This is a genomic window from Zestomonas insulae (assembly GCF_016901015.1).
In the GTDB taxonomy this organism is placed as follows: domain Bacteria; phylum Pseudomonadota; class Gammaproteobacteria; order Pseudomonadales; family Pseudomonadaceae; genus Aquipseudomonas; species Aquipseudomonas insulae.
In genome coordinates, this window is sequence record NZ_JAFEUP010000004.1 from 403,701 (window position 1) to 461,371 (window position 57,671).

Genomic DNA, 57,671 nt, shown 5'->3' on the forward strand with positions numbered 1-57,671 from the left:
GTCCCAGGACGAAGCCCACAGCCTGCCCGGCACGCCCAGCTACATCGCCCCGGAAGCCTTCAGCGGCGCCGCGCCGAATGCCCAACAGGACCTCTACGCCGCCGGCGTGACGCTCTATCACCTGCTCACCGGGCACTATCCACACGGCGAGATCGAAGCCTTCCAGCACCCGCGCTTCGGCCAGCCGACACCGGCCAGCCGCTACCGCCCGGACCTGCCGAGCTGGCTCGACGACTGCCTGAAACGCGCCGTCGCCGCCGACCCCGCCGAGCGCTTCGAAACCGCCGAGGAATGGCTGCTGCGCCTCGAGCAGGGCGAGCGCCAGGCCCTGGCGCAACGCCCGCGCCCGTTGCTGGAACGCGAGCCGCTGAAGGTCTGGCGCGGGGTGGCGCTGGCATCGCTGCTGCTCAACCTGGTGCTGGTACTCTGTCTGCTGCACTGAAGGCTGCGGCGATGCGTCTGACTTGCGCGATCGAGGCAAGTCGACCAGATTCTCAGCAGCCCTTTTTCTTGTCCGCGCAGACAGTAGGAAGTCCATGTCGGAAGTCGGCAGCATCGCCCTGGAAGACTCGGTGTCACCACCACGCCTGAGTGTGCGCGGCGACTGGACCCTCAAGCACTACAACCAGCTGGCCGCCGAACTCGAACAACTGCCCCAGGGCGACCAGGCGGCGCAGCGGCAGATCGATCTCAGCGCGCTAGGCCAGCTGGACACCGCCGGCGCCGCGCTGCTCGGCCGCTGGCTCGGTGAAGCGCGCTTGCTCGAACTGGCCCAGCAGACCCCCAACCTACCGCAGGAACGCGTCGCCCTGCTGCGCACCGTGGCTGAAGCGCTGCCCGATTGCCCACCGACGCCCGGCGCTGCCGCTGGCCCGGCGCACCTCGAAGTGCTTGAAGAGGTCGGCATCACCGTCGAGGGCGTGTGGAAGCAGTTGCGCGCCCTCCTCGGCTTTATCGGCCTGACCCTGGAAAGCCTGCTGCGCAGCCTGCTGCAGCCCCGCCAGTGGCGCATCACCTCGCTGGTCGCGCACATCGAACAGACTGGCCTGAATGCCATCCCGATCATCATGCTGCTGACCTTCATGGTCGGCGCTGTGGTGGCGTTCCTCGGCGCCACGGTGCTGGCCAACTTCGGCGCGACCATCTACACCGTGCACCTGGTAGCGTTCTCCTTCCTGCGCGAGTTCGGCGTGCTGCTCACCGCGATCCTCATGGCCGGCCGCACCGCCAGCGCCTTTACCGCGCAGATCGGCTCGATGAAAGCCAACGAGGAAATCGACGCGATCCGAGTGCTCGGTCTCGACCCCATGGCGTTGCTGGTGCTGCCGCGCATGCTGGCGATGATGATCAGCCTGCCGATCCTCACCTTCATCGCCATGCTCTGCGGGATTGCCGGCGGCGCGGTGGTCAGCACCCTGCTGCTCGACATCTCACCGGCCATGTTCCTGCATGTGCTGCAGACCGAGATTCCGGTGCGGCACTTCTTCATCGGCCTGGTCAAGGCGCCGTTCTTCGCCTTCATCATCGCCATCATCGGCTGCCTGGAAGGCTTCAAATCCGGCGGCAGCGCCAAGTCGGTGGGCGACCACACCACCTCCAGCGTGGTCCAGTCGATCTTCGTGGTGATCCTCCTCGATGCGGTGGCGGCGATGTTCTTCATGGAGATGGGCTGGTGAGCGGCGAAGCGCTGGTCGAAGTACGCGGCCTGGTCAACCGCTTCGGCCCGCAGGTGGTACACGAGAACCTCGACCTGGACATCCGTCGCGGCGAGATTCTCGGCGTGGTCGGCGGTTCCGGGACCGGCAAATCGGTGCTGCTGCGCAGCATCGTCGGCCTGTTGCGCCCAGCCGCCGGCAACATCCAGGTGTTCGGCGAAAGCCTGCTGGATGCGCCGCCCGAACGCCGCTCGCAGATCGAGCGGCGCTTCGGTGTGCTGTTCCAGCGCGGCGCGCTGTTCTCCTCGCTGACGGTAATCGAGAACATCGCGCTGCCGCTGATCGAGCACGCCGGCCTCGCGCGGCCAGATGCGGAGCGCCTGGCTCGCGTCAAAGTCGGCCTCGCCGGGCTGCCCGCCGACGCCGGCGACAAGTACCCGGACTCGCTGTCGGGCGGCATGATCAAGCGCGCCGCGCTGGCCCGGGCAATTGCCCTCGACCCGGAAATCCTGTTCCTCGACGAACCCACCGCCGGCCTCGACCCGATCGGCGCGGCGGCCTTCGACCAACTGATCCTCACCCTGCGCGATGCGCTGGGCCTCAGCGTGTTTCTGGTCACCCACGACCTCGACACGCTGTACAGCATCTGCGACCGGGTCGCTGTGCTGTCGCAGAAACGCGTACTGGTCGCCGACACCCTGGCGGTGGTCGAAGACACCGACGACGCCTGGATACGCGAATACTTTCACGGCCCACGCGGCCGCGCGGCGCAAAACGCTGCAAACCGGGAGAAAGCCTGATGGAAACCCGTGCGCATCATGTGCTGATCGGCCTGTTCACCGTGCTGGCGGTGGGCAGCGCGCTGCTGTTCGCCCTGTGGATGGGCAAGTCCAGCGTCGACCGCGAATTCAAGCTGTATGACGTAGTGTTCAAGGAGGCGGTCAGCGGCCTGTCCGTCGGCAGCAGCGTGCAGTACAGCGGCATCAAGGTCGGCGACGTGATCCGCCTGCGCCTCGATCCCAAGGACCCACGTCAGGTCCAGGCGCGCATCCGCGTGGCCGGTGACACGCCGATCAAGGAAAACACCCGCGCGCGCCTGGCCCTGACCAGCATCACCGGCGGCTCGGTGATCCAGCTCTACGGCGGCACGCCGAAAAGCCCGTTCCTCGCCACCCAGAATGGCAACCCGGCGATCATCGTCGCCGACCCCTCGCCGCTGTCGCGTCTGCTGGCCAACGGCGAGGACATGGTCACCAACATCAACAACCTGATCGCCAATGCCAACCGCATGTTCTCCAACGAGAACATCGACCGGGTCAGCAAAACCCTCGCCAACATCGAAATGACCACCGACGCGGTTGCCGGCCAACGCAGCGAGATCCAGCAGACGCTGCGCCAGCTCGGCGAAGTCAGCCGCCAGGCCAGCGCCATGCTGCAGCAGACTGGCGAGCTAATGCGCAATACCAACGGCCTGATCGACAAGCAGGGACGCAGCGTGATGGACAGTGCGGCGCAGACCATGGCCGCGCTGGATCGCACCAGCACCAGCCTGGAACAGATGCTCAACCGCAATCAGGACGCCTTGAACGGCGGCATCCAGGGCCTCAGCGAGATCGGCCCGGCGGTGACCGAGCTGCGCAACGCCCTCGCCTCGCTGCGTCATATGACTCAGCGCCTGTCCGATAACCCGAGCAGCCTGCTGCTGGATCGCCAACAGACCAAGGAGTTTCAGCCATGACCAGCGCCCTTCTCCGCAGCCTCGGCCTGGCCTCCGCCGCGCTGCTGGCCAGCTGCTCGCTGCTGCCGGAAGCCGAAACGGTACAGACCTATCTATTGCCGCACGGCGCCAACCAGGCGCCGGCCAATCGCGGCACGGTTGCACAGTCGCTGAGCATCGGCCGCCCGCAAGCCAGCCAGCTGCTCGACAGCACGCGCATCGCCGTGGTGCCGCAAGGCAGCGAGATCAGCACCTACAAGGGCGCGCGCTGGAGCAATCCAAGTACCGCGCTGTTGCGTGACCGGCTGCTGGAAAACTTCCAGAGCGATGGCCGCTTCGCCGCGGTAAGCAGTGACGAACAGCACGCGCAGGCCGACCTGAGCCTGATCAGCAACCTGATGGCGTTCCAGAGCGAGTACGTCGACGGCAAGCCGCAGGTGGTGATCCGCCTCGACGCTCGCCTGGTGCGCGAGACCACCCAGCGCATCGTCGCCAGTCGCAGCTTCGTGGTCCGCCAACCGAGCGCGGATGTCGCGGTGCCGGCGGTGGTCGACGCCTTCGGCCAGGCCAGCGACCAGTTGTCCCGCCAGCTGATCGAGTGGACCGCCACCCAGGCCAGAACGCTGAAGTAGGCGCGCACCACAACGGCGCCGTTTCGCCTTGTTGCGGTGCACCCGCGCCGTCCTCCTTCCCCGCACCGCGCGCTCAGAGCGCGCCGTTGCTGACCCGCTGCCACTTGGCACGCCCTCTGCAATAACGACTCCGACAATCACATAAAGCGTCCCTCTCAACGGCGAGAGGGCACTTCCCGACAGAACGGGATTGGACAAAGGCGTCCTTGCTGGGTAACCGGCAAGGCGCCTTTTTTTTGTTTCCGTGATTTTTGTGCCGGAGATTCCCCGCATGAAAAAGCTCAAGTTGATTCTGATCGGTAACGGCATGGCCGGTGTGCGCACTCTCGAAGAGCTGCTCAAACTCGCGCCGGATCTCTACGACATCACCGTGTTCGGCGCCGAACCACATCCGAACTACAACCGCATCCTGCTTTCGCCGGTCCTGGCCGGCGAACAGACCTTCGACGACATCGTGCTCAACGACCTCAACTGGTATGCGGACCACGGCATCAAGCTGCTGCTCGGCCGCAAGGTGGTGCGCATCGACCGCAAGGCGCGCCGGGTAATCGCCGACGACGGCAGCGAAGCCGAGTACGACCGCCTGCTCATCGCCACCGGCTCCAACCCGTTCATCCTGCCGGTGCCGGGCAATCGTCTGGAGGGTGTGGTCGGCTACCGCGACATCGCCGACACGCAGCAGATGATGGCGACCGCCAAGACCCACAGCCACGCGGTGGTGATCGGCGGCGGCCTGCTCGGCCTGGAGGCCGCCAACGGCCTGCGCCAGCGCGGTATGCAGGTCACCGTGGTGCACCTCTCCGACTGGCTGCTCGAGCGCCAGCTGGACAAGACCGCCGGCAAACTGCTGCAGGGCGCGCTGGAGTCGCGCGGTATCCACTTCCGTCTCAATGAACAGACCGAAGAGCTGCTCGACAACGGCGACGGCCGGGTCTGCGCCGTGCAGTTCAAGAGCGGCGACGTGATCCCCGCCGACCTGGTGGTGATGGCCGCTGGCATCCGCCCGAACACCGAGCTCGCGGAACAATCCGGAATTCCCTGCAACCGCGGCATCCTGGTCAACGACACCCTGCAAACCAACGACCCGCGCATCTACGCCATCGGCGAATGCGCCAGTCATCGCGGCATCGCCTACGGCCTGGTGGCACCCCTGTTCGACCAGGCCCGGGTCTGCGCAAACCACCTCGCCCAGTTCGGTTTCGCCAGCTACAAGGGCTCGGTGACCTCGACCAAGCTCAAGGTCACCGGCATCGACCTGTTCTCCGCCGGCGACTTCATGGGCGGCGCCGGCACCGAGACCATCACCCTCTGGGACCCGATCGGCAGCGTCTACAAGAAGCTGGTGATCAAAGACGACCAACTGGTCGGCGCCTGCCTCTACGGAGACACCGTCGACGGTGGCTGGTACTTCGAGCAGGTGCGCGAGAAGGCCAACATCGCCGCGATCCGCGACTACCTGATGTTCGGCGCCGACAGCCTGGCGGGCGCCGGCCGCGCCGCCGGCAGGTACTGACAATGACCCAGACCACCGCTTCGACCTGCTGCTACTGCGGCGTCGGCTGCGGCGTGCTGATCGAACACGACGGCGAGAAGATCCTCGGCGTGCAGGGCGATCCGGCGCATCCGGCCAACTTCGGCAAGCTGTGCAGCAAGGGCTCGACCCTGCACCTGACCGGCGACCTGGATGCGCGCGGCCTGTACCCCGAGCTGCGCCTGGGCAAGGGCCTGGCCCGCGCCCGTACCGACTGGGACGGCGCCCTCGAGCACGCCGCCAATCAGTTCGCCGCCACCATTCGCGAACACGGACCGGACAGCGTGGCCTTCTACATTTCCGGCCAGCTGCTGACCGAGGACTACTACGCCTTCAACAAGCTGGCGCGTGCGCTGGTCGGCACCAACAACATCGACAGCAATTCGCGGCTGTGCATGTCCAGCGCGGTGGTCGGCTACAAGCGCAGCCTCGGCGCCGACGCGCCGCCCTGCTCCTACGAGGACATCGAGCAGACCGACTGCCTGCTGATCGCCGGCAGCAACATGGCCTACGCCCACCCGATCCTGTTCCGCCGCCTGGAAGCCGCCAAGGCGCAGCGCCCGGCCATGAAGATCATCGTCGTCGATCCACGGCGCACCGACACCGCCGAGCTGGCCGACCTGCACTTGGCGATCCTGCCCGGCACCGACGTGGCGCTGTTCCACGGCCTGCTGCACCTGTTGCTCTGGGAAGGCTGGATCGATCCGCACTTCATCGAAGCGCACACCCAGGGCTTTGCCGAGCTCAAGACCTTGGTGCGCGACTACACCCCAGCCTCGGTGGCGGCCATGTGCGGCATCGCCCAGGACGACCTGCTGCGCGCTGCGGAATGGATCGGCAAGGCGCCGAGCTTCCTGTCGCTGTGGTGCATGGGGCTCAACCAGTCGACCGCCGGCAGCGCCAAGAACAGTGCGCTGATCAACCTGCACCTGGCTACCGGACAGATCGGCAAACCGGGCGCCGGCCCGTTTTCGCTGACCGGCCAGCCCAACGCCATGGGCGGTCGTGAAACCGGTAGCCTGAGCAACCTGCTGCCCGGCCACCGCGAAGCCGCCAATCCCGAGCACCGTGGCGAAGTCGCCGGCTACTGGGGCGTCGACAGCCTGCCCGAAACGCCCGGGCTGACCGCCATCGAGCTGTTCGAGGCGGTGCGTGACGGCCGCATCAAGGCGCTGTGGATCGCCTGCACCAACCCGGCCCAGTCGTTGCCGGACCAGACCCGCGTGCGCGAGGCGTTGGCCGCCTGCCCGTTCGTGGTGGTCCAGGAAGCCTTCTTCACCACCGAGACCTGCGCCTACGCCGACCTGCTGCTGCCCGCCGCCAGTTGGGGCGAGAAGGACGGCACGGTGACCAACTCCGAGCGGCGCATCAGTCACGTGCGCCGCGCCGTGCCGGCGCCCGCCGAGGCGCGCGCGGACTGGGCGATTACTTGCGACTTCGCCCGTCGCCTGGAGCGCCAGCTGCGTCCCGGCATGCCGAGCCTGTTCGATTTCGATGGCCCGCAAGCGGTGTTTGCCGAGTTCGTGCCGCTGACTGCCAGTCGTGATCTCGATTACTCCGGCCTCAGCCATGCCCTCCTGGATGCCCAGGGACCGCAGCAGTGGCCATTCCCGACCGGCGCCCGCCAAGGCACCCCGCGCCTGTATGCCGATGGCCGCTTCCCCACCGCCGACGGCCGCGCACGGTTCATTGCCGAGGCCTATCGCGCGCCGAAGGAGCGCCGCGAACAGCGCTATCCGCTGACGCTCAACACCGGCCGACTGCGCGACCAATGGCACGGCATGAGCCGCACCGGCACCGCCGCCAGGCTGTTCGGTCATGTCGAAGAGGCGCTGCTCAGCCTCAACCCGGACGATCTGCGCCTGCGCGGCCTGCACGACGGCGACCTGGCACGCGTGCACAGCCGGCGCGGCAGCCTGGTGGTGCCGGTGCAGGCCGACAGCAACCTGCGTGCCGGCCAGGCCTACCTGCCGATGCACTGGGGCGACCGCTTCCTCAAGGGGCTCGGCACCAATGTACTGACCCTGCCGGCGTTCGATCCGCTATCCAAACAGCCAGAGCTCAAGCACGCCGGCATCGACGTCGAGAAAGTCGAGCTGCCCTGGCAGTTCTTCGCCCTGGTCGAGGGCGATGTGCAGCAGCGTTTCACCGCGCTGCGCCCGCTGTTTGAAAGTTTCGCCTACGCCAGCCTGAGCCTTACTGGCCGCGAGCGCCCGGCCGTGCTGATCAAAGCCGCCAGCGCGGAGCCGCCGGATGCCGAGCTGCTAACACGCATCGATGTGCTGCTGGGTGTCGATCAGGGCCCGGTGCTCGCCTACGACGACCCGCGGCGTGCGGTCGGCAAGCGAGTGCGCATCGAACAAGGACGCATCGTCAGCCTGCGCCTGGCCGGCGAAACCGCCGCCCGCGACTGGCTGAAGAACCTGTGGAGCGAGGGCAAGGCCGACAGCGAACTGCGCCGCTGGCTGCTTGCCCCGCTGAGCACGCCGCCGGGTTCGGCCAGTACCGCCAAGGCCGGCAAGACCCTGTGCAACTGTCTGAATGTCAGCGAAGGCGCAGTATGCGCGGGCATTGCCCGGGGCCTCGATCTCGACGGCCTGAAGCGCGAGCTGAAGTGCGGCACCAGCTGTGGCTCCTGTGTCCCGGAAATCAAACGACTGCTGGCGCAACAGCCGGTGGCGATCCCTGCATGACCGTGGGGCGCCTGCCGCCCCTGTGAGGAGATAGCGCTTATGAACGCGAAAGTCTGGCTGGTGGGCGCAGGCCCAGGTGATCCGGAATTACTGACCCTCAAGGCGGTCAAGGCGCTGCGCCAGGCCGATGTGGTGATGATCGACGACCTGGTCAATCCGGCGGTGCTGGAACATTGCCCCGACGCGCGGGTGGTGCCGGTCGGCAAGCGCGGCGGCTGCCGTTCCACCCCGCAGGCGTTCATCCATCGCCTGATGCTGCGCTATGCCCGCCAGGGCAAGTGCGTGGTGCGCCTGAAAGGCGGCGACCCGTGCATCTTCGGCCGCGGTAGCGAAGAAGCCGACTGGCTGGCCGAGCACGGCATCGAAGTAGAGCTGGTCAACGGCATCACCGCCGGCCTGGCCGGCGCGACCAACTGTGGCATTCCGCTGACCCTGCGTGGCGTCGCCCGCGGCGTGACCCTAGTGACTGCACACACTCAGGACGACAGCACCCTGAACTGGCAGGCCCTCGCCCAGGGTGGCACCACGCTGGTGGTCTACATGGGTGTGGCCAAGCTCAGCGAAGTACGTGAAAGCCTGCTGGCAGGCGGCATGCGCGCCGACATGCCAGTGGCGATGATCGAGAACGCCTCACTCCCCGAACAACGCGAATGCCGAAGCAGCCTGGCAAGCATGCAGCAGGATGCCCTGCACTTTCGCCTGCAAAGCCCGGCCATCCTGGTCATCGGCGAGGTCGCCGGCGAACAGCAACAAGCCCTGGCACTGAGCGCCTGATTTCTCCACTCCTGCGGAGTACCTCAACCGGCCCACCAGGCCGGTTCTTTTTTTCAGGCAAAGAAAAACCCGGCCGAAGCCGGGTTTCTCTGGTTAGCGACCTAGTCCAATTACTTGGGCTGGGCTTCCACGGCCGCTTCTACGCGGCGGTTGACGGCGCGCCCTTCGGCAGTAGCGTTGTCAGCCACCGGACGGGATTCGCCATAACCAACCGACTCGATGCGCTCGCCACCGACACCGTATTGGTTGACCAGCACGTCTTTGACCGCATTGGCGCGGCGCTCGGACAGTTTCTGGTTGTAGGCGTCAGTACCGACGGAGTCAGTGTGGCCTTCAACGGTGGTGGTGGTAGCCGGGTATTGCTGCATGAAGTCAGCCAGGTTTTTGATGTCGCCGTAGCTTTCTTCTTTCACTTTGGACTTGTCGAAGTCGAACTTCACGTCCAGCTCGACGCGGACGTTCTCGGCCGCTTGTGGGCAGCCATCGGCGTCAACGGTGACGTTGGCCGGGGTATCCGGGCACTTGTCGACGTTGTCGCACACGCCATCGTTGTCGCTGTCCGCGCAGACTTCGGCCACCGGCTCAGCTGGCGGAACCGGCTTGGCGCCGCCGAAGTTGAGACCGACGCCGACGCCGGCCATCCACTCGGAATCGCCGCGGTCGAAGTTGTACAGGCCATCCACGCCGCCGCGGGCGTAGAAGTGCTCGGTGAAGTAGTACTTCAGGCCGGCACCGAGGATGCCCTGGGTGGTGTGGTCACGACCGCTGGATTCCTGGCCGATGCTCTGATGGCCAACACCTGCGGAAACGTAAGGACGCAGACCTGGGCCGGGCTCACCGAAGTGGTACAGGGCGGTCAGGGCGGCGTTGTCACCCTTGATGTCCTTGTTGGTCGCATCGGTGCGGATATCGTGGTACTGCCCGTAGGACAGGGCGAGTTCGACATCTTCGGTCAGGAAGTAGCCGAGCGAACCACCGAACAGGTTACCTTCGTCTCCGTTGTACCCGCGGGTAGTGTCGGTGAAGTAACGGCTGCCGAAAATTTCTGCTTCGACTGCACCTTGGCCTTGGGCCAGCGCGCTGAGCGAAACACTTCCGATCAGTGAACCAATGACTACGGCTAAGGTGTTTTTCGCTTTCATCCTTAAAAATCCCCAGTTGGCTGTATTACGAGTTGGTGGTTACACACGTGGACTTGAACAAAAGTAGTAGACGCCTGCAGTTATCGCGAGTCGCGCTATTCAATATTTTTTGAATCCGCTAACAAATTGCAAAGTGCCACCACACAGATTAGTACTCGTGCTCTCGCCGTAAGTTCCAACATCAGTTGGGAATAAAAAAACCGCTCTTCCCCTGCCTGAAGAAGAACGGCTGAAAAACATTGTCCAGTTGTGGGCGATCAGCGTGCCGTGATCACCGCCAGCTTGGTGATGCCCGCCCGCTCTATCGAAGCCATGGCCTTGGCGACTTGGCCGTAATTCACCGTTTCATCGGCTTGAAGTTGGACGCGCAGTTCCGAGTCTTTTGCCTTCGCCGCTTCGAGATTGCTTTGCAACAAGTCCGTTTGAATCTCGTCCTTGTTGAGGAAGAACTTCCCGTCGCCGTCGATGCTGACCACCAGCGGATCTTTCTGCTCCGGCGGCGCTACCGCTTCGGTCTTCGGCAAGTTGATCGGAATCGCGTTGGTCAGCAGTGGTGCGGTGACGATGAACACCACCAGCAGCACCAGCATCACGTCGACCAGGGGCGTCACGTTGATCTCGCTGAGCACTTCGTCGCTGTCTTGTGTGGAGAAGGCCATATCAGGACGCCTCCTTCACTTTCGCCGCGCCGCTGGCCGCGCCCGCCTTGGCGGTCGGCAACTGGATCAGCTTGAAGGCACTCTTCTGCGCCAGGCTGTAGAAGTCATGGGCAAAATCGTCGAGATCGGCGGCGTTCAGCTTCAAACGGCGGAGGAAGTAGTTGTAAACCAGCACCGCAGGCACCGCGACCGCGATTCCCACGCCGGTGGCCACCAGCGCCGCGCCGATCGGTCCGGCGACGGTTTCCAGGCTCGCCGAGCCGGCCGCGCTGATGCCCTTGAGCGCTTCCATGATGCCCCACACGGTGCCGAACAGACCGATGAACGGCGAGGTCGAGCCAATCGAAGCGAGCACCGCGAGACCCGATTCCAGCGAACGACGCTCACGCTGAATCTGCTGACGCAGCGCACGTTCCAGGCGGTCCTGGTGGTTGATGGCCTGGCTCAGGTCGCCCTGGCCGTTGTCCTGGATACGGATTGCGCCGAAGCCAGCCTGCGCCACACGAGACACCGCGCCGGGCTGGGCGGTGACCAGATCAGCCGCGCCATCGAGGCTGGAAGCGCCCCAGAAGAGTTTCTGGAACTTGCGGTCCTGGCCCTTCAGACGGCCGAACTGCAGGCCCTTGAGCAGGGCCAGGCCCCAGGTGATGACGGAAAAGCCGATCAGCAGCCAGATGACCGCGTGTTCGATGGATTCGAGTGGGGATGCCAGTAGGTTCATGTCGGGCTCTCTCTAGTTCAGCAAAAGAAAATGTCGTTTGTTCAATGCAGGCGGAAATCGATCGGCACACTGACCCAGCCGTCCTGGGCCACGTCGCCGCGCTTGGCGGGGACGAAGCTCCAGCGCTTGACCGCACGCACCGCGGCCTCATCCAGCGATTCGCGACCGCTGGAGGTCTGCACCTGGATCTCGCTCGGCTTACCGCTGGCCAGCACGTGGACTCGCAGCAGCACCGTGCCTTCCCAGCCGCGACGCTGAGCCAGCGACGGGTATTCCGGCGCCGGATTGCGCAGGTAGCCGGCATTGGCGGACGGCGGCGTTACCGGGGCCGGCGCGGGTGGCGCCGGCGGTGCAGGAGGCGCTGGTGGCGCTGGTGGCGCGACTTCCTTGGGTGCCGGAGCGGGCTCGACCGGTTTTGGGGCCGGTTTCGGCGGTGGCGGCACGGGCTTGGGTTTCGGTTTGGGCAACGGCTTTGGTGGCGGCTTGACTGCCAGCTCATCCACCACCGGCGGTGGCGGCTCGACCGGCTGCACGATGGGTTCCGGTGGCGGCGGCTCCACAACGGGCGGTGCCGGGCTGGTGAATTCGATGGTCATCGGTGGAATTTCCACCGGCACTTCGGGCAGCAGCGGCGCGGGCCGCTGGCTCAGCCAGTAGATCAATGCGCCATGGAGCACCAGGGCGAAGGCGCCGAGCAGCAGGCTTTCGCGACGGCTCAGCGCACCTTTGGGCGGCACGTGGTGCTGGCGATCACGTCCCAGCGGCTGGCGATGCGGGCGTCCCAGATCCAGCAGATCGGCACTGGGCGCTTCACGCCAGAACAACGCCTGGGTGCTGGCCGCGCTTTGTGCATTGCCCATCGATTTACTCCTCGAAATCCTGATGCATTCCCGCCCCCGGCGAGACTGGTAGCGGTCGCCGCTTCGCGCTGAAAGGGCCTGCGCAGAGCGGTTGCCGCGGTTGAGGGGATGATTGACGGCAGCTCTTATCTCATAAAGTAATTTTTATTGATTTTGTAATTTCCAAAAGGAATATATGAAATATAACCTGTTGTTTTTAAACGCTTTATTAATACGCTAAACGTGCAAGGCATACAAAAAATGCCTGAAAGGCATGAACACAAGCGAACCGCCCCTAGCGCCTCCGAGCCCGATCTGCCGGCACAAAAAAAGCCCCGGGCAACAAGTGCTGACGGGGCTTGGCAAGAAACGACGGCGCCGCTGGCTGGCGTCAGCAGCGACACATGGGCGCGACGGCGCTGCGGTACTGCCGGAGTGGTCGCTTATCGATGCGGCTCATGGGTCATCTCGCCCCGGGGCTGGCTGGCCATAAACATATTCCATATGAATCTAATACCTTGCATGTAGCTTAATTGACGGAATAAGCGCCTGCATTTAAAACCCCCATCAGGGACCGGGCAAATACCTTCGCCCTATTTTTTCAATGCCAGGAAAGCATCATGGATCTGCGTCAACTGCGTTACTTCATCGCCCTGCTCGAGCACCGCAGTTTCGTACGCGCGGCCGACGCGATCGGCATTACCCAGCCGGCCTTCAGCCGCAGCATTCAAGGCCTCGAGCAGGAGTTCGGCTGCCAACTGGTCGACCGCGGCAACAAGGATCTGCGCCCCACGCCGGAGGGTCAGCTGGTGTTGCAGCACGCCCTGCGCCTGGTGCAGGGCGCGAGCAATCTGGTCCACGAGATCAACCAGATGACCAAGCTGGATGCCGGCGAGCTGCGCTTCGGCTGCGGCCCAGCGTCGGCGGTGGCGCTGGTGCCGGATGCGGTGGCCAGTTTCGTCAACCGCCACCCCAAGGTGCGCACTGCCTTTATGGTCGACAACTGGGAAAAGCTCGGCCGCGCGCTGAGCCGCGACGAGATCGAATTCTTCGTCGCCGACATCCGCCATTTCGAGGCCGACCCCAGCTTCCAGACCCAGGCGCTGACCGCCAAGCGTGGGCTGTTCTTCTGCCGCCCGGAGCATCCGCTGCTAGGCAAGGAAAGCCTGTCGACCAACGACATGTTCAGCTACCCGCTGGCCGCATCGCAGATTCCACCGGGGGTGCGCAAGGTGCTCGCCAACCTCAACGGACGCATCGATTTCGCGCCGAGCATCGAGGCCGAGCACTACCTCGCCCTGCTGCGCATCGTCCGGCAGACCGACGCCATCGGCATCGGTACCGAGGAGGCGTACCGCGAGGCGATCGCCCGGGGCGAGCTGGTCCACCTGCGCTTTCGCAACCTGCCACACAACCTCGACGGCCTGTTTGCCCGCTGCGGCATCGTCAGTCGCACCGGTTTCCGGCTGTCGCCGGCGGCCCGCGCGATGATCGAGACGCTGATCGAGGTGGACCAGGTCAGTGCGGCGCTGGAAGCGGTCAAAGTCGCGAGTTGACCGCTGGTCAGCATGATTTCCAATGCTGACCAGCGGCGTAGACTGGAAGCAGGCGCGGCCGGCGATTCCGCGTCAGGAGGTGCGCAATGCGTCTAGCCCCTACCCTCACCGCAGTGGCCGTGTCCGCTGTGCTGCTCGGTTTGTCGATGGAATTGGCCGCCGCTGGCAAGGTCGACGTCAGCTACACCCATCCGGAGAAATTCCGCGATGCCAGCCTGCGCAGTGCCGGCTACGAGCGGGGTGCCGACGCCTTCGTCATGAAGGAACTCAGTGCCCACCTGCAAACGCTCGGCGACCGCTACCTGGCCGCCGGCCAAACCCTGCATATCGACATTCTCGACATCGACCTGGCCGGGCGTTACGAGCCGTGGCACAGCTATGCCTACGATGTGCGCTTCATGCGCGACATCACCTGGCCGAGCATCAAGCTGCATTACGAGCTGAAGCAGGACGGCAAGACCCTCGCCAACCAGGAACAGCGGGTCAACGACATGTTCTACCTGCAGCGCCCGGGGCGCAGCGTGCACAGCAGTGACCGGCTATATGCCGAGAAGGCCATGCTCGACGATTGGTTCCGCGAACGCTTCGGCGAGCAGCGGGTCAGCGCCACCCATTGAGTGGCGCCAAGCTCTAACCCCCTTAACGTGCCGTCCGCGCATGATTCGGCCCCTGCATCCTGCAAGTAGGCGCATCGGCCAGCCGTCACGGCCGGTCGGCGACAGGCCGCGCCAACAGCGGCACTTCGCCAGCTCAGACCATCCATCCCGCCTGCCGCCACTGTCACAGAATCCGGTTAACCTGCAGCTTTCAGGACCCTAAACCGGGCCTGTTCAGACATATTTCGCATAGCGAAAAGCGTTTACAGACAATGCTGAATGTAAGTATCTTTATTAGCTTGCTAACGTCCCGTTTTTTCAGCGATTTCCGCACGCTTACACGCCTGAACGAGAGTCATCAGATGTCCTTCAAGCCAGCCTTTTCCGCCCTGTTCGCCGCCGTCGCGGTGACCACGTTGCTGCTCAGCGGCTGCGACAAGCATGCCGAGCAACCCGCCGTCGGCACTCCCAAGGTCGGCGTGATCACCCTGCGCCCGCAGCGCTTCGCGCAAACCAGCGAGCTGCCGGGACGTACCAGCGCCTACCGCATCGCCGAAGTCCGCCCGCAGGTGAACGGCATCATCCTTAAGCGCCTGTTCACTGAAGGCAGCGAGGTCAAGGCGGGACAGCAGCTGTATCAGATCGACCCGGCGACCTACCAGGCGACGTTCCAGAGCACCCAGGCGGCACTGAAATCGACCCAGGCACTGGCCGAACGCTACAAGGACCTGGTCAAGGACCAGGCGGTGAGCAAGCAGGAGTACGACGAGGCGCAGGCCAACTTCCTGCGTGACCAGGCCGCCGTCGACGCCGCGCGCATCAACCTGCGCTACACCAAGGTGCTGGCGCCGATCTCCGGGCGCATCGGGCGCTCCTCGGTCAGCGAAGGCGCGCTGGTCAACAGCGGCCAGGCCGATGCCATGTCGACCATCCAGCAACTCGACCCGATTTACGTCGACGTCACCCAATCGACCAAGGACATCCTGCGCCTGCGCAAGGAACTGACCAGCGGCAACCTGCAGAAAGCCGGCGCGCATGGCGCCAAGGTCAAGCTGACCCTCGAGGACGGCAGCCTCTACGGCCATGAAGGCACCCTGGAGTTCTCCGAAGTGTCGGTGGATGCCGGCACCGGTTCGGTGGTTCTGCGCGCCGTGTTCCCCAACCCCGAGCACGAGCTGCTGCCGGGCATGTTCGTCCACGCCCAGCTGCTGCAGGGCGTCAAGGAACAGGCGATCCTCGCGCCGCAACAGGGCATCACCCGCAATGTGCGCGGCGAGCCGACCGCGCTGGTGGTCAACGCCGACAACGTGGTCGAGCGCCGCGAACTGAAAGCCGAGCACACCGTCGGCGACATGTGGCTGGTCAGCTCCGGGCTCAACAGTGGCGACCGCCTGATCACCGAAGGCCTGCAATACGTGCATCCCGGCGACAAGGTAGAAGTGAAGGCTGCCAGCAACGTCAAGACGCCAGAAGCAGCCGCGCGCTGAGGAACGTACCATGTCGAAATTCTTCATCGACCGGCCGATTTTCGCCTGGGTGATCGCCCTGGTGATCATGCTGGCCGGCACCCTGTCGATCCTCAACCTGCCGATCCAGCAGTACCCGAGCATCGCCCCGCCATCGATCGCCATCCAGGTCAACTACCCGGGCGCCTCCGCGCAGACCGTGCAGGACACCGTGGTACAGGTGATCGAGCAGCAGCTCAACGGCATCGACAACCTGCGTTACATCAACTCGGACAGCAACTCCGATGGTTCGATGACCATCACCGCGACGTTCGAGCAGGGCACCAACCCGGATACCGCGCAGGTGCAGGTGCAGAACAAGCTGCAGCTGGCCACCCCGCTGCTGCCGCAGGAAGTGCAACAGCAAGGCATCCGCGTGACCAAGGCGGTGCGCAACTTCCTGCTGGTGATCGGTGTGGTGTCCACCGACGGCAGCATGAGCCGCAACGACCTGTCCAACTACATCGTCTCCAACATCCAGGACCCGATCTCGCGGACCAAGGGCGTCGGTGACTTCCAGGTGTTCGGCGCGCAGTACGCCATGCGCATCTGGCTCGATCCGAGCAAGCTGAACAACTTCAAGCTGACCCCAATCGACGTGAAGAGCGCGATCCAGGCGCAGAACGTCCAGGTCTCCTCCGGCCAGTTCGGCGGCCTGCCGGCCGAGCCGGGTCAGCAGCTGAACGCCACCATCGTCGGCAAGACCCGCCTGCAGACCCCCGAGCAGTTCCGCCAGATCCTCCTCAAGGTCAACAGCGACGGCTCGCAGGTCCGCCTCGGCGACGTCGCCAAGGTCGAACTGGGCGGCGAGAACTACATCATCGGCGCGCAGTTCAACGGCATGCCGGCCTCCGGCATGGCGATCAAGCTGGCCACCGGCGCCAACGCGCTGGACACCGCCGCGGCGATCCGCACCACCATCGACCAGCTCAAGCCGTTCTTCCCGCCAGGCATGGAAGTGGTGCTGCCGTACGACACCACCCCGGTGGTCTCGGCGTCGATCTTCGAAGTGGTCAAGACCCTCGGCGAGGCCATCGTCCTGGTCTTCCTGGTGATGTACCTGTTCCTGCAAAACTTCCGCGCCACGCTGATCCCCACCCTGGCGGTACCGGTGGTACTGCTCGGCACGTTCGGCGTGCTGGCTGCGGCGGGCTTCACCATCAACACCCTGACCATGTTCGGCATGGTGCTGGCCATCGGCCTGCTGGTCGACGACGCCATCGTGGTGGTGGAGAACGTCGAGCGGGTGATGACCGAGGAAGGCCTGTCGCCCCGCGAGGCGACGCGCAAGTCGATGGGCCAGATTCAGGGCGCGCTGGTCGGCATCGCCCTGGTACTGTCCGCAGTGCTGCTGCCGATGGCGTTCTTCGGTGGTTCCACCGGGGTGATCTACCGGCAGTTCTCGATCACCATCGTCTCGGCCATGGGCCTGTCGGTGCTGGTCGCGCTGATATTCACCCCGGCGCTGTGCGCCACCCTGCTCAAGCCGATCCACAAGGGTGAGCACCACCACTCCGGCGGCTTCTTCGGCTGGTTCAACCGCAACTTCGAACGCAGCGTGAAGAGCTACGAGCGCGGCGTGGCCGGCATGCTCAAGCGCAAGGCGCCGTTCCTGCTGGCCTACGTGGTGATTCTGGTCGGCATGGTCTGGCTGTTCACCCGCATCCCCACCTCATTCCTCCCCGAAGAAGACCAGGGCGTGCTGTTCACCCAGGTGCAGACCCCCGCCGGCTCCAGCTCGATCCGTACCCAGGATGTGCTCGACCAGATGCGCACCTACCTGCTGGAAGACGACGCGGTGAAATCGGTGTTCACCGTCAACGGCTTCAACTTCGCCGGCCGCGGGCAGAGCTCCGGCCTCGCCTTCATCATGCTCAAGCCCTGGGAAGAGCGCGGCGCCGGCCAGGACGTGTTCAGCGTCGCGCACCGCGCCAGCGAGCACTTCGCCGCGCTGATCGACGCCCGGGTGTTCGCCTTCGCCCCACCGGCGGTGATGGAGCTGGGTAACGCCACCGGCTTCGACTTCTTCCTGCAGGACCGTGCCGGCATCGGCCACGAAGCGCTGATGGCGGCGCGCAACCAGTTCCTCGAGCTGGCCTCGAAGAACCCGGTGCTCGCCCACGTGCGCGCCAACGGCCTGGACGACGAGCCACAGTACCAACTGCAGATCGATGACGAGCGCGCCCGCGCCCTCGGCCTGTCGCTGGCGGACATCAACAACACCCTGTCGATTGCCTGGGGTGCCAGCTACGTCAACGACTTCATCGACCAGGGTCGGGTCAAGAAGGTCTATCTGCAGGGCTCGCCGTCCTCGCGGATGAGCCCGGAAGACCTCGACAAGTGGTACGTGCGCAACGCCGACGGCAACATGGTGCCGTTCTCCGCCTTCGCCAGTGGCGAGTGGATCTACGGCTCGCCGAAGCTGTCGCGCTTCAACGGCGTGTCCGCCGTACAGATCCAGGGCGAGCCGGCACCAGGACGCAGTTCCGGTGAGGCGATGGACGCGGTGACCGAGATCGCCGCCCAGCTGCCGCCGGGCGTCGGCCTGTCGTGGAACGGCCTGTCCTACGAGGAACGCCTGTCCGGTGCGCAGGCGCCGGCGCTCTATGCGCTGTCTCTGCTGGTGGTGTTCCTCTGCCTGGCGGCGCTGTACGAGAGCTGGTCGATCCCCTTCTCGGTGATGCTGGTGGTGCCGCTCGGCGTCGTCGGTGCGCTGCTCGCCACCTACATGCGCGGGCTGTCCAACGACGTGTTCTTCCAGGTCGGCCTGCTCACCACGGTGGGTCTGGCGGCGAAGAACGCCATCCTTATCGTGGAGTTCGCCAAGGAGCTCCACGAGCAGGGCAAGAGCCTCTACGACGCGGCCATCGAGGCCTGCCGCATGCGTCTGCGGCCGATCATCATGACCTCGCTGGCCTTCGTGCTCGGCGTGCTGCCGCTGGCGATTTCCAGCGGTGCCGGCTCGGGCAGCCAGCACGCCATCGGCACCGGCGTGATCGGTGGCATGGTCACCGCCACGGTGCTGGCCATCTTCGGTGTTCCGCTGTTCTTCGTGCTGGTGTCCGCGCTGTTCAAGGGCAAGCCCCGCCGCGCCCACACCGGTGCGCACGAGGTGAGTGAATGAGAAAGTCCCTGCTGTCCCTGACCATCGCCGCGCTGGCGCTCGGCGGTTGCTCGCTGATTCCCGACTATCAGCGCCCGGCCGCGCCGATCGCCGACACCTGGCCTGAGGGCCAGGCCTACCCGCCCGCCGCGGAAGTGAATGGCGAATCCTCGGCCCTGCAAGGCTGGCGCGAGTTCTTCCACGACCCGGCGCTGCACCGGCTGATCGAGATTGCCCTGGACAACAACCGCGACCTGCGCACCGCCGCGCTGAACGTCGAGGCTTACCAGGCGCTGTACCGCATCCAGCGCGCCGACCTGTACCCGAACGTCTCGGCGGCCGCCGGCGCGACCCGCCAGCGCATCCCCGAACGTCTGTCGCAGACCGGTGACTCGACGATCAACAGCCAGTACAGCGCGACCCTCGGCACCAGCTGGGAGCTCGACCTGTTCGGCCGCGTACGCAGCCTGCGCGACGCCGCCCTGGAGCGCTACTTCGCCACCGACGAAGCGCAGCGCAGCACGCAGATCAGCCTGATCGCCAGCGTGGCCGACGCCTACCTGACCTGGCAGGCCGACCAGGACCTGCTCGAGCTGACCCAGGACACCCTGCGCACCTTCGAGAAGAGCTACAGCCTGACCCAGCGCAGCTTCGACGTCGGCGTCGCCTCGGCGCTGTCGCTGAGCCAGTCGCGCACGTCGGTGGAAACCGCCCGCGTGCGCCTCAACCAGTACCAGCGGCGGGTCGCCGAAGACCGCAACGCACTGACCCTGCTGCTCGGCCACAGCCTGCCCGAGGACTTGGCCAAGCCGCTGGACCTCGACGCCGACCTGTTCAACGAACTGCCAGCCGGCGTGCCGTCCGAGCTGCTGCAACGGCGCCCGGACATCCTCGCCGCCGAACACCAGCTGCGTGCCGCCAACGCCGACATCGGCGCGGCGCGCGCGGCGTTCTTCCCGAACATCAGCCTGACCGCCAACGCCGGCACGCTGAGCCCGGACCTCTCGGGGATGTTCGAAGGCGGCTCCGGCACCTGGTTGTTCAGCCCGCAGATCAGCCTGCCGATCTTCAACGCCGGTGCGCTGGAGGCCAACCTCGACTACGCCGAAGTACAGAAGAACGTGCAGGTCGCGCAGTACGAGAAGACCATTCAGACCGCCTTCCGCGAAGTCGCCGACGGCCTCACCGCGCGTGCTACCTACCGCGATCAGCTGCAGGCGCAGCGTGATCTGGTCAGTGCCAGCCAGGACTACTACCGCCTGGCCGAGCGCCGCTACCAGACCGGCATCGACAGCAACCTGACCTTCCTCGATGCGCAGCGTCAGCTGTTTGCCTCGCAGCAGGCGCTGATCATCGACCGTCTCGCCCAGCTCAGCGCGGAAGTGCAGCTGTACAAGGCGCTTGGTGGTGGCTGGACGGCGCAACGCCTCAGCCAGAACCCCGCCACACCGAAGTCCTGAGTACCGTCAGGGGCGGCCTGCGCCGCCCCTGAACGGCCCCTCCTCACACCAACTGGAAGTCCGCAGACGTCACGTTGCCGACGGTGACCCCGACCAGACGGATCGAATCCTCGCCGATGGTGATGCGCGTATCGGCGCCGTCGGCGGCGATCTGCACGTTAGCGGCGAAGCTGGCTGCATCGAAGCCGTAGCTGCTCAAGTTGAGCAGGTCCTGGCCGCCGGCGGCGACCGCATCGAAGCCGACGATCGTGTCCTGGCCAAATCCGGCGCTGAACATGAAGATGTCGTTGCCGGAATCGGCCACCAGGGTGTCGTTGCCAGCCCCGCCGGTGACGATGTCGTTACCCGCCCCGCCGTCGATGAAGTCATCACCGGCGCCGCCGTCGAGGGTATCGTTGTTTGCCCCGCCGTTGAGCTGGTCGTTGCCATCGCCGCCCAGCAGCAGGTCGTCACCGGTACCGCCGTCGAGGATGTCGTCGCCGATGCCGCCGTCCAGGCTGTCGTTGCCCGCCCCGCCGTTCAGCGTGTCGTTGCCCTCCCCGCCGCTCAGGCTGTCGTTGCCACCGTCGCCATTCAGGGTGTCGTTGCCCGCCTCACCGGCCAGCGTGTCGTTGCCCAGGCCACCGGTCAGCACGTCGTTGCCGGCGCCGCCGAACAGGCTGTCATCGCCGCTGCCGCCGCTCAGGTTATCGGCCAGTGCCGAGCCGATCATGCTGTTGTTCGACGCGTTGCCGACCGCCACCACCGCGCCGCCGAGCTGGACGAAGTTCTCCACGTTGTTGGCCAGGGTGTAGCTGGCGCTGGTCGAGTACACCGTATCGATACCCGCGCCGGCCGCTTCGACCACCACGTCGGTGGCCACATCCACGTAGTAGGCGTCGTCGCCGAGCCCACCCACCAGCCGGTCGGTGCCGGCGCCGCCGTCGAGCACGTCGTTGCCGGTGCCGCCGGTGATGGTGTTGGCCAGCGCGTTGCCGGTACCGGTGAAATTGCCAGTGCCGACGTACGTCAGGTTCTCCACGTTGGCCAGCAGCGTGTAGCTGCCGAGCACCGACTGCACCGTGTCGGTCCCGCCGCCCAGTGCTTCGTTGACTTGGTCGCCGGCATCGTCGACCACATAGGTGTCGTTGCCGGTGCCCCCGCTCATCTGGTCGGCGCCAGTGCCGCCATCCAGCGTGTCGGTGCCGTCGCCGCCAAGCAGCGTGTCGTTGCCGGCACCACCGAGCAGCGTGTCGTTGCCGATGCCGCCGTCGAGCAGGTCGTCACCATCGAGGCCGCTGAGTACGTCGTTGCCGCCGTTGCCGAAGGCGATGTCGTCACCCTCGGTGAGCAGCGGCCCGTTGGCCGCGGTGGTGCCGTCGTAACGGTCGCCGACGATGCCGCTGGCCGCGGAGATCACGCTGTTGGTGTAGCCGGCGTCGTCGGTGTAGTTGACCACCACACGTAGCGACTGATTGACCTGCGCCTGGGTCGGCACGAACTGCGCCGCGTTGGCGCCGGCGATGTCGACCCACAGGCCGGCGACCAGCATCTGCCACTGGAAGCCGAACGTGGCGTTCAGCGTGCCGTTGCCGTCGACGATGCCGGCGGTCAACGCGGTCAGCGCCACGCCCTCGGTCGGTGTGCTGTCACTCAAGGTCGGCAGGCCGGTGGGTGCCTGGTTGGTCAGCCACATGATCTCGCCGTTGGCGAACTGCAGGCGTTCGATATTGAGCAGACGGTCGGTACCGTCGCCGAACAGCGCGCCGTTGATCGGTCCTACAAAGTTGGCCGGATCGACCGTGACGTGCTGCACCGTCCAGCTGCCATCGGCGTTGCGAACCACGTCGTAGTTCTCGCGCACGTCCCAGTACACCGCGGTGTCGACATCGCCGGCCTGATTGCCGTTGAGCACCTCGCGGACGATCTTCAACTGACTCGGGTTGATCTGCCGGGTCATCATCATCGCCTGCAGCTCGGTCATGTTCTCCGCCGAGAACAGCTCGACCTCCGGATTGTCGCGGTCGCGCACGCTGATCCGCACATTGAGCCAGGAGTCGCCGTCGATGATGTCGTCGCCGCCACGGCCCATGATGGTGTCGCTGCCGCCGCCACCGAGGATGATATTGCCGCCGTTGTAGACCAGCGCGTTCGGATCGCCTAGCGGCGTGCCGCCGACGATGTCCTGCAGACCGCTGATGCGATCGACGCCAGCCTGGGTCAGTTCATGGTTGAGCAGGGTCTGCAGCTCATCCTCCAGCGCCGGGTCGTTGCCGCGGTTGTCGCCGAGCAGCACGTCGTTGTACTTCCAGCCGGACAGGCCTTCGACCTGGTCGAAGCGGTCGCGCAGGATGTCGGCCTCCACCGTGGTGAAGATCGGGATGTTGAGGTCGGTGTTGGCACCCAACGGGTCGTTCTTGTGGATCGCCCAGTCGAAGCCGAACATCCCCTCGTTGCGCTGGATGCCCAGGCCCTGGACCATGATGTCGTCGCCGGACTCGCCGTCGTAGTCGGTGTCGTTGCCATTCCCGTCGAGCACGTCGTGGCCGATGATCGGGCTGTTGAAGAACAGCTCGGAGTTGTCGCCAGCCAGGGTGTCGAAGCTGTCGCCGCCCTCCATCCAGTCATCACCTTCGTTGCCGAGCAGGAAGTCGATGCCGCTGCCGCCGCGAATGAAGTCATCGCCACGGCCGCCGAACACTTCCTTGCCGTCCGGACCGGCGAGCACGAAGTCGCTGCCGTCGCCGGCGAAGATCAGGGTCAGGCCGTTGCCGGCGTTGATCACGTCGTTGCCGCCGTCGCCATGGATCAGCGCGGTGGCGCCGATGTCGGTGCCCATGTCGGTGATCAGGTCGTCGCCTTCGCCGCCGTGGATGATGTCGACGCCGAAGCCGCCTTCCAGGGTGTCGTCGCCGGCATCGCCCCACAGCGTGTCGTCACCGTCGCCGCCGATCAGGATGTCGTTCTCCGCCGAACCGCCAAGCACGGTGTGCTCGCCGCCGCGGAACTGCAGCAGGTCGGTGTCGCCGTCACCATCCAAATCCTGGCGCACCACCTTGTTGCTCAGCGCCTGGCGGATCGGGTCGTCCCAGGTCGGGTCGGCGCCGATTTGCCGCTGCGTCTCGATCTCGAGGATGTAGTCGACGTTGGCAAACAGCAGCCCCGGCAGGTGCGAGGAGTTCGGATCGCCGAGGTCGGTGTTGCGCATCACCAGGTTGGAGAACGAGTTGGCCTCCAGCTCGTTGAGCAGGTTGGTGCCCTGCACGCGGCTCAGGTAGTAGAAGCGGTCGCCGTTCTGCAGGTTCTCGATCTGCGATTCGAAGACGAAGTTGAAGGTCGAGCCGAGCATGCCGCCGAACGGCATCTTCTCCTCGGCCAACCCGCCGATCCAGAAGTCGACGCTGTTCAACCCGCTGTTGGCGGCGGTCCAGGCGCCGGTGCTATTGAGGAAGGCATCGCGATCAGCCGGCGTGCCCACCCCACCGAGCACCAGCAGCGAGGCGGCGGCGCGCTTCTCTTCCAGAGTGTCGGCGTCGAGGATGCTCTGGTGCTTGCCATAGGCGGCGATGAAGTTGATCACCGAGGCCGGGTTCTTCAGGTGCATGGCGAAGTCGGTCCAGCTCACATACGGCTTGAGCTGGCTGTCGCCGGTCGCCTCGAAGAACTGCTCACGCGCCGCGTTCAGCGACGGCACCCCGGTGTCGCGGGCACGGGCGATGTTGATCGCCGCCAGGTCGAGCGGCAGACCGACCAGGTTGTTGCGCAGCGCCTCGGTGACGAACTCGTCGATCTCGTTGCCGACCTGGCGACTCATGCCGCGAATGATCGCGCCGGCGGCCGCCTCCGCCGACACGCCACTGGCGGCGAAGGCCAGCGGGTTGAGGAAGGCTTCGATCAGGCCGATCTGGTCGTTGCTGCCGATGGTGCCGGTCTCCAGGTCCATGCCGATGCGGTCGACGGTCTCGCGCAGCATGGAGTGGCCGAAGCGGTACACCACGTGGGCGAACTCGGCGAAGATCGCCGGGTCGATGTCGGCGGTGTTGGAGAACACGAAGGGGTCGATGTTCGGCTGCACGGTGCGCGCGAACTCCTCGAACACCATGTGCTGGTACTGCATTTCGTTGACGAAGCGCGCCGCCTGGAACAGCCGCTCGCCGTCCCACAGCAGGTTGGCGATTTCCGTCGCATCGGTGGGCACGGCGGCCACGTCGACCAGCAGCCACTCGTTGAGGAAGGCCAGGTCGCCGGAGTCGAGGATGGTCTGCTTGTTGGCCTCGACCAGGCGGTTGTGCTCGGCGTGGAACACGTGGTGCACGGCAGTCAGGCCGATGTTCTCGTTACCGCGGCCGTCGCCGGTGATGTAGTGGGCGTCGAGCAGTTCGTTGTCGTACTGGGTGTTGTTGCCGCGCGTATCGACCGGCACCGGGTTGCCGGCGACATCATCGGCGTCGGCCACCAGCTGACCGCTGGCGTTGAGCACCGGCTTGGCGGTGTGGGCGATGTCGTCGAGGAACGCATGGCCGGTGCGCACCGCCAGTTCGGTGCTGATCGGCGCCGCCGGATCGCCTTCGACGATGGCGATGCCCAGCGGATTCTCCGCCGTCGGGGTGACCCGCACGTAGAGCTGCGGGAAGCCGTCGGCGCCACGAATGAACTCGCCATAGGGGTCCATCAGCAGCATCGGCACGTTGGTCACATCCCAATCGGCCAGATCGATGCCCAGCACTTCACGGGCCTGCTCCTTGATGTCCGCCCAGGTCGCCAGCCCGCCGTTATCCCCGTCGAGCATGTGCCCGGTGGCCACCGGCTTGCCGTCGACCAGCACGTATTCGCGGAGGAACGCCTGGTGCGAGGCGTTGGAGGTGTAGGTCTGGTTCTGGTCGATGTACGGCGTGGTCTGGTTGACGTGCTCGTGCACGTCGTCGGCGGTGCCGAGCACCCCGTCGGCACCGACCTGGTTAGTGGCGCGGGTGAGGACCATGAAGTTGGTGTGGCTGCCCGGCACGTACAGCGGGTCATCCGGCATCAGCGGGATGTACACGGTGCCGCTGCCGCCCTTGTTGACCAGGTCCAGGCCGTGGTCGAAGAACTGGCCGAACAGGGTCATCCAGGAGTTGAACGGCGCGGTCAGGCCCTCGTCGGCGGAGACGTTGGGGATCACCACGGTGTCGTTTTCCACCGTCAGGCCGGCGCCGTCGAGCAAGGTGTTCAGGGTGCCCGAGGCGGCAGTCGCTGCGGCGTCGGCAGCATCACTGGCGGCGACCAGCTGGGCCTGTTCGGCCTGCTCGGTGGCCAGCGCCTGGGTCGCGGCGTTGACCGCGGACAGCGCGTCGGTCAGCGCGGTGGTCGCCACAGTGGCGGCCTGGCCGAGGCTGGTGGCGGTGGCCTGGGCGGTCTGGTAGCTGGCGAAGGCGCTGTTGAACTGCGCCAGCACTGTCCCATAGTTCGGGTCGGCCGGGCTGAGCGAGCCGAGCAAGGTCGCTGCGCTGACGAAGTCGGCGAACGCGCCGTTGGCGGTGGTCACCGCTGCCGCGTGCGCCTGGTTGGCCGCATCGGCCGCCACCTGGGCGTCGGCCGCCGCGCTCGAGGCGGCGCCGGCCGCCGCCTGGGCTGCAGCCAGCTCGGCGGCACCGGCGGCCTCGGCAGCTGACGCCGCGCTGGCGGCACTCACAACCCCGGCAATCGCGCTGTAGGCCGCGACGATCTGCTGCGCGGTGGCGTAGGCATTGCTCGCGCCAATCGCTTCCAGCGCGGCCATCACCGCCGCCAGGTTACCCAGCGACTGGTCGACCACCAGATTGCTGATGGTGCGCGGCTGCGAGTCGAACACGAATCCGGCGGTCTGCAGGTAGCTGGTCAGCGACACCGCCGGCGCTGGGCCGGGGCCGTCCGGATCGCCACCCTCGGCGGTGAGGAAGGTCGGATCGAGCAGACGCTTCATCAACTGGTCGGCCGAGCCGTACAGCTCCTGCCCGGGAATCAGGCTGTTCAGCGTGCCATCGACGGTACGCAGCCCTTCCGGCAACAACGGGCTTTCGACAAAGCCACGCAGGAAAGCCGATTGCTGCTCCAGCGTGGCGCCGGGGTTGGCGGCAAGGAAGGCCGAATGGGCCTCGGCGATTTCGATCTGCTTGAGGATGTACTGCAGGTCCGCTTTGTTGACGGTTAGGGTGGCCATGATTTTTATCCTTGGTGCGCAACCCACATGCAGACGAAGCCGCTGCAACAACGTGAGAACGTTGAAACATTGAGAAGGTTTTTTCCTGGCGTGGGACGCCCGCGCGCTGATCAGGTGGCAGCGCGAACTGCATGACGGGGTGGCGTGGCCCAGGCCACAGGTCGACCGACCTGGCAGGCGTCAGGGCAAGGGTGGTCCGTGGAACTGGACCGAGGAGCGACTCCCCGACCGGGGAGTGAACGAGCGACTATCCATGAGGAGCGGTCTCCCGGCTGCACACAGTGGTGGAAGCCCATCCACGGCTCCCGCTGTTCAGCCAATGCACGCCCGAATGGAAGAACTCTGCCCGAAGAGTGTCAAGCAATTGTCGCTTTGTATCAGCAACGATACGGTCAAATTAATCCATTGATAATTAATGTTTTTTATCAATGTTCAGACCAAAGTCCGACCCTCTGGCACGGGCCTTCCCAAAGCCCGGCCAGATATTTCTGAATATGACAAAACCGCTGCAAATAGCCTGTCTCAGAAATGAGACAGGTACGCCCATCGCCCGCTAGGCCAGCACCGCCACCGCCTTCACCTGCGCCCACAGCTGCTGCCCCGGATGCAAATTGAGCTGGTCGCGCGAGTAGCGGGTGATCCTCGCCAGCAGCGGCGTGCCGTCCACTTCCAGGCGCACCAGCACGTGCGCGCCGCTGCCCGCCGGCATCTCACCACAGACGGTGGCCGGCAGCAGGTTGAGGATGCTGCTGTGACCGGGGCGCTGCAGGCTCAGGCTGACGTCGCGCGCCTGCACCTTGCAGCGCAGGCGCCGCCCCAGTGCCAGCGGCGCATGCGCCACGCGCAGGGTCTGTTCGCTGGCCGGCAGCTTCAGGCTGAGCAGGTCGTAGATCGGATCGAAGGCACTCACCCGCCCCTCGACCACCACCCCGGCGTCGTCGCCCAGCGCAGTCGGCAAGTCCAACCGCGCCAGGGTCTCGCCCAGCGGCCCACTGGCCAGCACGCGGCCTTCTTCGAACAGCACCAGGTGATCGGCCAGCCGTGCGACCTCGTCCGGCGCATGGCTGACGTACAGCACCGGAATTTCCAGCTCGTCATGCAGGCGCTCGAGATATGGGAGGATTTCGCCCTTGCGCTTGAGGTCGAGCGCGGCCAGCGGCTCGTCGAGCAGCAGCAGGCGCGGGCTGGTCAGCAGTGCGCGGGCGATACCGACGCGCTGGCGCTCGCCGCCGGACAGCCGATCCGGCAGGCGTTCGAGCAGATGGCCGATGCCGAGCAGTTCCACCGCCTGCTCCAGGCTGACCCGGCGCTGCGCTGCGGCGATGCGCCGGTAGCCGAACTCCAGATTGCGCCGCACCGACAGGTGGGCGAACAGGCTGGCCTCCTGGAACACGTAGCCGAGCGCGCGGCGGTGCGTCGGCACGCAGAGCCGGCTGGCACTGTCCTGCCAGACCTCGCCGTTGACCCGCAGGTAGCTGCGCCCTGCCCGCTCCAGGCCGGCAATACAACGCAGCAGACTGGTCTTGCCCGAACCGGACGGCCCGTACAGCGCGGTGACGCCGCGCCCCGGCAGCAGCAGGTCGACATCCAGCGCGAACTGCGGATAGTCGAGACGAAAGCGCGCCTCGATGCCTTCAGCCGCCATTCAACCTCCCCAGCCCGGCTTGATGCGCCGCGACGAGTACAACGCCAGCAGAATCAGGAAGGAGAACACCAGCATGCCGCCGGCCAGCCAGTGCGCCTGGGCATACTCCATGGCCTCGACGCGATCGTAGATCTGCACCGACACCACGCGGGTCTTGTCCGGAATGTTGCCGCCGATCATCAGCACCACGCCGAACTCGCCGACAGTGTGGGCGAAGCCGAGGATGCTCGCACTGATCAGCCCCGGCCGCGCCAGCGGCAAGGCCACGTTGAAGAAGCTGTCCCACGGCCCGGCGCGCAGCGTCGCCGCCACTTCCAGCGGACGCGGGCCGATGGCCGCGAAGGCGTTCTGCAATGGCTGCACCACGAACGGCAGCGAATAGATCATCGACCCCACCACCAGCCCGGCGAAGGTGAATGGCAACACGCCGAGCCCCAGGCTCTGGGTCAGCTGACCAATGAAACCGTGCGGCCCCATGCTGACCAGCAGGTAGAAGCCGATCACCGTCGGCGGCAGCACCAGCGGCAAGGCGACCAGCGCACCGATTGGCCCTTTGAGGCGAGATGAGGTGTGCGCCAGCCACCAGGCGATCGGTGTGCCGACCACCAGCAACAGCACAGTGGTCAGCGATGCCAGCTGGATGGTCAGCCAGATGGCCGCGAAGTCCTCGGCAGTCAATGGCATAGGCGATGACTCAGCGGCTGTAGCCGTAGGCGGTCAGCACCTGCCCGGCCTGCGCACCCTTGAGGTAATCGAGCAGCGCCTTGGCCGCCGGGTTGTCCTTGCCCTTGTTGAGCAGCACCGCATCCTGGCGGATCGGCTCATGCAGCTTGGCCGGCACCACCCAGGCCGAGCCGCTGGTGACCTTGCCGTCCTTGTAGATCTGCGACAGCGCGACGAAGCCCAATTCGGCGTTGCCGGTGGCCACGAACTGCTGCGCCTGGGTGATGTTCTCGCCCTGCACCAGCTTGCCGGCCACCGCCTGAGTCAGGCCCAGTTGCTCGAGCACCTGGGTGGCGGCCAGGCCGTACGGCGCGGTCTTCGGGTTGGCAATGGACAGGTGCTTGTAGCTGTTGCCCTTGAGCACCGCGCCCTGGTCGTCGACGTAGCCGGGCTTGGCCGACCACAGCGCCAAGGTGCCGATCGCGTAGGTGAAGCGCGAGTCGGCCACCGCTTCGCCTTCCTTCTCGAGCTTCGCCGGGGTGCTGTCGTCGGCGGCGAGGAACACCTCGAACGGTGCGCCGTTCTTGATCTGCGCGTAGAACTGGCCAGTGGCGCCGAACGATGACACCAGCTTGTGCCCGGTGGTCTTCTCGAAATCAGCCGCCATGGCCTGGATCGGCGCGGTGAAGTTGGCGGCCACCGCCACTTGCACCTCATCGGCATGCGCCGACGACAGACCGAACGAGCACAGCGCAACCAGGGCGGGGATGAAACGACGACGCATGACGAACTCCTTATCGTTGTATTTCGCTATATCAAAAAATATATAGCGAAACCTCGAGCAACGCCAAGCGAAATAAACATTCCTATACAGCCCTCTCTGAAAAGGCTATCTACCGTCACTCCCGCGTAGGCGGGAGCCCAGGTGCTGCGGGCTCACTGGATTCCCGCCTACGCGGGAATGACGGCTTTTTCGGAGTGTCCTTAGCGACGCAGCAGCCGCAAACCGTTGAACACCACCAGCAGACTGACGCCCATATCGGCGAATACCGCCATCCACAGGGTCGCCTCACCGGCGATGGCGAACGCCAGGAACAGCGCCTTGATGCCCAGCGCCAGCACAATGTTCTGCCGCAGGATGCGCGCGGTATCGCGCGCCAGGCGCACAAAGGTGGCGAGCTTGCGCAGGTCGTCATCCATCACCGCGACGTCGGCGGTCTCGATCGCGCTGTCGCTGCCGGCTGCCGCCATGGCGAAGCCGATGTCCGCGCGGGCCAAGGCCGGCGCGTCGTTGATCCCGTCGCCGACCATGCCGACCACCTGGCCGCCCGCCTGCAGTTCTTCCACCGCGCGCAGCTTGTCGGCCGGCAGCAGGTTGCCGCGGGTTTCGTCGAGGCCGACGGCCCGCCCGATGGTCTCCGCGGTGTGCGGGTTGTCGCCGCTCAGCATCAGCGTGCGGATGGCCAGCGCATGCAGGTCCTGCAGCGCAGCCGCGCTGCTCGGCTTGACCGTGTCGGCCACCGCGAACAACGCCAGCACACCTCTTTCACCACACAGCAGCACCACGCTCTTGCCCTGCCGCTCGAGGCGTTCGAGGCGCTCCTCGAGCGCCGGCGAGCACAGGCCCAACTGCTCGACCAGACGGTGATTGCCGAGGTGATAGCGCTGGCCGTCCACCTCACCACGGCTGCCCAACCCGAGCAGCGCCTCGAATGCCGCCACCGGCTGCGCGACGACGCCGTCCTGTTCGGCCTGCTGTGCCAGTGCCAGCGACACCGGATGGTCCGAGCGGCTGGCAAGGCTTGCGGCAATCACCCGCGCAGTGTCCGCAGCACTACCCTCCAGCAGCTCGAAGTCGGTCTGCGCCGGGCGGCCGTGGGTGATGGTGCCGGTCTTGTCCAGGGCCAGCACCGACAGGCGCGCGCCGCTTTCCAGATAGACCCCGCCCTTGACCAGCAGGCCGTGCCGCGCCGCCGCGGCCAGGCCGCTGACGATGGTCACCGGCGTGGAGATCACCAGCGCGCAGGGACAGGCCACCACCAGCAGCACCAGCGCGCGGTACAGCCAGTCCAGCCAGGCGCCGTCGAACAACGGTGGCAGCAGCGCGACCGCCAGGGCCAGGGCGAATACCGCCGGGGTGTAGATGCGCGAGAAGCGGTCGACGAAACGCTGGGTCGGTGCCCGCGCGCCTTGCGCCTCTTCGACGCTGTGAATGATCCGCGCCAGCGTGCTGTTGTCCGCCAGCGCCGTGACGCGGTACTCCAACTCGCCGGCCTGGTTGATGGTGCCGGCGAACAGCGGGTCGCCAACGCCCTTCTCCACCGGCAGGCTTTCCCCGGTGATCGGCGCCTGATTCACCGTCGAGCGGCCCTCGGTGACCTCGCCATCCAGGCCAATGCGCTCGCCCGGACGCACCCGCACCTGGGCGCCGAGCGCTACCTCGCGTACCGCCATGCTCACCCAGTCGCCATCAGCCTGGCGCACGGTGGCCTGCTCCGGGGTCAGCGCCAGCAGGCCGCGAATCGCGTTGCGCGCACGATCCAGCGAGCGCGCTTCGATGCGTTCGGCGAGCACGAACAGGACCATCACCATGGCCGCTTCCGGCCACTGGCCGATCAACACCGCACCGGTCACGGCGATGCTCATCAGCGCGTTGATGTTGAGGTTGCGATTCTTCAACGCCACCCAACCCTTGCGGTAGGTGTCCAGACCGCAGGCGAGGATGGCCAGCAGCGCCAGGCCGGCGACCGCCCACTCCGGCAACCAGCCAGTGAAGTGGAAGACTTCCGCCAGCAGCGCGCCTACCCCGGCAAGCAGCAACGGCCACTGGCGGCGCGCCGGTTCGGCTGGTGGCGCCGCGCGCGCACCCGCGGCAGACTCCGCCACCGGGGTGAAGCCCAGCTCACGAATCGCCTCCAGCGCCGCCTCCAGGGCATCCGGCAGGTGATGGATGCTCAGCACGCGCTGCAGCAGGTTGAACTCCAGCGCCACCACGCCGGGCATACCACCGAGCCGCGCACGGATCAGCGCCTCCTCGGTCGGGCAGTCCATCTGCTGGATGCGCACCCGACTCAGTTGCGCGCCTTCGCGCAGCACAACCGGGGCGGCAGCGCCGCTCGCAGGGGTGTCGTGGTCGTGATGGTGGTCGCAGCAGTCACTCATGGAATGCTCCTTGTCAGTGCTTGTTGCGGAGTTAACACCCTGTAGCCACTATAGGGTCAAGCACCCTGGAGCGCGGCGATGAAGATTGGTGAACTGGCGAAGCTGACCGATTGCCCGGTCGAAACCATCCGCTACTACGAGCGCGAGGGCTTGCTGCCGCCGCCATCCCGCACCGCCAGCAACTACCGCCATTACGGCAGCGAACACGTCGAACGCCTGACCTTCATCCGCAACTGCCGCAGCCTGGACATGACCCACGAGGAGATCCGCCGCCTGCTCGCCCTGCGCGAACACCCGGAAGCCGGCTGTGCGGACGCCAATGCGCTGGTCGATGAGCACATCGCCCACGTGCGCACGCGCATCGCCAGCCTGCAGGCGATGGAGCAACAGTTGTTGGAATTGCGTCAGCGCTGCGGCGACGGTAGCGATGCCAGTTGCGGCATCCTGCAGCGGCTGAATGAGGCTGGGGCAGTAGAGGATGTGGCGCCGGCGCACAGTCATGTTGGCAACAGCCACGCGCACTGATGGTGAAGCAATGGCCGCACACCCTCACCCCGGCCCTCTCCCGGAGGGAGAGGGGGCTGTTCCGTACGTGCCAGAAATGAGGCTCGGATACTCCCTCTCCCCTCGGGAGAGGGCCGGGGTGAGGGGCGGACTTGCCCTCAGGCCAGTTCGGCGACCACCGCCGTCAGCTCCTTGGCCGGATCGGCGGCTTGGGCGATCGGGCGGCCGATCACCAGGTAGTCGGAACCGGCATCCAACGCTTGACGCGGGGTGAGGATGCGCCGCTGGTCGTCCTGCGCACTGCCCGCCGGGCGGATACCCGGGGTGACCAGCTGCAGCTGCGGGTGCGCTGCCTTGAGCGCCACGGCTTCCTGCGCCGAGCACACCAAACCGTCCATGCCGGCCTGCGCGGCCAGCGCGGCCAGGCGCAGCACCTGCTCTTGCGGCGGGACATCCAGGCCGATGCCGGCGAGGTCGTCCTGCTCCATGCTGGTCAGCACGGTGACGCCGATCAGCAGCGGCTTGGCGCCGTTGAGCTTGTCCAGCGTCTCCCGGCATGCCGCCATCATGCGCAGGCCACCCGAGCAATGCACGTTGACCATCCACACGCCCATCTCGGCGGCGGCCCTGACCGCCATCGCCGTCGTGTTCGGGATGTCGTGGAATTTCAGGTCGAGGAACACCTCGAAGCCCTTGCTGGCCAGGGTTTCCACGATCGTCGGCCCGCAGCGGGTGAACAGCTCCTTGCCGACCTTGACCCGGCACAGCGCAGGATCGAGCTGAGCGGCGGCAGCCAGGGCTTGCTCGCGGGTGGGAAAGTCGAGGGCGACGATGATCGGAGTCTGGCAGGCGGACATGGCGGGCTCTCAGGCAAGTCGAAATCGGCGCGCATTGTCGCAGAAATGCGCCGAATTCCGTAGCGCCGGCCGGCGCCGTCTGCCGCCAAATAAAAAAAGGGAGGGCATCCATTGCCCTCCCTTCCGCTGTCCACAAACCCTGCGACAGTACTTCCAGTACCTCAGGTGGCCAAGATGAAGTCTGTGGCAGTGACGGTCGTATGGTCGGCCACGCCAACCAGGCGGATGGAGTCAGCTCCTCCGAAGCTGACCAAGGTATCCGCGCCGGCATCGGCGACGGTGACGCTGCCGGCAAAGGTCGCAGCAGTGATGTTGAACGCGGAAATATTCAACCGGTCCTGGCCTCCTGCCGCGTTAGCGTCGAAGCCGATGATTGTGTCGGTACCGAAGCCGGCGCTGAACACGAAGATGTCGTTGCCACTGCTGGCGACCATCGTGTCGTTGCCTGCTCCACCGGTGACGGTATCGTTGCCGGTACCGCCGTCGATGAAGTCTGCATCCGCACCACCATCTATGACGTCGTCACCTGCACCGCCGAGCAAGGTGTCCGTACCTGCTCCGCCCTGCAGCACGTCGTTGCCGGTGCCACCGTCCAGGCTGTCGTTGCCGATACCGCCGACCAGCGTGTCGGTGCCAGCCCCACCATTCAGGGCATCGTCGCCGTCACCACCGTCGAGGGTGTCGTTACCACCGTCGCCATTCAGGGTGTCGTTACCCAGACCACCTGCCAGCTGGTCGTTACCGGCACCACCGTTGAGGGTGTCGTTACCGCCGTTGCCGCCCAGGGTGTCGTTGCCGCCACCGCCGTTCAGGGTGTCATTGCCGCCAGCGCCCTGCATGTTGTTATCCAGGCCGTTGCCGTTGATTACCCCTGCGCCGCTGATCTGCACGTAGTTCTCGACGTTGCCGCCCAGGTTGTAGGTCAGCAGCGACGACCGCACGGTATCCGTGCCGCCACCCGCCGCTTCGACAACCACATCCGACGCCGTGTCGATGGTGTAGGTGTCGTTGCCGGCACCGCCCACCAAACGGTCGACGCCTGCGCCGCCGTCGAGGCTGTCGTTGCCTGCACCACCAGTGATGGTGTTGGCCAGGGCGTTACCAGTACCGGTGAAGTCGCCGGCTCCGGTAAAGGTCAGGTTCTCGACGTTGGCACCCAGCAGGTAGCTCGCCAGGGTGGTTTGTACGGTGTCGGTACCGGCGTTGAGGGCCTCAGTGACGGAGTCACCGAGGTTGTCCACCACGTAGGTGTCGTTGCCGCCGCCGCCGACCATCACGTCGGCGCCAAGGCCGCCATTGAGGGTGTCGTTGCCGTCTTCACCGAGCAGGGTGTCGTTGTCGTCACCACCGTTCAGCGTGTCGTTACCGGTACCGCCGAACAGCTGATCGAGACCGGCCAGACCGTTGAGGGTGTCGCCACCGCCCAGCCCCATCAGGACATCATTGCCTGCACCACCGTTGAGCGTGTTGGCGGCGTTGGTGCCAGTCACGACCAAACCGGTAACCGCCGTGACTGCTGCGGTGGCCGCGGAGGTCACCTGCTCTGCCTGGCCAAAGCCGTCGGTGTAGCGGACGATTACCCGCAGCTGCAGGTTGGTCTGCAGCGCACCCGGCGTGTAGGTCGCGTTGGTCGCGCCAGCGATGTCAGTGAACGAGCTGCCAATGCCTTGTTGCCACTGGAAGCTGAAGGTTCCCAGCCCATCCAGATCGCCAATTCCATTGGTAAGCGCAGTCAGCAGCTGCCCCTGCTCCGGTGTGGTGTCGCTGACGACCGGTGCGCCGGTAGCTGCGTCGTTAAGGTTGGCAACCGGGCCGACGAACGCCGACTCGATGCTTTCCACGGTGCCGAAGTCATCTTCATAGCTGACCACCACGCGGATCTGCTGACCGACCTGGGCCTGCGTCAGCGTCAGCGTGCTCGCGGTGGCGCCAGCGATGTTGACGAAACCAGCGCCGCTGTTGGCTTGCCACTGGTAGCTGAACACTGCACCGGCCAAGCCATCGGCATCGACGATAGTCGACGGGTCGGCGGTCAGCACCTGGTTCTGCGTGGCGACGCCGCTAATGGTCGGGGCCTCGCTCGGCGCCGAGTTCGGCGCCGAGAACACGGTTTCCAACGTACCGTTCTGGTCGCGGTAAATCGCCATGACTCGCAGGTTCAGCCCGGCGACATCGTCAGTGACCGTGAAGGTCTGCCCGGTTGCCCGAGCTGCTTCGCCACCCACCGGCTCGACGATGATGTCGGTGAACACGCCATCGCCGAGCAGATCGACCTGCCAGAAGTACGACACCGGACCGGTGATCGCCCCACCCGAAGCGACGTTGTCAGGGTCCACCACCGCAACGTTAGTGACGCGCAACAGCTGACCTACGGTCGGCGTGTCATCCCGTTCGCCGGTGGCGGCGTCGAGGATCACCAGGGAGCCTTCCGGCCCTTGGTTGCCCTCGTCGTTCAGCACCACCTGCATGTCCGAGAACTGCAGACGTTCGATGCTGCTCAGGGTGTCGGTGCCGTCGCGTCCAGCCACCGAGTCGATGACCCGATAGATGTCGTCGGCGATATCCGCGGTACCACGATCATCGAACAACTGGATGTCGTAGTCGACGCGCACCCCGGTGAACCGCGCGGTGTCGTAGGAGTTGCCGTTATCGTTGAGCAGTTCGCGCACGATGCGCAGCTGCGTCGGGTTGTACACGCCGTTGACCATCAGCGGCACCAGCGGCTCCATGCTGTTGTAGCTGGCGATTTCGATGTCCGGGTTGGTCGCCGAGCGCACGCTGATGCGCACGTTCAGTTCGCGATCACCATCGATCAGGTCGTCACCGCCGCGACCTTCAATCAGGTCGCTGCCGCCAGCACCAAGGATGATGTTGCCGGCGCCGAAGGAGTCGACCGGGCCACCCAGCATGGTGTCGAGGAACTCCTGCATGCCGGTGATCAGGTCGATACCGGCACTGTTCATCACGCTGCCATGCACACCGGCAGTGGCGATAACCCCAGCGTCCGCATCGTCACCCTGGAGGATGTCGCTGTGCTGCGAGCCCGACAGACCTTCCACCGTTTCGAAGCGTGCCAGCACCGAGGCAGTGGACGGGGTGATTGGCGTTTCGTCGAAGGCGCGAATGCTGAAGTCGACAAGAACACCATACGGGTCATCGCGGAATGCCGCCCAGTCGAAGCCCGACATCCCGACATAGCGATCACCTTCACCGCCGTTACCCATCATGATGTCGTCGCCACCCTCGCCGTCCATCCGGTCGATGATGCCGAACTCGCCGATGAACACGTCGTGCCCAACGATCGGGTCATTGCCGAAGGAGTCGAAGTTGTCGCCGGCTGCGCCGTCGGCCATCCCGTGTTCGATCCAGTCGTCGCCTTCGTTACCGAAGGTCATTTCGTTGGCCCGTGCAGCGAGGATGAAGTCGTTGCCGGTACCGCCGAAGATCTCCGACTCGTCTTCGATCTTGACGATGAAGTCGCTGCCGAAGCCGCCGAGGATCAGGTCGATACCGTTACCACCGTGAATGACGTCGTTGCCTTCACCACCCTGGATGTTGTCCTCGCCTCCCTTGTCCGTGAGGATGTCGTCGCCGGCACCACCGAACAGGAAGTCGTTGCCGTCGCCGCCCTCCAGGACGTCATCGCCGGCATCACCGTACAGGGTGTCATCGCCCAGGCTGGAGATGATGGTGTCGTCCGCGGAGGTACCGCCGAGCAGAACGTGCTCATCGCCGTTGTAGCGCAGGAAGTTGGTCCCACGCTCGACCAGTGGCCGCAGCGCGCCGGGTTCGGCGACCGGATCGGCACTGCCCAGGCCATCGTTCAGCTGCTTGGTCTGGTCGACTTCGAGAATCAGCCCCGGAGTCGAGAACACGTCGCCCGGCAAGTGCGTGGCATCGGTGTTGGCCATGATCAGTTTGGCGAACGAGTTGTTCTCCAGTTCGGTGAGGAAGTTCAGGCCAGCGGTGCGCTCCAGGTAGTAGAAGCGGTCGCCGTCCTGCAGTTTCTCCATCTGGTTCTCGAACACGAAGTTGAAGGTCGAGCCCAGCAAGCCACCGAACGGCATCTGCTTCTCGGCCAGACCGCCGATCCACAGGTCGATGTTGTCGACACCGGTGGTGGTCACCCCGTTCTGCATGGCATAGCTGCCGGTGCTGTTGAGGAAGGCCAGACGATCGACGTCATTCGCGGTGAACGTCCGCTCCTGGTCGGTCCCCGAGTTGAGCACCGCACTGCCACCGAACAGCAGCGCAAAGGCTACCGCACGCCGCTCGGCCAAGGTGTTCACGTCGGCTGCGGTTAGTGCGGCGTGCGTCCCGTAGGCGGCGATGAAGTTCAGCAGCGATTCCGGGTGTTTCATGCTCATCGCGTAGTCGACCCAACTGGTGTACGGCTTCAGTTGGGTGTCGCCGGTCATCTCAAAGAACTCGCGACGCGCGACGTTGAGCGATGGCACACCGGTGTCGCGACCGCGCGCCAGGTTGATGGTCGCCAGATCGAGCGGCAGACCGAGCAGGTTGTTGCGCAGCGCCTCGGTGACGAACTCGTCGATCTCGTTGCCGAGCTGACGGGTCATCCCGCGGACAATGGCACCGGCGGCTTCATCGGCCGTTACGTGGATGAACTCCTCATTGCCTGGGCCGGCCGGCAGCAGCGGATCGAAATCCGGATTGCGCAGCTGATTGAACGCCAGCGGATTGAGGAACGCCTCGATCAGGCCCATTTCGCTCGACACGAACTCGGGATTCAGACGATCCACGGTTTCGGTCAGCATCGAGTGGCCGAAGCGGTAAACCACGTGGGCGAACTCCGCGACGATGGCCGGGTTGATGTCGGTGTCGTACACCTGGGTCGGCGCGAAGAACAGGTCGACCTGTGGCTGGATCTTGCGAGCGAACTCCTCGAAGACCAGGTGCTGGTACTGCATCTCGGTGGAGAAGCGCGCGGCCTGGAACAGCCGGGTGCCGTCCCAATCTGTGGCCTGCACACCATCGGAGAGGTCGGCGCCTTCGCGCATCCACTGCGCAATGAACGCTGCATCGCCGGTCGCCAGGACCACTTGCTGGATGTGCGCAACCATGCGGTTGTGCTCAGAGTGGAAGATATGGTGCACGGCAGTCAGACCGATGTTCTCGTTGCCGCGCCCGTCGCCGGTGATGAAGTGGGCATCCAGCAGTTCGTTGTCGTACTGGGTGTTCTGCCCTTGTGCATTGACCGGTACCGGATTGCCGGCAATGTTGTCGGCATCCGGCTGCAGGACTCCGCCGACGATGACCGGCGCCGCGGTGTGCGCGATGTCGTCGAGGAAGGCGTGACCAGTGCGGCCCGCCAAGCTGGCATCGATGGCAGCCGCCGCCGTACCGGACTGCAAACCGGATTGAGTAACAATCTGCGGGAAGCCTCCCGGACCTGGGATGAAGTTGCCGTACGGGTCCGTTGCCAGCAGCGGCAGGTTCAGCAGGTCGGCATCATCCAGAGAAATGCGCAGGATGTTCAGCGCTTGCGCCTTCACATCCGCCCAGGTCGGCAAGCCACCGTCACTGCCATTCAGCAGACGCCCGGTATCCATCGGCACGCCATCGACCAGCACGTACTCGCGCAGGAACACCTGGTGCGACGGGTGCGAGGTGTAGGTCTGGTTCTGGTCGATGAACGGCGTGGTCTGGTTGTTGTGGAAGTGCACGTCGTCAGCGGTGCCAAACTGACCATCCGTACCGGCCTGAATCGCAATGTTGCTGGCACGGGTCAGCACCATGAAGCGCTGGGCAGCCGGCAAGTCGTCAGCCCCTTCGTCGACACCCACAGTGTCCGGATCATCGCCGATGATGCCGTCCGCGCCGCCGATCAGCGGATCGTCCGCCTCCAGCGGGATGTAGACAGTACCGTGACCGCCGCCCTTGTTGACCAGGTCGAGACCGTGGTCGAAGAACTGACCGAACAGCGTGAACCATGAGTTGAAGCCCGCCGACAGACCTTCGTCCGGCGCGGTGTTGGGCACGAACAGCGGTTGGCCGGCTGGGATGATATTGCCCTCCAGATCGAGCAACCGGCCGTCCGGGTCCAGGGTACCGAGCCCTGCGGCGACGTACGCCTGCACCACGGCCGGGTTGCTGATGGTCTGGTCGACGATCAGGTTGGAAATGATCCGTGGGTCGGCATCCGCCACGCTGGTGGTGACACGCGTATCGCCAACGCCATCGCCATTCGTATCGATCAGGCGCACCGCGGCGTAGTTGTTGTTGGTGACGGCCGGCCCCGGACCAGGTCCATCGAAATCGATCTGATCACCGTCGTTGTCGTTGCGGAACACCTGATCGAGCAGCAGCGGGAACGGATTGTCGGCGGCGCCGAACTGATCCTGATCGCGAACCAGGTTGTTGAGCGAGCCATCCACCGTGCGCAGACCGAAGGCCAGCCGCGAGTTCGGGATGATGTCCAGCAGGTCCTCGCCGCCAGCATGCCGCTCGGCAATCTTGATCTGGTCGAGAATGAACTGCAGGTCGGCACGGATCAGGTGCAGGCCGCCGTTGATGGGCTCGACCTCCGCTTCAGGCACCTGCACCACCGGGGCTGGCGGCACAACGGTTCCCGAAACTGCATCGGTGGCTGCGGAGAAGGCGTTCTCCAGTACGCCGTCATCATCCAGATAGACCGCCCGCACGCGCAGCTCCAGGCCCTGCAGGCCGGCTGTGACGGTGAAGCTCGCGCGGTTGGCGGTTTCCGGTACATCGCCGCCTTCGGTGACGATGTCCTGGAAGACGCCGGACCCAGCAACCGTTTCCGCCTGCCAGATGTAACTGATCGTCCGTCCGGTAATCGCACCGGCACCGCCGTTGTCAGCGTCGCTCACGTTGCCGGGAGTCGCGCGCAGCACCTGGCCAATCTGCGGATCGTTGTTACCAATCGGATTGCCGTTCTGATCGACGATCAGCAGCTGGCCGGTGGCCATGGAGTTACCGGTGTTGACGAGCTGGACGCCCTCATCGTTGAACTGCAGACGTTCCACGCCAATCAGGATATCGGTGCCATCGTCTCCGACGTTGTCGGTGACCTGGACCCGGCCGCCGGCCAGTTGAGTGACGGTGTAATCGTCACGCAGGCCCGAGAACACGGCGGTATCAACATTGCTTTCACCAGTGCGCAAGACCCGCTCGATGCTCAGTTGACCCGGGCGAATTTCACCCGAGAGCATGTAGGGCACCAACTCGGTCATGCTCGCCACACTGCTGATGGTTGGATGCCCGTCGACGCGGATACGCACGTCGAGCCAGCGTTCGCCATCGATCAGGTCATCACCACCGCGACCTTCCAGGATGTCGCTGCCGGCGCCACCGAGCAGGATGTTGCCGCCGTCGAAGGTGGTGACGTTGCCGCCGAGCATCTGGTTGAGGAACTGCTGCAGCCCGGTAATCAGGTTGATGCCTTCCTGGGTCAGGACGCTACCAGTGGCCCCACCGTGGTTGACGATGGTCACGGAGTCGACATTGTCGCCGCGCAGAATGTCGCTGTGCGACGAGCCGGAAAGCCCTTCCACTTCGGCGAAGCGGTCCAGAATACCGGCGTTGGAGGCCGGTACCGGCGGTTCGAACAGGTCATCGACCAGCAAGTCGACGGACACACCTCGGGTGTCGTTCTTGTAGGTCGCCCAGTCATAGCCGGACATGCCGTCGAAGTGGTCGGAGCCTTCGGAGCCGACCATGATGTCGTCACCGCCCTCGCCGATCACTTCATCGAAGCCGCCACCACCGACGAATACGTCATGGCCAATGACCGCGTCAGTCGCGAACGGGTCGAAGTTGTCGCCGGGCGCGCCGTCCTGGGTACCGATCTCGATCCAGTCGTCACCCTCGTTACCAGCGGTCTGGATGTTGGTCTTGGCGCCGAGGATGAAGTCGTTGCCGGTGCCGCCGAAGGTCTCGGAAATGTCTTCACCAGTGATGATGAAGTCACTGCCAGCGCCGCCGAGGATCAGGTTGCCGCCGTTGCCGCCGCTGATCACGTCGTTGCCGTCGTTACCCTTCAGGGTGTCATCACCCCCCCAGTCGGTGATGATGTCGTCGCCGGCACCACCTTCGATGGTGTCATTGCCGTCGCCGCCTTCCAGGCGGTCGTCGCCGGCGTCGCCCCACAGGGTGTCGTCACCGATGCTGGCGATCAGGATGTCGTTGCCGTCGGTCCCCCCCAGCACCACGTGCTCGTCACCGGTGTAGCGCAGGTAGGTATCCGCAGCCGGCCCTTGGGTCGGCGGGTTCGCATCGACGCGGATCACCAACGGCACCAGCGCATTGGGGTCCTCCGAGAGCGGATCGAGCGCGCCGAGGTCGCCGTTGAACTGCCGCGACTGATCGGCTTCAAGGATCAAGCCCGGCGTGGAGAAGATGTCCGCCGGCAGGTGGAGGACGTCGGTATGTTCCATCACCAGCTTGGCGAACGAGTTGTTCTCCATCTCGGTGAGGAAGTTCAGGCCGGCCAGCCGCGACAGGTAGTAGAAGCGGTCGCCGTTCTGCAGCGCCTCCATCTGCGTCTCGAAGACGAAGTTGAAGGTCGAGCCGAGCATGCCGCCGAACGGCATGATTTTCTCGGCCAGGCCACCGATCCACAGGTCGACGTTGTTGAGACCACCCAGGGTGCCGCCGGCGTAGATGCCGGTAGCATTCAGGAAGTCCAGGCGGTCGGCAGGCGCATCAGCGCCACCAAACACCAGGGCAAACGCCGCATCACGCCGTTGCTCCAGCGTCCCGGTAATGGACCCGTGCGTGCCATAGGCCGCGATGAAGTTGACCAGCGACAGCGGGTGCTTGAGGTTGTTAAGGAAGTCATTCCAGCTGACATACGCCTTCAGCTGGCTATCCCCGGTCATCTCGAAGAACTCGGCGCGCGCCGCGTTCAAGGTCGGCACACCGGCATCACGCCCACGGGCGATGTTGATGGTCGCCAAGTCGAGCGGCAAGCCGAGCAGGTTGTTGCGCAGCACGTCGGTAACGAACTCGTCGATCTCGTTGCCCAACTGCCGGGTGGTGCCGCGCACGATGGCGCCGGCCGCCTGCTCAGGGGTCAGACCGCTGGCGGCGAACTCCAGGGGATTGAGGAACGCTTCAAGCAGACCGATCTCGCTGGAGGCGAAGTTCGGATCGAGGCGATCGACCGTATCCAGCAGCATCGAGTGACCGAAGCGATACACCGTGTGAGCGAACTCAGCGACGATCGACGGGTCGATGGTGCTATCGAAGCCATTGGGCGCCAGGAACACGTCGATCGCCGGCTGCACCTTGCGGGCGAACTCTTCGAACACCAGGTGCTGGTACTGCATCTCGGTGCCGAACTTGGCAGCCTGGAACAGACGCTCGCCGTTCCAGACCAGCGTCGCTGGATCCGGCAGTGGTGCGTTGACATCAAGCTGGTGCGCGGCATCCAGCCAGGCGTTGAGGAAGCTAATGTCCCCATCGGCGGCAGCCTGCAGCACCACGCTCTTGGTCTGTTCGACCAGACGATTGTGTTCGGCATGGAACACGTGGTGTACCGCAGTCAGCACGATGTTTTCGTTGGTCCGCCCGTCACCGGCGATGTAGTGGGCTTCGAGCAGCTCGTTGTCGTAGGTCGTCGGATCGCCGTCGTCGCCGTCCGCGGTAGTGTCGGTATCCGGCGTAAGCGGCGTCGGCGCAGTACCTGGATTGCCATCGGCATCGCCAATCGGGTTGGCCTCATGGGCGATATCGTCGAGGAACGCATGTCCCGTGGACAGCGCCAAGGACGCGCTCAGCGGGGTGGTCAGGTTGGTTTCCTGCAGGGTGTTTGGCCCGGTGACCAGTTGCGGGAAACCGTTGTCGCCAGGCAGGAAATTACCGTACGCATCGGTCGCCAGCAGCGGCACGCGAAACGCGTCGAGATCGCTCAGTTCAATACCGAGCATTTCCCGCGCCTGGTCCTTCACGTCGCCCCAAGTGGCCATGCCACCGTCCGCGTGGGAGATCAGGTTGCCCGTCGCCACCGGACGGCCGTTCTCATCCAGCACATATTCGCGCAGGAACACCTGGTGCGAGGGGTGCGACGAGTAGGTCTGGTTCTGGTCAACGAACGGGGTGGTCAGGTTGACGTTGCCGGTCACGTCGTCAGGAGTGCCAAGCTGACCGTCAGCCCCAGGCAGTGTGGTGACGGTGGCACGCGACACGATCATGAAGTTGGTCTGGCCGCCCTCCACGTACAGCGGGTCGCCAGGTTGCAGCGGGATGAAGATGGTGCCGCTGTTGCCCTTCTCGACCAGGTCAAGACCATGGTCGAAGAACTGCCCGAAGAAGGTGAACCAGGCGTTGAAACCGGCGGACAGACCTTCGTCTGGCGCGGTGTTGGGCAGCGCCAGGGTTTGTCCGGCGGGAATCACGTTGCCGCTCAAATCGACCAGTTGCCCATCCCCGTTCAGCACGCCGAAGCCCGCATCGATGTATGCCTGCACCGCTGCGGGGTTGGAGATGGTCTGGTCAACGATCAGATTGGAAATCTGTCGCGGCGTCGCATCGACGACATTGGCGCCAGGGGTGTAGCCGGGTCGGTACACCGGATCGACCAGGCTGGGGAACAGCACGTCCGCCGCGCCGAAATCTCCTTGCCCCGGCTGGACGTGGTTGTTGGAACCATCGACGGTGCGCAGGCCCCATGGGACTTGCGCGTTAGGCAGTAATTCAGAGAGCGGCGTCCCGGTGGCATTCGCTTCAGCAATGAAGATCTGCTTGAGGATGAATTCCAGGTCCGATTTGATGAAATTGGCCATTTTCGTATTCCCTCGATGATCAATCTGGGGAAAGGCGAGGAACGACAAAATCCTGCCCACGCCCAGTCAGGCGCTGGCTTGCGCAACAGTTGGTTCAGCCGTCGAGCGAGAAGAACAGGCGCGGGTTAGGCAAAGCCACTACCCGGCACGCGGGATGCGCGCGCCTGACATTCGCGGGATTGGTTATCGCCGGCAGGGCGATTCAGCAGAGCGCTTCAGGCCGGTGGCGGGCCGTGAAACCTCGTGGCAAAGGCGTACTTCCTGGATCGCCCCTTCACTCTGCAAAAGAACGAAGTGATCGACATGTTTTGCTCCCTGAGACAAAACGCCTCGCCTTACCGTGCCAAATCGATGACAGGCGATGGGTGGGCGGTCTCCTGATAAGACTAAAGTCCTATCGCAAAAAACTGTCAAGATTGCGTCACCAAATACGACGAGCGGCTTTAAATAGGTCAATCCGCTGTTTTTAAAAGGCTTTTCTAATCGAGTTTTCGCCGCCATAGAGCGAAATGTTCTCCAACCTGTATCGCCAGCGTGACAAACCTCACTTACACTGCTGCCTGAGGGAGCCTGCTCAGCCTTCGGACGTCTCATCAAAAGAGCCGCCGCGCTGCGTGCCGCTTAGCTGCCCTCGAAAATGCATCTGCTGCCCGCTGGCTTGCCCTTGGCAAACGGCCTCTTCGGATATGGATGACCACAATGGACAAGCAGTCGAATACGCGGTCCGAACTTACCGATACCTTGTATCGCCTACGCCGGACGTTCTACTCGTTGGCGGCTTTCAGTGGCGTCATCAACATCCTCATGCTGACACCGGCTGTGTACATGCTGCAGGTCTACGACCGCGCATTGGTCAGCCGCAACGTCACGACCCTGACGATGCTGACGATTCTGGTGATCGGCCTGTTCCTGCTGATGTCGCTTCTGGAGATGCTGCGTTCGCGCGTGCTGATCCGGGTTGGCAACCGCCTCGACATGGATCTCAACCGACGGGTATTCACCGCCGCGTTCGAGCGCAATCTGAGCCGCTCCGGCGGTAACCCGGCGCAGGCGCTGCAGGACCTGTCCCAGGTCCGCCAGTTCCTCACCGGCAACGGGCTGTTCGCCTTCTTCGATGCGCCGTGGACACCGATCTACCTGCTGGTCGCCTATCTGATTCACCCGCTGCTGGGCTTGGTCACCCTGATCGGCTCGCTGATCCTGGTGGCGCTCGCCTACCTCACCGAGCGGGTCACCCAGAAACCATTGGCCGAAGCCAACCAGGCCGCCATCGCCTCAGGCACCTACGCCAACAACAACCTGCGCAACGCCGAAGTGATCGAAGCCATGGGCATGCTCCCGGCGATCGGCAAGCGCTGGTACCAGAGCCACCTGCGCATCCTGGAAATGCAGACCCTCGCCTCCGACCGCGCAGCCTCCATCAGCAGCACCAGTCGCTTCGTGCGCATCACCCTGCAATCGCTGATCCTCGGTGCCGGCGCGCTGCTGGCCATCGAAGGCAAGATCACCCCCGGTATGATGATCGCCTGCTCGATCCTCACTGGTCGCGCCCTGGCACCAGTGGAGCAAGTGATCGCCTCTTGGAAGCAGCTGCTGGGCTGCCGCACCTCCTGGGCTCGGCTGAATGACATGCTGCAGGAGTATCCGCGGCGGCCGCCGAGCATGTCGCTGGAACGGCCGCTGGGCATGCTCTCGGTGGAGAACGCCTTCGCCGGGGCACCGGGCACCGACATCACCATCCTGCGCGGCGTGAGCTTCAACATCGCGCCGGGGGAAAGCCTCGGGATCATCGGCCCGTCGGCGTCGGGGAAGTCCACCCTGGCCCGGCTGCTGGTCGGCGTCTGGCCGACCCACGGCGGCAAGGTGCGCCTCGACGGCGCCGATGTCTTTACCTGGAACAAGGGCGAGCTCGGCCCCTGGCTCGGCTACCTGCCGCAGGACGTCGAACTGTTCGAAGGCAGCATCGCCGAGAACATCGCCCGCTTCGGTGAGATCGACAGCGAGGCGGTGATTCGCGCGGCGAAGCAGGCAGGCGTGCACGAAATGATCCTGCACTTTCCGCACGGCTACGACACACGCCTGGGGGTCGATGGCAGCCCGCTGTCCGGCGGCCAGAAGCAGCGCATCGCCCTCGCCCGGGCCATGTACGGCGATCCCGCGCTGATCGTGCTGGATGAGCCGAACGCCAACCTCGACGACGTCGGCGAGAAAGCCCTGGTCGACGCCTTGAGCGAGCTCAAATCCCGCGGAGCCACGGTGGTGCTGATCTCCCACCGCCCGAACGTACTCGGCACCGTCGACAAGGTGCTGATGCTGCGCGACGGCAGTGTGCAGATGTTCGGCTCCCGCGAAGAAATTTTCACCGCCTTGCGCAAGGCCAGCGTGCTCTCCACCGGCACCCCGCCGCCGCTGGCCTCCGTCAAAGTACGGGAGTGACAGGTCATGCAAATGAGCCAAAGCACCGACATGATCCTCGCCAACCCACAGAACACAGTGGATCTGGATGTCGGCAAACCCGCCCGCTGGGGCATCTGGCTGATCCTCGCCGGCTTCGGCGGTTTTCTCATGTGGTCGTGGGTGGCGCCGCTGGACGCCGGGGTGGTCGCCACCGGCACGGTGAAGGTCACCAGCAACCGCAAGGCGGTGCAGCACCTCACCGGCGGCACGGTGGAGGCGATTCTGGTGCGCGAAGGCGACGTGGTGAAGAAAGGCCAGGAGCTGGTGCGCCTGGACTCGCTGCGCGCCATCGCCGAACAAGGCGCGGTAAGCGCCCAGTACATCGTCAGCAAGACCGTGGAAGACCGCCTGGAAGCCGAGCGTGACAACCGCGACACGGTGTCCTTCGATCCCGACCTGCTGACCCGTTTCCCCAACGACGCGCGCCTGCGCGACGCGATGGACCTGCAGCAGCGCCTGCTCGACACCCGCCGCGCCGGGCTGGCTGGCGAGATCAGCATCCTGCAGGAAAACCTCGCGGCGTCGGCCGTGCAGCTCAAGGGCTTGCGGCAGGTCTACAGCGCGCGCTCCTCGCAGATCAAGTTCCTCAACGAGGAACTCAAGGGCACCCGCGTGCTCGCCGCCGAAGGCTACGTACCGCGCAATCGCATGCTCGAGCTCGAGCGCAGCAACGCCGACCTCTCCGCCGGGCAAGCCGAGAACCTCAACAACATTGCCCACGTGGCTAGCCAGATCACCGAGATCAAGCTGCGCATCCTGCAACGCCAGCACGACTACCTGAAGGAAGTCGAATCGCAGCTGACCGATGTCGCCAAGGAGTGCACCACCCTGGCTGACCGCCTGCGGGCGCTGGATTACGAGGTGACCCACACCGTCATCCGTTCGCCGATCGACGGCATGGTGCAGGCCCTGGGCATCGCCACCATCGGCGGGGTGATCCAGCCCGGATTCAAGATCATGGAGATCGTGCCGGTCAACGAGCCGCTGCAGGTCGACGCGATGATCCCCGTGCAGGCCATCGACAAGATGGTCCCCGGCCTGGACGTCGACATGGCCTTCCCGGCGTTCAACCACTCGCAGACACCCAACATTCCCGGGCGGGTGAAAACCATCTCCGCCGACCGCCTGGTCGACGAGGAAAGCAAGCAGCCGTTCTACCTGGCCCAGGTGGAGGTGACCGCCGACGGCATGGAGTTGCTTAGCAGCAACCACATTCGCCCCGGCATGCCCGCCACCGTGACCATCAAGACCGGTGAACGCAACCTGATGAGCTACCTGCTCAAACCCATGCTCGATCGCGTCGACAGTGCCTTCAAGGAACAATGAAATGGACCGTCATTGCCTGCTGTTCTGCCTGTTTGGGCTGGCACTGCCAGCCAGTGCCATGGACCTCAAGCAAGCCTGGGACCTGCTGCAGTACCAGGGCCCGATCTACCGCGCCGCGGTGCACGAGAAGGAAGCGGGTGAAGAGAACCGCGCCATCGGCACCGCCGGCCTGCTGCCGCAGATCAACGCCACGGCCTACGAGAACAAGGTCAACGGCACGCAGCGGCAGAACGGCATCGACAACGACCTCGACTACGACGCCAAGGGCGCTGCGGTGCGTCTGCGCCAGCCGTTGTTCAACAAGCAGAAGATGTCCGAATACCGCCAAGGCAAGCAGCGTGCGGACTACAGCGTGGCGGTGTTCGACGCCAAGAGTCAGGACGCCGCGGTGCGCCTGGCCGAGCGCTATTTCGACGTGCTCCTGGCCAGCGAAACCATCACCCTGGCCAAGTCCAAGCTCGATGCCTTCGAAGAACAACTGGCCTCAGCCAATCGACGCCATGAACTGGGCGCCGGGACGATCACCGACATCGACGAGTCGGCGGCCCGTCGCGACCTCGCCGACGCCGAGCTGATCGAGGCGCAGGACAACCTGGTGGTCGCCACGCGCCTGCTCGAGGAGTACATCGGCGAAACGCCCGAGTCGCTGACCACGCTGCGCCCGACCTTCGACACCCCGCCACTGCAGCCCAGCAATCTGCAGGATTGGCTGGTCAAGGCGCAGTCCGACAGCCCGCTGATCCACGCCCGTCGCTATACCCACGACCTCGCCGAAGAAGAGGTCAACCGCGCCAAGGCCGGACACTGGCCGACCCTGGACTTCGTCGCCGGCTACACCGCGGGGGAAAGCGAGACCATTTCCACCCTCGACCAGCGCAACCGTTATGGCTCGATCGGCCTGGAGGTCAACGTGCCGATTTACAGCGGCGGCAGCGTCAGTGCCCTGTCCCGCCAGGCCACCGCCAACCGCGAGAAGGCCTGGGAGGAACTGAACGCCACGCGCCAGGAAGTGATTTCCGGCACCACCCGTGAGTTCCGCGGCATCCAGAGCGGCGCGGCGCGTATTCACGCCTTGGAGCGGGCGGTGGACTCCAACGAAAAATCACTCACCTCGACCCGCAAGAGTTTCGAGAACGGTTTCAGCACCAACTCGGACATCCTCGACGCCGAAGAGCTGCTCTACGGAGCACGGCGCGATCTGTTCGAAGCCAAGGTGCGCTACCTGATGTCACGCCTGCGCCTCGCCTCCTCGGTGGGCAGCCTCGGCGACGATGACATCAACCACGTCAACGACTACCTCGGCCCGGAACTGCTGGTCACCCAGTAACCGCCCATTGCCGCTGGCCCGCACCCCGGGCCAGCCGGCCATCTAGCTCGCAAACGCGCCAACGATTTTTTCATTTTCGCCTGACAATCCCCTCACACGCCGGCCCCTACCCTGCGCTGCACTTTGACCAGTGCGAGAACGGCAGTGAACCAGGCAAACCGGGGTGAGCGTCTCACCGAAAAAGCACCCAAGTGGACCCTCGCCAGCGGCCGTCTCGGCCTGACCCTGGCGGTCGCCCTGTGGCTGATGCTGTGCACCAACTTGCCCTTCTGGCGCACCGTGTGGGACGGCGTCGGTGGCTGGGGCAATGGCAGCCTGCTGTTCCTGCTCAGCCTGCCAGTGTTTGTCACCTTGTGGATCTACGTCCTGCTCAGCCTGCTGGCCTGGGGGCGCTGGACCAAGGCGATCCTCGCCGGAGTGCTGCTGGTGTCGGCGGCGGCCAGCTACTTCATGCACAGCTACGGCATCGTCATCGACTCGAACATGCTCGACAACCTGGTGCAGACCGACAGCGCCGAAGCCACCGAACTGCTGAGCTGGCGCCTGGCCGCCTGGATGCTGGTCCTCGGTGGGCTGCCGGTGCTGCTGCTGAGCCGTGTCCGCGTGCGGCAGCGTTCGTGGAAACGCGAGCTGGCGCTGAAACTTGCCAGCATCTTCGTGGCGCTGGCCTGCCTGGGCGGCATCGCCATGAGCCAGTACCAGCCATTCGCCTCGCTGGTGCGCAATCACCGGGAAATCCGCCTGATGCTGGTGCCATCCAACCTGGTTGGCGCGCTCAATGGCTACCTCAGGGAGAAGCTGCACAAACCGCACCCGCTGGTGGTGGTCGGTGCCGACGCCCATCGCCTGCTGCCGGCCGGCGCCGCCGCCAAGCCGAAGCTGACCATCCTGGTGGTCGGCGAAACCGCGCGCGCGGAAAACTACGGACTCAACGGCTACGCCCGCGACACCAACCCGGAGCTGACCAAAGAGAACGTCATCAGCTTCACCAACGTCAGCTCCTGCGGCACCGCCACGGCGATCTCGGTGCCCTGCATGTTCCTCGACGTCGGCCGCGCCAACTACAACGACTCGCTGTCCGAAGGCCGCGAAGGCCTGCTGGATGTGCTGCAGCGCTCCGGCGTCGCCGTGCAATGGCGTGACAACAACTCCGGCTGCAAGAAGGCCTGCGACCGCGTACCGAGCGTGGACGTTTCGCACCTCAACGACAGCACGGTGTGCCAGGCCGGCGAGTGCCACGACATGGCCCTGCTGTCGGGCCTGCAGGACTACCTCGACACAGTCGACCGCGATGCGGTGGTGGTCCTGCACCTGAAAGGCAGCCACGGCCCGGACTACGCCAAGCGCTACCCGGCCGGCTTCGAGAAGTTCAGCCCGGTGTGCGATACCAACCAGCTCGACCAATGCGCGAGCGAGACCATCGTCAACGCCTACGACAACACCCTGGTCTACACCGACCACGTGCTGGCGCAGACCATCGAACTGCTCAAGCACAATGCCGCGCGCTTCGACACGGCGATGCTGTACATGTCCGATCACGGCGAGTCGCTGGGCGAGCACGGCATCTACCTGCACGGTCTGCCCTACTCGATGGCCCCGGAGCAGCAGAAGCACATCCCGATGATCCTCTGGCTGTCCCCTGGCCTGCAGCAGCACCAGCGCATCACTGCCAGCTGCCTCGAGCGCCAGCGCGACACCCCACTGTCGCATGACAACCTGTTCCACTCGATGCTCGGGCTGATGAACGTGCAGACCTCGGCGTATCGCGCCGATCACGACATCTTCGCGCAGTGCTTCTCACCAAACCTCGCCTCTGCGGCCAAGCCGCTGCCGGACAAGGCGCTGGACTGAGCGAGTGTTCGCGATCTCTCAGCGCCTTGGCAGGCCAATTGACGCCGGAATTTCTGACCCGTCGTCCCGGCGCAGGCCGGTATGACGGAGTGGAAACAAGCGCCGGTGCTGTTCACCAACATCGCCAACAGGCTCCAGCGCGATGGTTCAACCGAAGCGCGTGAGGGCGAACGCGGTCATGAAGCCGGACAGGGTGATCAGCCCGGTGAAGGCCTCGGTGGTCTTGAAGGCCTCGGGAATCAGGGTGTCGACCAACATGCACAGCACCGCGCCGGCGGAGAACCCCAGGGCAAAGGCCAGCCAGATGGGCGGCAGCTCGGCGAACAACGCCGGGCCGGCCATCGCCGCCAGTCCGGACAACAGCACGATGGCGCCCCACAGGCCGAACACGTAGCCCAGGCCGCGCCCCTCCTCCGTCAGGCCTGCCGCACTGGCTAGCCCCTCCGGCAGGTTGGCGAGGAAGATCGCCACCAGCATCACCACGCTGACGCCATCGCCACCGAGCAGGCCGAGGCCCAGCCCCAGCGACTCCGGAACACCATCGAGAAACGCCCCGGCCGCCACTAGCAAACCCAGCGCGCCAGCTGCACCGCCGGCCTGACGATGACGCCGCTCGATACGCTCCAGGCCCTTATCGGCGAGGACGAAGGTCAGCCCGCCGGCCGCCAAGCCCAGCAGGGTTATCCCCAGCCCACCCAAGTGCTCGGCTTCGGGGATCTGCTCGAAACACAGGGCGGCGATCAGCACGCCGCTGCCGTAGGCCATGATCGCCGCCACCAGCTTCTTCGGCAGCCGCAGGAAATACCCGGCGGCTGCCCCGATCAGCAGACTGCTGGCGGCCAACCAGCCCCACAGCCCCGCTTGTACGGTCATGGATAACGGACTGACATTCCCACCCCTTCCAGCGTAAGGTGAATATCCCAACGGAACACTGGCGGCTATGGATGATCGAATTTCATACCAGCCGCGATTCGCTGTACGGAGACAACCTTATGCCCTGGTATGCCTGGCTGATCCTGATCCTAGCCATTGGTTCCATCGTCGGTGGCCTGATGATGCTGCGCGATACGGCGAAGAAGCTGCCGTTGACCGAGGAGCAGCTCAAGCGCATTCACGAGCGCAACGCCGAGCAGGATGCCAAGGATGCGGAAGAACGCTGAGCGTTCCGCACGCGTGCTTCGCTGGCTGGTCCACCTATCGACGGCGCGATTCCGCGCGCCTGCTGCGAGGAAGCGACCATGGCCATTTCAATCGATGTGGATAAGGGTTCCTGCACCTTCGATCTCGAAGGTGCCCGCCACGAGCGGACGATCGCCGATCTGGTGATCCGTACCGATCACCACGCACGCATGTCCCAGGTGGAAGTTGCCGGGCAGCAGGTGCACATCAGCGAAGACGATGCGCAGTGCCTGATCGGCGCCGGCGCGCTGGATGACCGCAGCCACGTCAAGACCGGCGAAATCTAAGCCCTCGCAAGCCCCCTAGAGCACCAGCTTGAGCGCTTCCTCGGCCAGTTCGTCGAGCGTCATCGGGCCGTCCGCGCGGAACCAGGTGTTGGTCCAGGACAGCGCGCCAGTGAGGAAGCGGCGCTGAATGAACGGATCACCGGTCAGATACCCCTCGGCGCGGGCTTCGCCGAGCACATCGAGCCACAGCTGCTCGTAGGTCTCGCGCAAATCGAGAATGTAGGCCTGGCCTTCCGGCGACAACGAACGCCATTCGAACACCAGCACCGCCATCGCCTCGCCCGTGCCGCCGATGATCGACTGCAACTCGCAGCGGATCAGCGCCAGCAGGCGCTCGCGCACATCGCTCGCGGTGGCCAGCGCGGCGCGCATCAACGCGGTGTTGTAGAGGATGGTTTCTTCGAGCACCGAGCGGAGGATTTCATCCTTGCTCTTGAAGTGGTGAAAGATGCTGCCGGACTGAATGCCCACCGCCGCCGCCAGGTCGCGCACCGTGGTGCGTTCGAAGCCCTTGCTGCGGAACAGGTGCGCGGCGGTCTTCAGCAGCCGCCCGCGCGGACTTTCCGGATCAGTGATCTGGCCGCCCGCCACCAACTCGCGCAGCACTGCCTGGGCCATTTGCTCGTCCACCACGACTCTCCTCCGCGCCAAAACCTACGTTTCGGCGGCGCCATACGTCTTGCCGGCAACCGTCCCGGCCTTATGGGGCGCAATCTATGCGCTGACAGACTACCAAGCAAGCGCTTGGCCACCTTTTGATGGGGAAATAGTATAGAGGGACTTCCCAAACCAAGCGCTTGCTTGGTAATGTCCATTCATCTTCAATGTGGCACGGACAATTCCAATGACTCGAACCGTACGCATCGGCTGCGCCTCCGCCTTCTGGGGCGACACCTCCACCGCCGCCGCCCAGTTGGTGAATGGCGCCGAACTCGATTATCTGGTGTTCGACTACCTGGCCGAGATCACCATGTCGATCATGGCCGGCGCGCGCATGAAGAATCCCGAGGCGGGCTACGCCACCGACTTCGTCGAAGTGCTGACCCCGTTGCTCAAGGACATCGCCGCGAAGAACGTCCGGGTGATCAGCAATGCCGGCGGGGTCAACCCGGAGAGCTGCGCCAAGGCATTGGCCGCCGCCTGCGCGCAAGCCGGCGTCGACCTGAAGATCGCCGTGCTGCACGGCGACAACCTGCAACCCAAGCTCGGCGAACTGGCCAAGGCCGGCACCGTGGAAATGTTCAGCGGCGCCCCGCTGCCACCGATGTGCGTATCGGTCAACGCCTACCTCGGCGCGCCGGGCATCGTCGAAGCGCTGAAGCTGGGCGCCGACATCGTCATCACCGGCCGCGTGGTCGACAGCGCGGTGGTCAGCGCCGCGCTGGTCCACGAGTTCGACTGGGCCTGGAGCGACTACGACGAACTCGCCCAGGCGGCGCTGGCCGGGCACATCATCGAATGCGGCGCGCAGTGCACCGGCGGCAACTTCACCGACTGGGAGTCGGTGCCGGATTACGAACACATCGGCTTCCCCATCGTCGAAGTCGCGGCCGATGGCAGCTTTATCGTGACCAAGCCGGAAGGTTCCGGCGGCTTGGTCACGGCTTTCTCGGTCGGCGAGCAGATGCTCTACGAGATCGGCGACCCGCGCGCCTATCTGCTGCCCGACGTGACCTGCGACTTCACCCAGGTGACGCTCGCCGAAGTCGGCAAGGACCGCGTGGAACTCAGCGGCGCGCGCGGCCTGCCGCCAAGCGACCAGTACAAGGTCAGCGCGACCTACCCGGACGGCTTCCGCTGCACCGCCAGCTTCGTCATGGCCGGCATCGACGCGGCGAAGAAGGCCCAACGGGTCGGCCAGGCGATCCTCAACAAGACCCGCGAGATGCTCGCCGAACGCGGCTGGGGCGATTACCGCGAAACTGCCATCGACATCCTCGGCGCGGAATCCACCTACGGCCCGCACGCCCGGCGTGGCGACAGCCGCGAAGTGGTGCTGCGCCTGTCGGCCCGGCACAGCAAGAAGGAAGCGCTGGTGCTGTTCTCCCGCGAGATCGCCCAGGCCGCGACCGGCATGGCGCCGGGCCTGACCGGCAGCGCCGGTGGCCGCGCCGGGGTCAGTCCGGTGATTCGCCTGTTCTCCTTCCTCAGCGACAAACCGGCGTGCCAGCTGGAGGTGGTGATCGGCGAGCAGCGCCAGGCCGTCGCCCTGCCTGAACTGGAGGTCCTCGATCCGCGCGACCTCGCCGAAGCCGTCGAACCGGAAGCCCCGCAGGGGGTGGCCGACGCCAGCGTGCCGCTGATCAAGCTGGCCGTGGCGCGCTCCGGCGACAAGGGCAACCACAGCAACATCGGTGTGATGGCGCGCCAGCCCGAGTACCTGCCGTGGATCGCTGCCGCGCTCTCCGTGGAGAACGTCGCCGAGTGGATGGAGCACGTACTCGACCCGCAAACCGGTCGCGTGTCGCGCTGGTACCTGCCGGGCAGCCACAGCCTCAACTTCCTGCTGGAAAACGCCCTCGGCGGCGGTGGCATCGCCAGCCTGCGCAGCGATCCGCAGGGCAAGGCGTTCGCCCAGCAACTGCTGGAATTCCAGGTGCCGGTGCCCAAGGCGCTGGCGGACAGCCTTTAAACGAAACCGATGTAGGAGCGAATTTATTCGCGATCGCAGCAACTTCAATCGCGAATGAATTCGCTCCTACCAAGAACAGATGGATTCCACCGCAACAGGGTGGCCGCCAAGAGAGCCGAAGGACTACAACGATGAGCTACGACTCGGTATTCAAACCTGGCCTGTTCGCCGGCCAGACCATCCTGGTGACCGGTGGCGGCAGCGGCATCGGCCGTTGCACCGCGCATGAACTGGCAGCGCTCGGCGCGCACGTGGTGCTGGTCGGTCGCAAGCCGGAAAAACTCGAAGCCACCGCGGCGGAGATCGTCGAGGACGGCGGCAGCGTCAGCTGGCAGGCCTGCGACATCCGCGAGGAAGAGTCGGTCAAGGCGATGGTCGCCGCCGTGCTCGCCGAGCGCGGGCAGATCCACCACCTGGTCAACAACGCCGGCGGCCAGTACCCCGCCCCGCTCGCCTCGATCAACCAGAAAGGCTTCGAGACCGTGGTGCGCACCAACCTGGTCGGCGGTTTCCTGGTCGCCCGCGAGGTGTACAACCAGTGCATGGCCAAGCGCGGCGGCAGCATCGTCAACATGCTCGCCGACATGTGGGGCGGTATGCCCGGCATGGGCCACTCCGGTGCGGCGCGTGCGGGCATGGAGAACTTCACCAAGACCGCGGCCTTCGAGTGGGGCCATTCGGGCGTGCGGGTCAACGCGGTGGCGCCCGGCTGGGTCGCGTCCAGCGGCATGGACACCTACCCGGAAGCCATGAAGACCATGATCCGCTCGCTGAAGAACCACGTGCCGCTGCAGCGCATCGCCACCGAAGCGGAGATCGCCTCGGCCATCGTCTTCCTGCTCTCCCCTGGCGCCAGCTTCATCAGCGGCAACACCATCCGCATCGACGGCGCCGCCACCCAGGGCACGCGCACCTGGCAGCTCGGCAAAGCGACCAACAGCGAGTCCTACAACGGTTTCCACCGCGCCTACGCGCCCGACGTGCTCAAGGAGTAAGGCAATGCCGGTGATCCAATCCGAACTGGACGTGCATGGCGAGCTCTTCGCGCAGAACCGTGAAGCCATGCTCGCCGCCGTCGCCAGCTTCCGCGAGGTCGAGCAGAAGGTGCTCGACAAGGCCGCCGAGGCCAAGCCGAAGTTCGTCAAACGCGGCCAGCTGCTGCCGCGCGAACGCCTCAACCTGCTGCTCGACGCCGGCGCGCCGTTCCTCGAGCTGTGCTCGCTGGCCGGCTACAAGTTCCATGACGACAAGGACGGCACCCTGGCCGGCGGCGGCCTGATCGCCGGCATCGGCTACGTCGCCGGGGTGCGCTGCCTGGTGGTCGCCAACAACAGCGCGATCAAGGGCGGCACCATCGCCCCGTTCGGCTTGAAGAAGGTCCTGCGCCTGCAGCAAATCGCCTTCGAGAACAAGCTGCCGCTGATTACCCTGGCCGAGAGCGGCGGCGCCAACCTCACCTACGCGGCGGACATTTTCGTCGAAGGCGCGCGCGGCTTCGCCAACCAGGCGCGCATGTCGGCCATGGGCCTGCCGCAGATCACCGTGGTGCACGGCTCGTCCACCGCTGGCGGGGCCTACCAGCCGGGGCTGTCCGACTACGTGGTGGTGGTGCGCGGCAAGGCCAAGATGTTCCTCGCCGGCCCGCCGCTGCTGAAGGCCGCCACCGGCGAAGTGGCCACCGATGAGCAACTGGGCGGCGCCGAGATGCACGCGCAGATCGCCGGCACCGCCGAGTACCTGGCCGAGAACGACGCCGATGGCGTGCGTCTGGCCCGCGAGATCCTCGCCATGCTGCCGTGGAACGCGCAGCTGCCACCGCACCCGCCGCGCAGCTTCAAGGATCCGCTGTACCCGGCCGAGGAGCTGCTTGGTGTGGTGCCGGCCGACGCCAAGAAACCCTACGACGTGCGCGAGATCATCGCGCGCATTGCCGACGGCTCGGAGTTCCTCGACTTCAAGAACGAGTTCGACAGCCAGACGGTGTGCGGCCACCTGCAGATCGAAGGCCAGCCGTGCGGCTTCATCGGCAACAACGGGCCGATCACCCCGCAGGGCGCGGCCAAGGCGGCGCAGTTCATCCAGCTCTGCGAGCAGAGCAACACGCCGATACTGTTCTTCCACAACACCACCGGCTTCATGGTCGGCACCGAGTCGGAACAGCAGGGCGTGATCAAGCACGGCTCGAAGATGATCCAGGCAGTGGCCAACGCCACGGTGCCTAAGCTGACCATCGTCGTCGGCGGCTCCTACGGCGCCGGCAACTACGCGATGTGCG

The 57,671-nt window shown here is 65.2% G+C and carries 35 protein-coding genes and 1 pseudogene (2 of these 36 cut by a window edge); 23 read left to right on the forward strand and 13 right to left on the reverse strand.

Annotated elements, in window-relative coordinates:
• The 8 genes and pseudogenes from JQX08_RS15290 to cobA all read left to right on the forward strand — a co-directional run.
• Nucleotides 1-442: the 3' portion of a bifunctional protein-serine/threonine kinase/phosphatase gene (locus JQX08_RS15290; protein ID WP_205349257.1), read on the forward strand. 1,226 nt of this gene lie to the left of the window's left edge; only the last 442 of its 1,668 coding nucleotides appear in the window; its start codon lies off the left edge, out of view; it ends in the stop codon at nt 440-442.
• Between the two features lie 94 nt (nt 443-536).
• On the forward strand, nt 537-1,676 hold the full coding sequence (locus JQX08_RS15295) for an ABC transporter permease (RefSeq protein WP_205349258.1): 1,140 nt from the start codon (nt 537-539) through the stop codon (nt 1,674-1,676).
• Nucleotides 1,673-2,455 (forward strand): ABC transporter ATP-binding protein, encoded by a 783-nt coding sequence (locus JQX08_RS15300; protein ID WP_430472538.1) that lies wholly within the window; start codon nt 1,673-1,675, stop codon nt 2,453-2,455. Before JQX08_RS15295 ends, JQX08_RS15300 begins: the two co-directional genes overlap by 4 nt.
• Nucleotides 2,455-3,393, forward strand: a complete 939-nt coding sequence (locus JQX08_RS15305) for an MlaD family protein (protein WP_205349259.1) — start codon at nt 2,455-2,457, stop codon at nt 3,391-3,393. The genes JQX08_RS15300 and JQX08_RS15305 overlap by 1 nt, the downstream gene beginning before the upstream one ends.
• Nucleotides 3,390-4,004, forward strand: coding sequence for an ABC-type transport auxiliary lipoprotein family protein (locus tag JQX08_RS15310; protein ID WP_205349260.1), 615 nt, complete (start codon nt 3,390-3,392; stop codon nt 4,002-4,004). The genes JQX08_RS15305 and JQX08_RS15310 overlap by 4 nt, the downstream gene beginning before the upstream one ends.
• Before the next feature lie 271 nt (nt 4,005-4,275).
• Nucleotides 4,276-5,496: pseudogene (locus JQX08_RS15315) on the forward strand (NAD(P)/FAD-dependent oxidoreductase); the annotation flags it as partial.
• Nucleotides 5,497-5,519: 23 nt separating this feature from the next.
• Complete coding sequence (locus JQX08_RS15320; protein ID WP_205349261.1) at nt 5,520-8,228, forward strand: nitrate reductase; 2,709 nt, start codon at nt 5,520-5,522, stop codon at nt 8,226-8,228.
• 39 nt (nt 8,229-8,267) lie between these two features.
• Nucleotides 8,268-9,002: a uroporphyrinogen-III C-methyltransferase gene (cobA, locus tag JQX08_RS15325; protein WP_205349262.1), complete on the forward strand. Its 735-nt coding sequence runs from the start codon at nt 8,268-8,270 to the stop codon at nt 9,000-9,002.
• 110 nt (nt 9,003-9,112) lie between these two features.
• Here cobA and JQX08_RS15330 read toward each other — a convergent pair whose 3' ends face one another.
• The 4 genes from JQX08_RS15330 to JQX08_RS15345 all read right to left on the reverse strand — a co-directional run bounded on the left by JQX08_RS15330 (nt 9,113) and on the right by JQX08_RS15345 (nt 12,384).
• Nucleotides 9,113-10,144 carry an OmpA family protein gene (locus JQX08_RS15330; RefSeq protein ID WP_205349263.1) on the reverse strand — a complete coding sequence of 344 codons (1,032 nt, stop codon included), beginning with the start codon at nt 10,142-10,144 and terminating at the stop codon, nt 9,113-9,115.
• A gap of 257 nt (nt 10,145-10,401) precedes the next feature.
• Nucleotides 10,402-10,803, reverse strand: coding sequence for an ExbD/TolR family protein (locus JQX08_RS15335; RefSeq protein ID WP_205349264.1), 402 nt, complete (start codon nt 10,801-10,803; stop codon nt 10,402-10,404).
• 1 nt (nt 10,804) lies between these two features.
• Nucleotides 10,805-11,524, reverse strand: a complete 720-nt coding sequence (locus JQX08_RS15340) for a MotA/TolQ/ExbB proton channel family protein (protein WP_205349265.1) — start codon at nt 11,522-11,524, stop codon at nt 10,805-10,807.
• Nucleotides 11,525-11,565: 41 nt separating this feature from the next.
• Entirely contained in the window at nt 11,566-12,384 is an 819-nt protein-coding gene (locus JQX08_RS15345; protein WP_205349266.1) for an energy transducer TonB, read from the reverse strand.
• Nucleotides 12,385-12,983: 599 nt separating this feature from the next.
• Between JQX08_RS15345 and JQX08_RS15350 the strand changes: the two genes are divergently transcribed.
• From JQX08_RS15350 to adeC, 5 genes are all read left to right on the forward strand, one after another.
• On the forward strand, nt 12,984-13,919 hold the full coding sequence (locus JQX08_RS15350; protein ID WP_205349267.1) for a LysR family transcriptional regulator: 936 nt from the start codon (nt 12,984-12,986) through the stop codon (nt 13,917-13,919).
• An 86-nt stretch (nt 13,920-14,005) separates the two neighbouring features.
• Entirely contained in the window at nt 14,006-14,536 is a 531-nt protein-coding gene (locus JQX08_RS15355) for a DUF3016 domain-containing protein (RefSeq protein ID WP_205349268.1), read from the forward strand.
• A gap of 341 nt (nt 14,537-14,877) precedes the next feature.
• A complete protein-coding gene (locus tag JQX08_RS15360; protein WP_205349269.1) occupies nt 14,878-16,002 on the forward strand; it encodes an efflux RND transporter periplasmic adaptor subunit in 1,125 nt (374 codons plus the stop codon).
• A gap of 10 nt (nt 16,003-16,012) precedes the next feature.
• The gene (locus tag JQX08_RS15365; protein WP_205349270.1) at nt 16,013-19,144 is read left to right on the forward strand and encodes an efflux RND transporter permease subunit; all 3,132 of its coding nucleotides are present in this window, start codon (nt 16,013-16,015) and stop codon (nt 19,142-19,144) included.
• A complete protein-coding gene (gene adeC, locus JQX08_RS15370) occupies nt 19,141-20,583 on the forward strand; it encodes an AdeC/AdeK/OprM family multidrug efflux complex outer membrane factor (RefSeq protein ID WP_205349271.1) in 1,443 nt (480 codons plus the stop codon). Before JQX08_RS15365 ends, adeC begins: the two co-directional genes overlap by 4 nt.
• Before the next feature lie 43 nt (nt 20,584-20,626).
• Here the strand turns inward: adeC and JQX08_RS15375 are convergent, their stop codons facing one another.
• The 5 genes from JQX08_RS15375 to JQX08_RS15395 all read right to left on the reverse strand — a co-directional run bounded on the left by JQX08_RS15375 (nt 20,627) and on the right by JQX08_RS15395 (nt 32,210).
• Nucleotides 20,627-26,740, reverse strand: a complete 6,114-nt coding sequence (locus JQX08_RS15375) for a peroxidase family protein (protein WP_205349272.1) — start codon at nt 26,738-26,740, stop codon at nt 20,627-20,629.
• 553 nt (nt 26,741-27,293) lie between these two features.
• A complete protein-coding gene (gene modC / locus JQX08_RS15380; RefSeq protein WP_205349273.1) occupies nt 27,294-28,385 on the reverse strand; it encodes a molybdenum ABC transporter ATP-binding protein in 1,092 nt (363 codons plus the stop codon).
• Nucleotides 28,386-29,069, reverse strand: coding sequence for a molybdate ABC transporter permease subunit (gene modB / locus JQX08_RS15385; protein ID WP_205349274.1), 684 nt, complete (start codon nt 29,067-29,069; stop codon nt 28,386-28,388). It lies immediately after the preceding gene.
• Between the two features lie 10 nt (nt 29,070-29,079).
• On the reverse strand, nt 29,080-29,832 hold the full coding sequence (modA, locus tag JQX08_RS15390; RefSeq protein WP_205349275.1) for a molybdate ABC transporter substrate-binding protein: 753 nt from the start codon (nt 29,830-29,832) through the stop codon (nt 29,080-29,082).
• A gap of 200 nt (nt 29,833-30,032) precedes the next feature.
• Entirely contained in the window at nt 30,033-32,210 is a 2,178-nt protein-coding gene (locus JQX08_RS15395; RefSeq protein WP_205349276.1) for a heavy metal translocating P-type ATPase, read from the reverse strand.
• Nucleotides 32,211-32,288: 78 nt separating this feature from the next.
• Here JQX08_RS15395 and cadR point away from each other — a divergent pair, with 78 nt between their 5' ends.
• Complete coding sequence (cadR, locus tag JQX08_RS15400) at nt 32,289-32,735, forward strand: Cd(II)/Pb(II)-responsive transcriptional regulator (RefSeq protein ID WP_205349277.1); 447 nt, start codon at nt 32,289-32,291, stop codon at nt 32,733-32,735.
• A 137-nt stretch (nt 32,736-32,872) separates the two neighbouring features.
• Here the strand turns inward: cadR and pyrF are convergent, their stop codons facing one another.
• Entirely contained in the window at nt 32,873-33,571 is a 699-nt protein-coding gene (pyrF, locus tag JQX08_RS15405) for an orotidine-5'-phosphate decarboxylase (RefSeq protein WP_205349278.1), read from the reverse strand.
• Nucleotides 33,572-33,732: 161 nt separating this feature from the next.
• Nucleotides 33,733-44,337: a peroxidase family protein gene (locus JQX08_RS15410; protein WP_205349279.1), complete on the reverse strand. Its 10,605-nt coding sequence runs from the start codon at nt 44,335-44,337 to the stop codon at nt 33,733-33,735.
• Between the two features lie 699 nt (nt 44,338-45,036).
• Here JQX08_RS15410 and JQX08_RS15415 point away from each other — a divergent pair.
• The 4 genes from JQX08_RS15415 (at nt 45,037) to JQX08_RS15430 (ending at nt 51,298) form a co-directional block, all read left to right on the forward strand.
• Nucleotides 45,037-46,773, forward strand: a complete 1,737-nt coding sequence (locus JQX08_RS15415; RefSeq protein ID WP_205349280.1) for a type I secretion system permease/ATPase — start codon at nt 45,037-45,039, stop codon at nt 46,771-46,773.
• A gap of 6 nt (nt 46,774-46,779) precedes the next feature.
• Nucleotides 46,780-48,120, forward strand: a complete 1,341-nt coding sequence (locus tag JQX08_RS15420; RefSeq protein ID WP_205349281.1) for an HlyD family type I secretion periplasmic adaptor subunit — start codon at nt 46,780-46,782, stop codon at nt 48,118-48,120.
• A 1-nt stretch (nt 48,121) separates the two neighbouring features.
• On the forward strand, nt 48,122-49,447 hold the full coding sequence (locus JQX08_RS15425) for a TolC family outer membrane protein (protein ID WP_205349282.1): 1,326 nt from the start codon (nt 48,122-48,124) through the stop codon (nt 49,445-49,447).
• Between the two features lie 219 nt (nt 49,448-49,666).
• The gene (locus JQX08_RS15430) at nt 49,667-51,298 is read left to right on the forward strand and encodes a phosphoethanolamine transferase (RefSeq protein WP_430472542.1); all 1,632 of its coding nucleotides are present in this window, start codon (nt 49,667-49,669) and stop codon (nt 51,296-51,298) included.
• Between the two features lie 147 nt (nt 51,299-51,445).
• Here the strand turns inward: JQX08_RS15430 and JQX08_RS15435 are convergent, their stop codons facing one another.
• Complete coding sequence (locus JQX08_RS15435) at nt 51,446-52,171, reverse strand: ZIP family metal transporter (protein ID WP_205349283.1); 726 nt, start codon at nt 52,169-52,171, stop codon at nt 51,446-51,448.
• Between the two features lie 119 nt (nt 52,172-52,290).
• Here JQX08_RS15435 and JQX08_RS15440 point away from each other — a divergent pair, with 119 nt between their 5' ends.
• Nucleotides 52,291-52,458, forward strand: a complete 168-nt coding sequence (locus tag JQX08_RS15440) for a DUF2897 family protein (protein WP_205349385.1) — start codon at nt 52,291-52,293, stop codon at nt 52,456-52,458.
• Nucleotides 52,459-52,536: 78 nt separating this feature from the next.
• Entirely contained in the window at nt 52,537-52,764 is a 228-nt protein-coding gene (locus tag JQX08_RS15445; RefSeq protein ID WP_205349284.1) for a DUF3203 family protein, read from the forward strand.
• 15 nt (nt 52,765-52,779) lie between these two features.
• Here JQX08_RS15445 and JQX08_RS15450 read toward each other — a convergent pair whose 3' ends face one another.
• Nucleotides 52,780-53,394 carry a TetR-type transcription factor C-terminal domain-containing protein gene (locus tag JQX08_RS15450; protein ID WP_205349285.1) on the reverse strand — a complete coding sequence of 205 codons (615 nt, stop codon included), beginning with the start codon at nt 53,392-53,394 and terminating at the stop codon, nt 52,780-52,782.
• A 214-nt stretch (nt 53,395-53,608) separates the two neighbouring features.
• On the opposite strand from JQX08_RS15450, the gene JQX08_RS15455 reads away from it, so the two are divergent.
• The 3 genes from JQX08_RS15455 to atuC all read left to right on the forward strand — a co-directional run.
• Nucleotides 53,609-55,396: an acyclic terpene utilization AtuA family protein gene (locus JQX08_RS15455; RefSeq protein WP_205349286.1), complete on the forward strand. Its 1,788-nt coding sequence runs from the start codon at nt 53,609-53,611 to the stop codon at nt 55,394-55,396.
• Between the two features lie 131 nt (nt 55,397-55,527).
• Complete coding sequence (locus JQX08_RS15460) at nt 55,528-56,391, forward strand: SDR family oxidoreductase (protein ID WP_205349287.1); 864 nt, start codon at nt 55,528-55,530, stop codon at nt 56,389-56,391.
• A gap of 4 nt (nt 56,392-56,395) precedes the next feature.
• Nucleotides 56,396-57,671, forward strand: the 5' portion of a protein-coding gene (gene atuC / locus JQX08_RS15465) for a geranyl-CoA carboxylase subunit beta (RefSeq protein WP_205349288.1). The gene runs 341 nt beyond the window's last position; 1,276 of the gene's 1,617 nt are visible here — the first part of the coding sequence; the start codon lies at nt 56,396-56,398; its stop codon lies off the right edge, out of view.

What these genes read in the sequence shown, in the direction of transcription:
- JQX08_RS15295 (WP_205349258.1), top strand. Translation starts at nt 537, where the DNA reads ATGTCGGAAGTCGGCAGCATCGCCCTGGAAGACTCGGTGTCACCACCA.
- JQX08_RS15305 (WP_205349259.1), top strand. Translation starts at nt 2,455, where the DNA reads ATGGAAACCCGTGCGCATCATGTGCTGATCGGCCTGTTCACCGTGCTG.
- JQX08_RS15310 (WP_205349260.1), top strand. Translation starts at nt 3,390, where the DNA reads ATGACCAGCGCCCTTCTCCGCAGCCTCGGCCTGGCCTCCGCCGCGCTG.
- JQX08_RS15320 (WP_205349261.1), top strand. Translation starts at nt 5,520, where the DNA reads ATGACCCAGACCACCGCTTCGACCTGCTGCTACTGCGGCGTCGGCTGC.
- cobA (WP_205349262.1), top strand. Translation starts at nt 8,268, where the DNA reads ATGAACGCGAAAGTCTGGCTGGTGGGCGCAGGCCCAGGTGATCCGGAA.
- JQX08_RS15330 (WP_205349263.1), bottom strand. Translation starts at nt 10,144, where the DNA reads ATGAAAGCGAAAAACACCTTAGCCGTAGTCATTGGTTCACTGATCGGA.
- JQX08_RS15335 (WP_205349264.1), bottom strand. Translation starts at nt 10,803, where the DNA reads ATGGCCTTCTCCACACAAGACAGCGACGAAGTGCTCAGCGAGATCAAC.
- JQX08_RS15340 (WP_205349265.1), bottom strand. Translation starts at nt 11,524, where the DNA reads ATGAACCTACTGGCATCCCCACTCGAATCCATCGAACACGCGGTCATC.
- JQX08_RS15345 (WP_205349266.1), bottom strand. Translation starts at nt 12,384, where the DNA reads ATGGGCAATGCACAAAGCGCGGCCAGCACCCAGGCGTTGTTCTGGCGT.
- JQX08_RS15350 (WP_205349267.1), top strand. Translation starts at nt 12,984, where the DNA reads ATGGATCTGCGTCAACTGCGTTACTTCATCGCCCTGCTCGAGCACCGC.
- JQX08_RS15355 (WP_205349268.1), top strand. Translation starts at nt 14,006, where the DNA reads ATGCGTCTAGCCCCTACCCTCACCGCAGTGGCCGTGTCCGCTGTGCTG.
- JQX08_RS15360 (WP_205349269.1), top strand. Translation starts at nt 14,878, where the DNA reads ATGTCCTTCAAGCCAGCCTTTTCCGCCCTGTTCGCCGCCGTCGCGGTG.
- JQX08_RS15365 (WP_205349270.1), top strand. Translation starts at nt 16,013, where the DNA reads ATGTCGAAATTCTTCATCGACCGGCCGATTTTCGCCTGGGTGATCGCC.
- adeC (WP_205349271.1), top strand. Translation starts at nt 19,141, where the DNA reads ATGAGAAAGTCCCTGCTGTCCCTGACCATCGCCGCGCTGGCGCTCGGC.
- JQX08_RS15375 (WP_205349272.1), bottom strand. Translation starts at nt 26,740, where the DNA reads ATGGCCACCCTAACCGTCAACAAAGCGGACCTGCAGTACATCCTCAAG.
- modC (WP_205349273.1), bottom strand. Translation starts at nt 28,385, where the DNA reads ATGGCGGCTGAAGGCATCGAGGCGCGCTTTCGTCTCGACTATCCGCAG.
- modB (WP_205349274.1), bottom strand. Translation starts at nt 29,069, where the DNA reads ATGCCATTGACTGCCGAGGACTTCGCGGCCATCTGGCTGACCATCCAG.
- modA (WP_205349275.1), bottom strand. Translation starts at nt 29,832, where the DNA reads ATGCGTCGTCGTTTCATCCCCGCCCTGGTTGCGCTGTGCTCGTTCGGT.
- JQX08_RS15395 (WP_205349276.1), bottom strand. Translation starts at nt 32,210, where the DNA reads ATGAGTGACTGCTGCGACCACCATCACGACCACGACACCCCTGCGAGC.
- cadR (WP_205349277.1), top strand. Translation starts at nt 32,289, where the DNA reads ATGAAGATTGGTGAACTGGCGAAGCTGACCGATTGCCCGGTCGAAACC.
- pyrF (WP_205349278.1), bottom strand. Translation starts at nt 33,571, where the DNA reads ATGTCCGCCTGCCAGACTCCGATCATCGTCGCCCTCGACTTTCCCACC.
- JQX08_RS15410 (WP_205349279.1), bottom strand. Translation starts at nt 44,337, where the DNA reads ATGGCCAATTTCATCAAATCGGACCTGGAATTCATCCTCAAGCAGATC.
- JQX08_RS15415 (WP_205349280.1), top strand. Translation starts at nt 45,037, where the DNA reads ATGGACAAGCAGTCGAATACGCGGTCCGAACTTACCGATACCTTGTAT.
- JQX08_RS15420 (WP_205349281.1), top strand. Translation starts at nt 46,780, where the DNA reads ATGCAAATGAGCCAAAGCACCGACATGATCCTCGCCAACCCACAGAAC.
- JQX08_RS15425 (WP_205349282.1), top strand. Translation starts at nt 48,122, where the DNA reads ATGGACCGTCATTGCCTGCTGTTCTGCCTGTTTGGGCTGGCACTGCCA.
- JQX08_RS15435 (WP_205349283.1), bottom strand. Translation starts at nt 52,171, where the DNA reads ATGACCGTACAAGCGGGGCTGTGGGGCTGGTTGGCCGCCAGCAGTCTG.
- JQX08_RS15440 (WP_205349385.1), top strand. Translation starts at nt 52,291, where the DNA reads ATGCCCTGGTATGCCTGGCTGATCCTGATCCTAGCCATTGGTTCCATC.
- JQX08_RS15445 (WP_205349284.1), top strand. Translation starts at nt 52,537, where the DNA reads ATGGCCATTTCAATCGATGTGGATAAGGGTTCCTGCACCTTCGATCTC.
- JQX08_RS15455 (WP_205349286.1), top strand. Translation starts at nt 53,609, where the DNA reads ATGACTCGAACCGTACGCATCGGCTGCGCCTCCGCCTTCTGGGGCGAC.
- JQX08_RS15460 (WP_205349287.1), top strand. Translation starts at nt 55,528, where the DNA reads ATGAGCTACGACTCGGTATTCAAACCTGGCCTGTTCGCCGGCCAGACC.